20 protein-coding genes (2 of these 20 running past the window's edge) are annotated in these 57,671 nt (G+C 73.6%); 9 read left to right on the top strand and 11 right to left on the bottom strand.

Annotation, left to right across the window (positions count from 1 at the left end; all coding sequences use genetic code 11):
- Together ACZ7MF_RS38350 and ACZ7MF_RS38345 are read left to right on the top strand one after the other, a co-directional pair.
- A protein-coding gene (locus tag ACZ7MF_RS38350) for an HAD-IC family P-type ATPase (protein WP_471482770.1) crosses the window boundary here: on the top strand, nucleotides 1–295 show its final stretch. It extends 2,096 nt beyond the left edge of the window; only the last 295 of its 2,391 coding nucleotides appear in the window; its start codon lies beyond the left edge, outside the window; the stop codon is at nucleotides 293–295.
- Between the two features lie 746 nt (nucleotides 296–1,041).
- Nucleotides 1,042–2,958, top strand: a complete 1,917-nt coding sequence (locus ACZ7MF_RS38345) for an AfsR/SARP family transcriptional regulator (RefSeq protein ID WP_471482769.1) — start codon at nucleotides 1,042–1,044, stop codon at nucleotides 2,956–2,958.
- 60 nt (nucleotides 2,959–3,018) lie between these two features.
- On the opposite strand, the gene ACZ7MF_RS38340 is transcribed toward ACZ7MF_RS38345, so the two are convergent.
- The 7 genes from ACZ7MF_RS38340 to ACZ7MF_RS38310 form a co-directional block, all read right to left on the bottom strand.
- A complete protein-coding gene (locus tag ACZ7MF_RS38340; protein WP_003975599.1) occupies nucleotides 3,019–3,234 on the bottom strand; it encodes an MbtH family protein in 216 nt (71 codons plus the stop codon).
- A 122-nt stretch (nucleotides 3,235–3,356) separates the two neighbouring features.
- Nucleotides 3,357–4,532 (bottom strand): alpha/beta hydrolase family protein, encoded by a 1,176-nt coding sequence (locus ACZ7MF_RS38335; protein ID WP_471482768.1) that lies wholly within the window; start codon nucleotides 4,530–4,532, stop codon nucleotides 3,357–3,359.
- Between the two features lie 207 nt (nucleotides 4,533–4,739).
- Nucleotides 4,740–5,186 carry a hypothetical protein gene (locus tag ACZ7MF_RS38330; RefSeq protein ID WP_471482767.1) on the bottom strand — a complete coding sequence of 149 codons (447 nt, stop codon included), beginning with the start codon at nucleotides 5,184–5,186 and terminating at the stop codon, nucleotides 4,740–4,742.
- A gap of 91 nt (nucleotides 5,187–5,277) precedes the next feature.
- Nucleotides 5,278–6,132, bottom strand: a complete 855-nt coding sequence (locus ACZ7MF_RS38325) for a prephenate dehydrogenase (protein WP_471482765.1) — start codon at nucleotides 6,130–6,132, stop codon at nucleotides 5,278–5,280.
- A 62-nt stretch (nucleotides 6,133–6,194) separates the two neighbouring features.
- Nucleotides 6,195–6,650 carry a phospholipase gene (locus ACZ7MF_RS38320; protein WP_471482763.1) on the bottom strand — a complete coding sequence of 152 codons (456 nt, stop codon included), beginning with the start codon at nucleotides 6,648–6,650 and terminating at the stop codon, nucleotides 6,195–6,197.
- A gap of 145 nt (nucleotides 6,651–6,795) precedes the next feature.
- Nucleotides 6,796–7,590, bottom strand: a complete 795-nt coding sequence (locus ACZ7MF_RS38315) for an ABC transporter (protein WP_471482761.1) — start codon at nucleotides 7,588–7,590, stop codon at nucleotides 6,796–6,798.
- A 6-nt stretch (nucleotides 7,591–7,596) separates the two neighbouring features.
- Nucleotides 7,597–8,550 (bottom strand): ABC transporter ATP-binding protein, encoded by a 954-nt coding sequence (locus ACZ7MF_RS38310; protein ID WP_003975592.1) that lies wholly within the window; start codon nucleotides 8,548–8,550, stop codon nucleotides 7,597–7,599.
- Between the two features lie 136 nt (nucleotides 8,551–8,686).
- Here ACZ7MF_RS38310 and ACZ7MF_RS38305 point away from each other — a divergent pair, with 136 nt between their 5' ends.
- Together ACZ7MF_RS38305 and absA2 are read left to right on the top strand one after the other, a co-directional pair.
- Nucleotides 8,687–10,405, top strand: coding sequence for a sensor histidine kinase (locus tag ACZ7MF_RS38305; RefSeq protein ID WP_471482759.1), 1,719 nt, complete (start codon nucleotides 8,687–8,689; stop codon nucleotides 10,403–10,405).
- Between the two features lie 18 nt (nucleotides 10,406–10,423).
- Nucleotides 10,424–11,092: a two component system response regulator gene (gene absA2, locus ACZ7MF_RS38300; protein WP_109034853.1), complete on the top strand. Its 669-nt coding sequence runs from the start codon at nucleotides 10,424–10,426 to the stop codon at nucleotides 11,090–11,092.
- Here absA2 and ACZ7MF_RS38295 read toward each other — a convergent pair.
- Genes ACZ7MF_RS38295 through hppD form a run of 3 tightly spaced genes read right to left on the bottom strand, consistent with a single transcriptional unit; the run spans nucleotide 11,082 to nucleotide 14,889 of the window.
- A complete protein-coding gene (locus ACZ7MF_RS38295) occupies nucleotides 11,082–12,416 on the bottom strand; it encodes an aminotransferase-like domain-containing protein (RefSeq protein WP_471482757.1) in 1,335 nt (444 codons plus the stop codon). The two genes, absA2 and ACZ7MF_RS38295, sit on opposite strands and share 11 nt — an antisense overlap.
- Entirely contained in the window at nucleotides 12,413–13,816 is a 1,404-nt protein-coding gene (locus tag ACZ7MF_RS38290; protein WP_471482755.1) for an alpha-hydroxy acid oxidase, read from the bottom strand. Before ACZ7MF_RS38290 ends, ACZ7MF_RS38295 begins: the two co-directional genes overlap by 4 nt.
- Nucleotides 13,813–14,889 carry a 4-hydroxyphenylpyruvate dioxygenase gene (gene hppD, locus ACZ7MF_RS38285; protein ID WP_471482753.1) on the bottom strand — a complete coding sequence of 359 codons (1,077 nt, stop codon included), beginning with the start codon at nucleotides 14,887–14,889 and terminating at the stop codon, nucleotides 13,813–13,815. Before hppD ends, ACZ7MF_RS38290 begins: the two co-directional genes overlap by 4 nt.
- A gap of 306 nt (nucleotides 14,890–15,195) precedes the next feature.
- Here hppD and ACZ7MF_RS38280 point away from each other — a divergent pair, with 306 nt between their 5' ends.
- From ACZ7MF_RS38280 to hasP, 5 genes are read left to right on the top strand one after another with little or no spacing between them, the layout of a single operon-like run.
- Nucleotides 15,196–37,350, top strand: a complete 22,155-nt coding sequence (locus ACZ7MF_RS38280; RefSeq protein ID WP_471482751.1) for a non-ribosomal peptide synthase/polyketide synthase — start codon at nucleotides 15,196–15,198, stop codon at nucleotides 37,348–37,350.
- A complete protein-coding gene (locus tag ACZ7MF_RS38275) occupies nucleotides 37,347–48,386 on the top strand; it encodes a non-ribosomal peptide synthetase (protein ID WP_471482749.1) in 11,040 nt (3,679 codons plus the stop codon). The genes ACZ7MF_RS38280 and ACZ7MF_RS38275 overlap by 4 nt, the downstream gene beginning before the upstream one ends.
- A complete protein-coding gene (locus ACZ7MF_RS38270) occupies nucleotides 48,386–55,654 on the top strand; it encodes an amino acid adenylation domain-containing protein (RefSeq protein ID WP_471482747.1) in 7,269 nt (2,422 codons plus the stop codon). Before ACZ7MF_RS38275 ends, ACZ7MF_RS38270 begins: the two co-directional genes overlap by 1 nt.
- Before the next feature lie 4 nt (nucleotides 55,655–55,658).
- Complete coding sequence (locus tag ACZ7MF_RS38265) at nucleotides 55,659–56,477, top strand: alpha/beta fold hydrolase (RefSeq protein ID WP_471482746.1); 819 nt, start codon at nucleotides 55,659–55,661, stop codon at nucleotides 56,475–56,477.
- Nucleotides 56,462–57,361, top strand: a complete 900-nt coding sequence (gene hasP, locus ACZ7MF_RS38260) for a 3-hydroxyasparagine phosphotransferase (protein ID WP_471483021.1) — start codon at nucleotides 56,462–56,464, stop codon at nucleotides 57,359–57,361. Before ACZ7MF_RS38265 ends, hasP begins: the two co-directional genes overlap by 16 nt.
- Before the next feature lie 77 nt (nucleotides 57,362–57,438).
- On the opposite strand, the gene ACZ7MF_RS38255 is transcribed toward hasP, so the two are convergent.
- Nucleotides 57,439–57,671 carry the 3' end of an ABC transporter ATP-binding protein gene (locus ACZ7MF_RS38255; protein WP_471482745.1) on the bottom strand. Its footprint extends 1,615 nt past the window's final position, so only the last 233 of its 1,848 coding nucleotides appear in the window; its start codon lies beyond the right edge, outside the window; the stop codon is at nucleotides 57,439–57,441.

Raw genomic sequence — 57,671 nt, 5'->3', positions numbered from 1 at the left:
GTACGACGACAACCTGGACGCCGAGACCTCGGCGGCGACCCTCGCGCTGTTCCTCACGGCCCTGTGGGCGCTGGCCGTCATCGCCCGCCCGTACACCTGGTGGCGCGTGCTGCTGGTGCTGACCATGGCGGTGAGCTTCGCCGTGGTGCTGGTGGTGCCCTACTTCCAGGAGTTCTTCCAGCTGAAGCTGGTCGGCGTCACCGCGCCGTGGGCGGCGGTCGCCTGTGCGGCGGTCGCCGGGCTGGTGCTGGAGTTCGTGTGGGCACGTATGCGGCGTCGTCTCGACGCCGACTGAGCCCACCGGGCGGTCGACCCCCGTACCGCCCGGTGAAGAGGAGGGGACGCCCGGTCCGTGCCGGGCGTCCCCTCCGTCTTTCTGTGCCCCGCACCGACCGGAACGACACGATCCGGCCAAACCTGCGCACCGGCGCGAGTGGAGGAGTCGCCTCCGGGCCGCTCGCCGGGCGACCCGCCACGGCACCGGGACGAGCCCCGGCATCCGCCGCCACCAGCGGATTTCACATTCCTTACGCAATCGGCGGCGAAAGTAACCGACAGGTAACCTCGGGGCCGAATCCAGGCCATCGGGGAATAGCAAACGGCGCACTGACGAAAGCCAGGGCAGAGACCTGCCGAAAGTTGAGTGTTGGATTCAAAGAAGATCCGTATTATTCCGACTGCAGGCAGGGGGGAGCCGGCTACGAAGGAAAAAATCCGCAGGTCAGATTGGGCCGGGTCGCAGGCAGCGCCGCACCGGCAACCACGACCGCGACTTTCGCGACGCTCCCCCCTCGCACCGCCGCCCGGCCACCGGTCCGGACGCATGGAACCGAAGGGAAGTGAGGACCCACGCACAGACCAGCAGCTCCTGACGCAGCGACCCGGACCTGGAGGTGAGTGACATGACGACGAGGCCCCGACCAGCGGTGAACCCGGCTGACCCGGCCGTAACGGAGTCTTCATGCCCGTGGCACCCGACGGCTTCGGAGAGTTTCGGCACGCAGACATCAGCACAACTTGACGCGGGGGTATCAAGAGGTCATGGATCTTCGGCTGATAGAACCGATATACCAGAGAATCGGCAATGCGGAAGTCTCCCAAAAGGAAACCCCGATCGCCGGTCTCGAATTCGGAGTGCTCGGGCCACTCGAAGTGCATATGAATGGCCGAGGTCTTACGGTGGGCGGTCCCCGGCAACGGGCCGTGCTCTCCGCACTGCTTCTCTCCGCTAATCAGGTCGTTTCTTTCGACTCCCTGATAGAGGAGGTCTGGAACGGCCGTCCGCCCAGTACCGCCCGCACCCAGGTGGCCATTTGCATAGCCACACTGCGCAAAATCTTCCGTACCGCGGGCTGGGAACGGGAAACCATCATCACGGCCACACCCGGCTACATGCTCAGCCTCGCCGGCCACTCACTCGACTCGCTCCGTTTCGAACAACTGGTCTCCAGAGCCACCGAACTGACGGCGGACAACCGTCCGGCCCCGGCGGCCGAGGCGCTGCGCCAGGCCCTGGCCCTGTGGCGCGGACCCGCCCTGGGCGGCGTCCACGCACCCTTCGCCGAGACCGAGGCGGCCCGGCTGGACGAGCAGCGCATGCTGGCCGTCGAACAGCACATGGCGTTGCGCCTCCAACTCGGCGAGCACCAGTCGGTCCTGGGCGAACTCCAGGCACTGGTGGGTGCCTGCCCGCTGCGCGACCGGCTGCGCTACTACCTGATGCTCGCTCAGTACCGTTCGGGACGGCGGGCGGAGGCACTCACGACATTCCGCGACGGAATGCGGCATTCCATCGAAGAGATCGGTCTTGAACTGGGTACCGACCTCCAGTCGCTGCACGACTCGATCCTGCGCGACGAATTCCCACAGCTCGGCGTCCTCGGCATAGCCGCGGCGCAAAAAGAGCGGCAGCAGACCGTTCCGAGTCAGCTTCCGGAAAGCGACGCCTACTTCATCGGGCGTAGCCGGGAGCAGTGGTTGATGGATGACGTGCTGCTCGACGGATCCGCGCAGAATCCGCCCGCCATCGCCTACCTCACCGGAAGTCCCGGAATCGGAAAGACGAGCCTGGCGATCAGCTGGGCGCACCGCGCGGCGCACAGATTTCCCGACGGGCAGCTCTTCGCCGACCTGCGGGAGGGCGGCCCGCTGGAGGTGCTCCACCACTTCCTGCGCCAGCTGGGGGAAGAGGGTCCGCTGCCCGCCGAGCCCGCGGAGGCGGCGGAGCGGTACCGCGGACTGCTGGAGGGCAGGCGGGTCCTGATCGTGCTCGACCACGCCTCGTCCTACGCCCAGGTACGTCATCTGCTGCCCACGAGCGGCGGGTGCTGCGTACTCATCACCGGCCGGGCCAACCTGGACGAGCTGATGCAGAAGTACCGCACCTTCCGGCTGCGGGTCGCGCCCCTGTCGGACGACGAGGCGCGGGAGACGCTGGCCGGCGTGCTGCGGGACTCACGGGCGCAGGACGTCCCCGAGGCGACCAGCAGGCTCGCCGCACTGTGCGGGCACTCGCCGCTGGCGCTGCGGGCCGCCGCGGCCAGGCTGCTCACCAAGACGCACTGGCGCGTGCTCGACCTGGTCTCCCGGCTGGAACGCTCGGGCGACCGGCTGGCGGCCCTCAGCATCGGGGAGGACTCGCTGCGCGCCCGGCTGGACCGCAGCATGCGGGAGCTGGACCCCAGGGTGGCCTTCGCCTACCGGGAGCTGAGCCGCCTCGGCGACGCGGACTTCGACGCGGCGCAGGCGGCCCGGGTGCTCGGCACGGACCTGCTGGAGGCCGAGGACCTGATCGAGACCCTGGTCGACGCGCAGCTCCTGGAGGCGGTCGGCCGCAGCCGCTGGGGCGGGATGCGCTTCCAGTGGCAGGAGCTGGTGCGGCTGCACGCGTCCCACTGCCTGACGGCCGTGGGGTCCCTGGAGACCGCGGCGCCGGTCGCCGTGGCCCTCACCGACTGAGCCGGAGACGGCGACGGCCCGTACGCCCCCCTCCGGGGACGTACGGGCCGTCGTGTCCGGTCAGTTGCCGGTGCTCATCGCCTCCACGAGGCTCCTGGGCCGCATGTCGGTCCAGTTCTTCTCCACGTACTCCAGGCACGCCTCCCGGTCGGACTCGCCGAGGGCGACCGTCCACCCGGCGGGCACGTCCACGAAGGACGGCCACAGCGAGTGCTGACCCTCATCATTGACCAGCACGAGATAGCGGCCGTCTGCGTCTTCGAACGGATTGGTCACGTCGCATTCCTTCCGGGAGCGTCGGGCTGGAGACTCTGCGCGGGTCGCGGACCCTGCCGACCCCGGTCAAGGTACTGAGACCGTTTTTCCTTCCGATATCGATCCGTTTTCCCGCGGGCCGTTCAGCGTCCGTGGGTGAGGACCTCCGGGTCCTGCCCGGCGGCGGTGTCGAGGCGGGGGCCGTACCGGCGCAGCCGTTCGTCGAGGAAGGCCACCACCAGCTCCCTGGTGACGCGCCCGGCGTCGGCCGCGCCGAGCGTGACCTCCTCGCCCGCCGTGCCGGTGCGTTCGAGGAGCCGGGCGTAGTCGGTGAAGGACAGGTGCCCGGCGCCCCGGACCGACAGCCAGCGGCGCGGTCCCGTCAGGTCCCGCCAGGCCCGCTGCCAGGTGGGGTCGGCGCCGGGCCGGCCGTGCTCGCCCGCGCCGAGCAGCAGGAACGGCCGGTCCACCGGGCTCCTCCCGCCGGTGTGGACGGTGCCGTCCAGGTTGGCCGCGGCGGCGAAACCGGCGTCGGTGCGCAGCGCCTCGAAGGCCGCGGCGCCGCCCATCGAGTGGCCCACCACCGCCACCCGCGACGGGTCGAGCCGCGGCAGCCCCACGGCGCCCGGCGACCGCAGCAGCCGCTCGCGCACGAAGCGGAGGTCCGCGGCGCGGGTGGCGGCGACCCGTGCGCCCTCCGGGTGCCGTCGGCAGGCCAGGCAGCCGGTCACCCGACCGTCGGGGTGGCTGATGGCCGGGGCCTCGTAGGCGTGGTCGACCGCGGCGACGGCGTACCCGCGGCTCGCCAGCTCCTCGGCGAGCCCGGTCAGCGAGGAGCGGGGCAGCGCGAAGCCCGGTGAGAGCAGGACGAGGGGCAGCCCGCGGGCGGGTGCGGGCAGCGGCGGCGGGGCGGTGCGCGCGTGGACGCGGATGCGGCCGAGCAGGTCGGCGGGCACGCCCTCGACGTGGTGGAAGCGCAGGATCAGCGCCGACTCCCGGGCCGTGACGTACGAGGCGCGCGGCGCCCGCGAGGGCAGCGCCGGGTACCAGAGCGAGAGGGCCAGCTCGCGGTACCGGTCGGGGTTCCAGGGATCGCGCCGGGAGGTGTCACGCAGGTGCGCGGTGCGCACCCCGACCGGCAGGGCGCCGGTCGGCGCGGGCAGGGCGGACGCGGTCCACGCGGCGTCGGCGGCCGGTGCGGCCCGCGCGGCGGCCGTGCCGGGGGCGCCCGCGCCGAAGGACACGAGGGCCAGCAGCAGGGCCGCCACGAGGGCGGCACACCGGCGCGCCGGACGACCGGCTCCCATCACGTTCGGCATCAGCGCTCACTTCGTCGGAAGCAGGAACACCGATCACGCTAGGAGCGCAAAACACGAGGTGGAAGCGGCAACGGCGGTTTCATCACCTTGGTCGTCACAAGTGGATGCGATCTCCGTGGGCCGACCGGTGAAGCGCCTGGACTTCCGTCGTCCGCCGTGCGCGCCGGCCCTGTCCTTTCGACAGGGCCGGGCGTGCGGGCGGGACCGTCACATGAAGACCATCGTGAGATGGGTGTCCGCCACGCCCGTGACGTCCTTGGGGCCGTACTCCGAATCGGTCGGGTCGTAGTCGAACTCGACGTAGGGCTTGTCGGTGAAGTGCGGGCAGGCCAGCGGGGTGGTGCTGGAGTCGGGGCCGGACGCCGTCTCCCAGTCGATCCACCAGCCCACGCAGCCGGAGTCCCCTCCGTTGAAGGGGCCGCCGGGCTTGAGGTCCTCGACGTGACCGGTCACCCGTACCTCGCCGTCCTCGACGCAGACGGTGATCTCGCCCCGGCCGTTGTCCCCGGTCTCGCTGTCCGTGACACAGCCGGAGGCCGCGGGCCCGGCGGGCGCGGCGGCCCCGGCGGGCGCGGCGGAGGCGGCCGTCGTCGGGAGCAGGGCGACCGCGCCGATCGCGGCGGTGAGCGCCGTGGCGCGCAGGATTCCACGCATGGTCGTGTCCTTTCCATCGGTGGTGCCGGATGACGGTGGTGGCGCGGGTCCTCGGGGTGCCGGGGTCCACGGCGGTCCGTCGCCCCCCGGCTCAGGGCGAGGGGGTGTGCGGCTCCCGGATACGGGCGCGTCCGGCCACGCCGAAGCGCAGGGTCTCCCGCAGCCGGACCGGGCCGTCGGTGTCCCCGGACCGGGCGGCGTCGCGCAGTTCGCGGGCCATCGCCTGCGCCTCGGCCGCCCAGTCGTCCAACTGGTCGGCGACGGGACCGGCGTTGGCGGTCAGGATGCGGGCCCAGCGTTCCGGGTTGGCGTCCGCGGTCCTGGTGACGTCCCGCAGGTCCTGGCCGGCGAGGCGTACGGCCGACTCGTCGCCACCGAGCAGCCGCGCGGCGACCAGGCTCGCGACCAGGTGCGGGGCGTGCGAGACGAGGGCCACGGCGCGGTCGTGGGTCTCGGGGTCCAGCAGCACCGAGACCGCCCCGCACAGCGCGACCAGTTCCAGCGCGCAGTTCAGGGCGAGGTTCCCGGTGGCCTCGGTGGGCGTGAGGGCCCAGGGCCTGCCGTCGAAGAGGTCGGCCCGCGCCCGGACCGGGCCGCTGCCCCCGACCACGGGGGCGCCGCTGACCAGGGAGGCCAGGTCGCAGCCGTGCGCCCTGACCTCCCGGTGCAGACGCACCTTGACGCCGGAGACGTCGGTGTAGCAGCGGGCCGTGCCGAGTTTCTGGTGCTCGGCGAGCACCGGCGCGACCTGGTCGGGCGGCACCGCGAGCACCGCGATGTCGGCCTGCCGCGGCGGCGGCGCCGCGAAGCCGGCCCCGCAGCGTTCGCCCGCCAGCGCCGCCTCGGGGTCGGCGTCGGTCAGGTACGTGGTCACGCCGTGCCGCCGCAGAGCGAGCCCCACGGAGCGGCCGATCACTCCGGCGCCCACGATGACGACGCTGCGCATGCGTCTTCCCCTCCTCGGCCCGGGCCCGCGCTGCTCGGCTCGGCAGGCTCGGTCGGCTCTGCTCAGCCGAAGATCTTGACGGCCTGGTAGTAGGTCCAGGCGGTGCTGTTGCAGGCCGTGTTCTTCTCGCCGGTGTAGCCGGTGCAGACGCGCTTCATGTCCTCGTAGAAGGCGCTGTCGATGCGGCTCTTGTTGGCGTCGAAGCTGCCCGCCGCCTTGTAGTTGCGGTAACCGAAGTCGTGGCGCGCGCAGGCCGTGTTGAACGGGAAGCCGAAGGGGTTGTCGGGCGCCTGGGTGCACAGGTCCGTGGACCAGTCGAACTCGTAGGCGGCCCAGGCGGACTGGTTCCGGTTGGCCGCGAGCCAGGCGTTCTGACTGGACGCGCTGGTCTGGGTGAAGGAGGCGAGTACCTGGGGCTTGTCCGCGGGGGCCGCCTGGGCGGGGGCGGCGGCGACGCCGAGGGCGAGCGCCGCACCGAGGGCGGCGAGCGTGGTCCGGGTCCTGGTCGTGGTGCGCACGGGCGGCCTCCAAGGTGGGGGGCGGATACGGCTCCACCACCTTGGCGGGACGCGCTATGGGCCCCTTATCGCACCGGTATCGACGAAGGGGCCGTGCTCCGGCTGCCGGAGCACGGCCCCTTCGGGAGCCAGGACGGGTGGGGCGTCAGGCGTCGCGGCGGCGCAGGACCGCGGTGCCGGCGGCGTAGGCGGCCAGCGCCCACACCAGGAGGACCAGCAGCGCGGTGCCGGCGCCGTAGGGGTCGCTGTCCTGGGTCAGCAGGACGGTACCGGCGACGCTCGGCATGTAGTCCGAGGCGGTCTCCAGCCACTTGGCGCCGACGACGCCCATCAGCTGGGGCAGCGCGAGCAGGACCATGATGAGGGTCGTGATGGTGCCCGCGGCGCTGCGCAGGACGGTGCCGAGCCCGATGGCCATGACGGCGAGGAGGGCGAGGTAGACCCCGGCGCCGAGCGCGGTGCCGAACAGCTGGCCGCTGCTGTAGTCGCCGTAGTCGCCCATCAGGGGCGCGGCCACCAGGGTGCCCAGCAGGCTGAAGACGAAGCCCGCGGCGACCACGACGGCGGCGACGACCAGGGTCTTGGAGCGCAGCATCCGGCCGCGCGCGGGCACGCTCTGCAGCGTGGTGCGGATCGAGCCGCTGGAGTACTCGCTGGTGAGGGCGAGGGTGGCGAGCACCACGATGGTCAGCTGGGAGATGAGGAAGGCCTGCGAGGCGTGGTGCGGGGCGGGCATCGTGACGTCGACGCCCTTCTTCGCGCTGGCGTCGGCGGAGGCGCCGACCATGGCGGCGAAGGCCACGGTGAGCAGCAGGCCGACGGCCAGGTTCCACCAGGTGGCCCGCACGCTCCAGAACTTGGTCCACTCGAACGCGACGGCACCCTTGAAGCCGCCGCCCTTCACGGGACCCACGAGCTTGGGGACGGTTGTAGTAGTCATATCCAGTTACGCCTTCTGGTGGTCCGGGACTTCGGTGACCTGGGAGAGCGCGGGAGAGCCGTACTCCACGCTCGCGGCGGTGAGTTCCATGTACGCCTGTTCCAGGCTGGCCTTGCGCATGCTGAGTTCGTGGATGGGAACGCGGTGGTGGAAGGCGAGGTCGCCGATCTCCTCCAGGGTTCCGCCGACGACGAGCAGTTCGTCGGGCGCGGAGTCCGCGTTCGGCTCGACGCGCAGCCCGAACTCCAGCAGCTCCCGCCTGAGCACGTCGGGCTGCGGGGTCCGCACCCGTACGGCGGTCAGCGAGCTGCCCGCGATGACCTCCTCGATCGGCGCGTCGGCGATGATCTTTCCGCGGCCGATGACCAGGAGGTGGTCGGCGGTCTCCTGCATCTCGCTCATCAGGTGGCTGGACACGAAGATCGTCCTGCCCTCCGCCGCGAGGGAACGCATCAGCTCGCGGACCCAGCGCACACCGTCCGGGTCCAGTCCGTTGACCGGCTCGTCGAAGAGCAGCACCTTGGGGTCGCCCAGCAGGGCGGCGGCGATCCCGAGCCGCTGGCCCATGCCGAGGGAGAAGGAGCCGATGCGCTTGTTCGCCACCTCGGACAGGCCCACCGTCTGAAGGACCTCGCCGACCCGGGACGCCGGGATCCCGTTGCTGCGGGCCAGGCCGAGCAGGTGGTGCCGGGCCGAACGGCCGGGGTGGCCCGCGCGGGCGTCGAGCAGCGCACCGACCTCCCGCAACGGGTGCCGCAGCTCCTCGTACCGCTTGCCGCCCACCAGGGCCCGGCCCGAGGTGGGCGCGTCCAGACCGACGATCATGCGCATCGTCGTCGACTTTCCCGCGCCGTTCGGGCCGAGGAATCCCGTGACCTTTCCCGGATTGATCTCGAACGAGAGGTCCGAGACGGCCGTCTTGTCGCCGTACCGCTTGGTCAGTCGGTCCAAAGTGATCATCGCCTGGTGGCTCCTTCCAAAGTCACGTCCTCAACGCTAGGGAGGGGAAAGGGCACGAAACATCTGGCGATCGGCAACGACCGCAGTCGACTTTCGGCAGATCCGGCGGCCGGGGCCGCTCTTGTAGCGTGCTGGAATGCACCGATGGCAGGCCGTGCGCCGACGAATCGAATCGCTTGTACGGGTCCTTGGCTCCGAGCGCCCGTTCACCCGGCGCGCCGATCTCGTGCTGCTGCTCGTGCTGCTCGTGCCCTCCGCGTTCGCCACCGGGACGCTCGGCACGGCGCCGGTGGCCTGGCTGACCGCCTGTCTGCTCATCGCGGCCGCGGTCGTGGTGCAGCGCACCGCACCGCTGCTGTCCCTGCTGCTCGCGGCGCTGCTGACGCTGTTCTATCCGTGGTTCGGGGCGAACCTGTGGCCGGCGATGGCGACGGTGGTGCTGAGCTGCCTCGCGGGCCGCAGACTGACCCGGCTGTGGCCCGCGCACCTGGTGTTCCTCTGTGTCGCCGTGGCCGGGCTCCTGCTGGTGGGCACCGTCGGCCAGGGCAAGGACTGGCTGAGCCTGCTGATGACCGAGTTCGTCGCCTGTGTGCTGCCCTGGTGGGCGGGCAACTGGTGGAGCCAGCGCACCGCGCTGACCCACGCCGGCTGGGAGCACGCCGAGCAACTGGAGTGGCGCCAGCGCTACATCGCCGACCAGGCCAGGATGAAGGAGCGGGCCAGGATCGCGCAGGACATCCACGACTCCCTGGGCCACGAGCTGAGCGTGATGGCCCTGCTCGCCGGCGGCCTGGAACTGGCCCCCGGGCTGTCGGAGCAGCACCGGGAGTCGGTGGGCCAGTTGCGGGAGCGGTGCACGATGGCCACCGAGCGGCTGCACGAGGTGATCGGGCTGCTGCGGGAGGACCCCAATCCGTCGCTGACCCCCGCCGACGAGTCCGTCGCCCAGCTCGTGCGCCGCTTCCAGCGGTCCGGTACGCCGGTCAGGTTCCAGGAGGACGGCGCCCGGGACCGGCCCGGCACGCCCCTGCTGTCCGACCTCGCGGCCTACCGGGTGGTGCAGGAGGCGCTCACCAACGCGGCCAAGCACGCGCCGGGCGCCCCCATCGACGTACGGGTGACGCACACCGCGGACGAGACGGTGGTGTCGGTCGTCAACGAGCGGCCGGAGCGCGGCGGAAGTGCTCCGGCGACCGGGAGCGGGTCGGGGCTGATCGGCCTCGACGAGCGGGTCCGGCTCGCGGGCGGCACCCTGCGCACGGGCCCGCGGGCGGGCGGCTTCGAGGTGTACGCGCGGCTGCCGCGCGGCGCCTCCTCGCCGTCGCGGTCCACCGAACCGCCGGAGCCGGGTTCGCCGGGCCCGGCCGACGGGGACGGCACGGGCGGCGGCACGGTGCCCGGGGCCGCGACGGCCGGGAACGACGGGCGGGCCGCGGCCGGCGCGGCGGACCTGCCCGCCGCCTCCGGGCCGCGGCGCAGCGCCTCCCGGGCCGCGCTGCTGCGCACCCGGGCCCGGATCAGGCGGGACGCCCGGCGGGCCGCGCTGATCCCGGCGGTGCTCGGCGCCGCCATCGTGGCGTTCCTCGGCGGGCTCTACGTCTTCACCTCGGCGACCACGTCCCTCGCCCCCGAGGACTACGCCCGGATCCGGGTGGGCGAGACCCGCGCCGATCTGGCGCCCGCGCTGCCGGAGCGCCGGATCAAGAAGCCGCCGCCGGTCACCTCCGAGCCGTCCGTCCCGGCCGGCACGACCTGCGAGTACTACCGGGCGAGCAGCGGTCTGCTCGACTTCGGCGGCGCCATGTACCGGCTGTGCTTCAAGGATGATGTCCTCATGGCCAAGGACACGCTCTGACCACCAGGGAAGGATCGGATGATTCGCGTACTGCTCGCCGACGACGAGACCATCATCAGGGCCGGGGTTCGCTCCATCCTGACGACCGAGCCGGGCATCGAGGTGGTCGCCGAGGCGGCCGACGGGCGGGAGGCGGTCGAACTGGCCCGCAAGCACCGGCCCGACGTGGCCCTGCTCGACATCCGGATGCCGGAGATGGACGGCCTGACGGCCGCGGGTGAGATGCGGACCACCAACCCGGACACCGCGGTGGTCGTCCTCACCACCTTCGGCGAGGACCGGTACATCGAACGGGCCCTGGACCAGGGCGTGGCCGGGTTCCTGCTCAAGGCGTCCGACCCGCGGGACCTGATCTCCGGCGTACGGGCGGTGGCGTCCGGCGGCTCCTGCCTCTCCCCGCTGGTGGCGCGGCGGCTGATGACCGAACTCCGCCGGGCCCCCTCACCGCGCTCGGAGGTGTCGGGGGAGCGTACGACGCTGCTGACCAAGCGGGAGCAGGAGGTCCTCGGCATGCTGGGGGCGGGGCTGTCGAACGCGGAGATCGCGCAGCGGCTGCATCTGGTCGAGGGCACGATCAAGACGTATGTCAGCGCCATCTTCACCCAGTTGGAGGTCCGCAACCGGGTGCAGGCGGCGATCATCGCCTACGAGGCGGGGCTGGTGAAGGACAGCGACCTCAACCGTTAGACGTCGCGCGGTCCTTGACGAAGCGGGCCAGCCGCGTCGCCCCCTCGGCGGCGCGGTCGGTGGTGAGGTAGCTGCACGACAGCCGGATCTGCCGGTCGCCCGCGTCGTCCAGGTGGAAGTGGCGCATCGGCGTCCAGATGACGCCGTACTTCTCCGCGGAGACGTCCAGCGCGGCCTCGTCCGCCTCGAAGGGCACGTCGAGGGTCAGGAAGAACCCGCCGTCGGGGTCGTTCCACCGCACGCCGTCCGACTCCGGTGAACCTGGAGGCAGTTCGGCGGCGAGGGTGTCGCGCAGGCACCGCATCGTGGACTGGTAGTGGCGGGCCGAGGCCTCGTTCGCCGCCCGCAGTCCCCCGCCGTTCTGCAGCAGCAGTCCGGCGACCGCGGCCTGGCTCAGGGTGGGGGTGTTGACGGTGACCATGCTCTTGACCTTGGCCAGTTCGTGGGCGAGCAGACCGGGCGGCCGCCCGTCCGCGCCGGCCACGAGCTGGTCGGCGACGACGAAGCCGACGCGGGCGCCCGGGAAGGCGGTCTTCGCGAAGGAGCCGAGGTAGACGACGCGCCGTTCGGTGTCGAGGGACTTGAGGGTGGGGCGGCGCACCCGGCTGAACACCCCGTAGGGGTTGTCCTCCAGGAGGAGCAGGTCCAGCCGCGCGGCGGCGTCGAGCAGGGCGGTGCGGGCCTCGCGGCGCATGCTGACGCCGGTCGGGTTGGAGCAGTCGGGCACGACGTACAGGCACCTGGCGCGCCGGCCGCTCGCCTCGATCTCCCGGACGGTGCGTTCGAGCCCTTCCGGGCTCGGTCCGTCGGGGGTGCCGGGCACCGGTACCACGGGGATGTCCAGCAGGCCGGCCGCGCCGGTGATGCCGACGTAGGCGGGGCTGTCGACGAGGAGCACGTCGTCCGGTCCGGTGAACAGGGCGCGCAGGGTGAGCAGGACGGCCTCCTGGCAGCCGACCGTCACCACCACGGAGGCGGGGTCGACGGTCAGGTCCTCGTCCACCTCGAGCATGCGGGCGACGATGTCCCTGATCTGCCCGGCGGTCTCGCCGTACTGGTAGAGCGCGGTGCGGACGCGCTCCTCGGAGTGGCCGCGCTCGCGCAGGTGGTCGAGGTAGGTCTCGATGTACCCGGGGACGCGTGCGACGTCGAAGTCCCCCTCGTAGGGGCGCCCCGGGGCGAAGGAGATCGCCTGCGGGTAGCGGAGGGTCACCTCGTTGAGGAAGTTCATCGTGTCGAGCAGCGGGGCGGAGAGGCTGGGGTGCAGGGCGGTCCGCGCCAGGACGCCGTCCCGGTCCGTGCGCGCTGGGGTGGTGGTGGTCATCCGTGGCTCCTGTCTCGGTACGGCGCCGGGCGGGGCGCGATGTGCGGACCGTCGTGCGGCGGGGCGTCGTGCGGCGGGCCGTGGTGCGGCGGGGCCAGGGTGTCCGGGCCGATCGTGCCGGTCGCGGCGTGGCCGGTGAGCACCATCGTGTCGGCGAAGTCCTCGGTCAGCAGGGTGAGCATCCGGCGCACGCCCGCGGCGCCGCCGACCGCCAGCGCGTACAGCGCGGGCCGCCCGACCAGGACGGCACGGGCGCCGAGAGCCAGGGCGGCGAGGACGTCGGCGCCGGTGCGTACGCCGCCGTCGAGGAGGACCGGGCAGCGTCCGCGCACGGCGGACACCACCTCGGGCAGCGCCTCCAGGGTCGCCGGTGCGCCGTCGAGTTGGCGGCCGCCGTGGTTGGAGACGACGATGCCCGCGACGCCCGCCGCGACCGCGGCCTCGGCGTCCGCCGCGGTCAGCACGCCCTTGGCCAGCACCGGGAGGCCGCTCGCCGCGCCCAGGTCGGCCACGAAGGACCAGTCCAGGCGGCGGTCGAAGGCCAGCCTGCTGTGCGCACCGGGGCTCGCGCTGCCGGCCGCCGCCGTGCCGGTCAGGTTGGCCGGGGCGATGTGGGCGGGGACCGAGAAGCCGTTGCGCAGGTCGCGCAGCCGGCGGCCGGTGAACGGGGTGTCGACGGTGAGTACCAGCGCCTGGTAGCCGCTGTCGCGGGCCCTGCGGGCCAGGCCCAGGGTGGTCTCGTGGTCCCGGAAGCAGTACAGCTGGAGCCACAGCGGTGCGCCCGCCGCCTGGGCCACCTCTTCGAGGCTCCGGCTCGCGAAGGTGCTGACGACGAGCGGGAGTCCGAGCGCGCCGGCCGCCGCGGCGGTCGCCGGTTCGCCGCCGGGGTGGGCGAGTTCGTGGTAGGCCACCGGCGCGATGCCCACGGGCGCCGGCCACCGGGAGCCGAGTACCTCCACGGAGGTGTCCGGCTCCTCGATGCCGGGCAGCGCCCTGGGCCGCAGCCGTACGGCCCCGAAAACGGCCTCGTTGGCAGCGAGAGTCCGCTCCCGCCCAGCCCCGCCCGCGATGAAGTCCCACGTGGCCGCCGGTAGTTGCCCGCGCGCAAGCCGCGCGAAGTCGTCGAGCGCGAGCGGCTCCCGCACCTGGCCACCGCTGCCGCCCGCCGGGCTCCCGGCCGTCACGCGTGCCGGGGCCCCGGACCCCTCGGGCCCCACCGCCCCGGGCTCCGCGGGCGCCGCGTTCCCCGGCAGGGCGGGCGCCCGCTCCCCCGGTACCACCGCTTCCGGCTCCGCGGGCGCCACCGGCGCGGCGGGCCCGGGCTCGGCGGACCCCCGGGTCCCGGTCCCCGCGGACGCCGGGCTCCCGGCTTCCGCGGGGTGCCGGACGGTGGGGGTCATCGGTCGGCCACTTCCCGCTCTCGCTCGACGGCCTCGTACAGGGCCTTGATGTTGGAACTGCCGAAGCCGCGGGCGCCGTTGCGCTGGATGTACTCGTAGAAGAGGGTGCCGCGCGGGTAGGGCGAGCGGGTGAAGATCTGGAGCAGGTAGCCCCACTCGTCGCGGTCCGCGAGGACGTTGGTCTCGCGCAGGTCCTCGATGGCGTCGGCCATCGCGCCGACCCGATCGGTGAGCAGGTCGTAGTAGGCGCCCGGGGTGCGCAGGAAGGCCACGCCGCGGTTGCCGAGCGAGCGGACCGAGCCGACGATGTCGTCCACCAGGAAGGCCAGGTGCTGGACGCCCGGCCCGTCGTGGGCGCTCAGGAACTGGTCGATCTGGCCCGGCACCCGGGTGTCGTCCGGCTCGATGAGCGTGAAGGTGATGCCGCCGCCGGCGTTGCGCACGACGATGGAGTCCATCGCCTGCTCGCCCACCTCGATGTACTCGGAGGAGTAGTAGGGCATGTCGAAGGCCGCTTCGTAGAACTCGGCGGTGCTGCGCAGCGTGCCGGACTCCAGGCAGACGGCCACGTGGTCGAGGAGGGGCCGCGGCCCCGTGCGGCCCGTGGCGGCCGGGAGCAGCGCCCAGTCCCGGTCGGGCGGCAGCAGCCCCGCGCCGCCCCCGCCCCCCGCCGGGACCAGGGTGTGCCGGATGTCCCCGAAACCGGCGACGGTGGCGAACCACGCGTCCTGGCCCGCCCGGTGGGAGGGCGTCGGGGACTGCAGCACCTCGGCACCGGCGAGGACCGCGCGGTCGAAGCAGGAGCGCACGTCGTCGCAGCCGAAGGCGAGGTCGGCGATGGAGTCGCCGTGCCGCTCCACGTACCGGGCGACCGGGGTGTCCGGCGACAGCGCCTGGGTGACCACGAGCGTGACCTCACCGCTGCGCAGCACGGTGGACCGGCGGTCGTGGGTACCGGTGGCGGGGCCCGCCACCGCCAGGGGGACGAAACCGAGGCTGTCGACGAGGAAGCCGGACGCCTCCCGGTCGTCCGCGACGTACAGCTCGGCGTACGCGATGTCACTGGGCGGCATGGCGGCTCTCCAATGAATGAAGGGGAAAGGAGGGAGCGCTGAGGGAGCGCCCGCCGGGAAGAGGGAAGGGGTCCTCTCTTTCTCCGGCAGCAATGAGAAATGCGCGTGGCCACACTCTACAAATGACCCGTATAACCTCGCTATCGACTGGTTATCAAGGCTCCTACCTGCGGTTATCTGCTCGCATAAGTATATTGACCAGCTCGTCGCAGGCTTGCTAGCGTCCCAGTTCGCTCTCAATTGAATGCCGTCCGGTAAATGCCGCACGAGCACACATCTTGTTTGTTTTGCATTGTGAGGAGACAGGTGTCTGAGAACTCTTCGCTTCGGCACGGTCTGACGAGCGCGCAGCACGAGGTGTGGCTCGCCCAGCAGCTGGACCCGCGTGGCGCCCACTACCGGACCGGCTCCTGCCTGGAGATCGACGGACCGCTGGACCACGCGGTGCTGAGCGCGGCCCTGCGGCACACCGTGGCCGGGACGGAGACGCTCTGCTCGCGCTTCCTCACCGACGAGGAGGGCCGGCCGTACCGCGCGTACTGCCCGCCCGCGCCGGAGGGTTCGGACGCCGTCGAGGACCCGGACGGGGTGCCGTACACCCCCGTACTGCTGCGCCACATCGACCTCTCCGGGCACGAGGACCCCGAGGGCGAGGCCCAGCGGTGGATGGAGCGGGACCGCGCGACGCCGCTGCCCCTGGACCGGCCCGGTCTGAGCAGCCACGCGCTGTTCACGCTCGGCGGCGGACGGCACCTGTACTACCTGGGCGTCCACCACATCGTGATCGACGGCACCAGCATGGCCCTGTTCTACGAGCGGCTGGCCGAGGTGTACCGCGCGCTGCGGGACGGGCGTGCGGTGCCCGCGGCCGCCTTCGGGGACACGGACCGGATGGTCGCGGGCGAGGAGGCCTACCGCGCGTCGGCGCGGTACGAGCGGGACCGGGCCTACTGGACCGGCCTGTTCGCCGACCGCCCCGAGCCCGTCTCGCTCACCGGGCGCGGCGGCGGCCGGGTCCTCGCGCCGACCGTGACGAGCCTGGGCCTGCCCCCGGAGCGCACGGAGGTGCTCGGCCGGGCCGCCGAGGCGACCGGTGCGCACTGGGCCCGCGTGGTCATCGCCGGTGTGGCCGCCTTCCTGCACCGGACGACGGGCGCCCGGGACCTCGTGGTGTCGGTGCCGGTCACCGGGCGCTACGGCGCGAACGCCCGGATCACCCCCGGCATGGTCTCCAACCGGCTGCCGCTGCGGCTGGCGGTGCGCCCCGGCGAGAGTTTCGCGCGGGTGGTCGAGACCGTGTCCGAGGCGATGAGCGGCCTGCTGGCGCACAGCCGCTTCCGCGGCGAGGACCTCGACCGCGAGCTGGGCGGCGCGGGGGTGTCGGGGCCCACCGTCAACGTCATGCCGTACATCAGGCCGGTGGACTTCGGCGGCCCGGTCGGCCTGATGCGCAGCATCAGTTCGGGTCCGACGGACGACCTGAACATCGTGCTGACCGGCACCCCCGAGTCCGGCCTGCGCGTCGACTTCGAGGGCAACCCGCAGGTGTACGGCGCCCAGGACCTGACGGCGCTGCAGGAACGCTTCGTCCGGTTCCTGGCGGAGCTGGCGGCCGACCCCGCCGCCACGGTCGACGGAGTCGCCCTGCTGACGCCGGACGAGCGGGAGCGGGTCCTCGACGGCTGGAACGACACCGCCCACGAGGTCCCGGAGACCACGCTGCCCGAGCTGTTCGCCGCGCGGGCCGCCCGCACGCCCGGGCACGAGGCCCTGGTGTACGAGGGCACCTCGCTGACGTACGCCGAACTGGACGCCCGCGCCGAGCGGCTGGCCGGTGCGCTGGCGGCGCGGGGCGCGGGCCCGGAACGGTTCGTCGCGGTCGCCGTGGAGCGGTCCGCGGAGCTGGTGGTGGCGCTGCTCGCGGTGCTCAGGTCGGGTGCCGCGTACGTCCCCGTGGACCCCGGCTATCCGGCCGAGCGCATCGCGCACATCCTGCGGGACGCGGGCGCGATGCTCGTCCTGACCACCCGGGACACGGCGGAGCGGCTGCCCGCGGACGGCACGCCGCGGCTGCTGCTCGACGAGCCGGCCGCGGCGGGGCCGGCCGCCCCGCCCGTCACCGTCCCGCGGGCGGTGCCCGACCCCGGCCACCCCGCCTACGTCATCTACACCTCGGGGTCCACCGGCCGTCCCAAGGGCGTGGTGATCCCCCACCGGGCGATCGTCAATCGGCTGGCCTGGATGCAGGACACGTACGGCCTGGAGCCGTCCGACCGGGTGCTGCAGAAGACGCCGTCCGGCTTCGACGTGTCCGTGTGGGAGTTCTTCTGGCCGCTCGTCCAGGGCGCCACCCTGGTCGTGGCCCGGCCCGGGGGCCACACGGACCCGGCCTACCTGGCCGACACCGTCCGGCGCGAGGGCGTGACCACCCTGCACTTCGTGCCGTCGATGCTCGACGTGTTCCTGCGGGAGCCCGCCGCGGCCGCGCTGGGCGGTGCGACGCCGGTGCGGCGGGTGTTCTGCAGCGGCGAGGCGCTCCCGGCGGAGCTGCGGGCCCGCTTCCGGGCCGTGTCGGAGGTGCCGCTGCACAACCTGTACGGGCCCACCGAGGCCGCCGTCGACGTGACGTACTGGCCGTGCGCCGAGGACACCGGCGACGGACCGGTGCCGATCGGACGGCCGGTGTGGAACACCCGGATGTACGTGCTGGACGCCGCGCTGCGCCCGGTCCCGGCCGGGGCGCCCGGCGAGCTGTACATCGCCGGTGTGCAGCTCGCCCGCGGCTACCTGGGCCGCCCCGCGCTGAGCGCCGAGCGCTTCACCGCCGACCCGCACGGCGCGCCCGGCAGCCGGATGTACCGCACCGGCGACCTGGCGCGCTGGAACCACGACGGCAGCCTCGACTACCTCGGGCGCGCCGACCACCAGGTCAAGCTGCGCGGCTTCCGCATCGAACTCGGCGAGATCGAGGCCGCGCTCGTACGGCAGCCGGAGATCGCCCAGGCCGCCGTCGTCCTGCGCGAGGACCGCCCCGGCGACCAGCGCCTGGTCGCCTACACCGTGCCGGCGCGGAACCCGGACACACTCACGGACACCCCTGCGGACACCGGGACCCACCCCGGGCCGGACGGCACGGCGGCGAACGCCGGAGCGGACGCCGGGACGGGGACCGGGGCGCACCCCGGCCCGGACGGTGGTGTGCTCGCCGCGCGGCTGCGGGAGGTGCTGCCCGGGTACATGGTGCCCTCGGCCTTCGTCGGTCTGCCCCGGCTGCCCGTCACGCCGAACGGCAAGCTCGACCGGCGGGCCCTGCCCGCGCCCGCGGAGACCGCGCGTTCCGGCGGGCGGGCGCCGCGCACGCCGGGCGAGGAGCTGCTGTGCACGCTCTTCGCCGAGGTGCTCGGCGTGGCCGAGGTCGGTGTCGACGACAGCTTCTTCGACCTGGGCGGCCACTCGCTGCTCGCCACCCGGCTGATCAGCCGCATCCGTGCCACCGCCGGGGCGGAGGTGCCGATCCGGCGCGTCTTCGAGGCGCCGACCGTGGCGGAGCTGGCGCCCGCGCTGACGGACGGCGGGCGGGCCCGTGCCGCGGTCACCGCCCGGCCGCGCCCCGACCGCCTGCCGCTCTCCTTCGCGCAGCGGCGCCTGTGGTTCATCCACCAGTACGAGGGGCCCTCGCCGCTCTACAACATCCCGGCCGCGCTGCGGCTGGCGGGCCCGGTGGACGGCGCCGCGCTGTCCGCGGCCCTCGGCGACGTGGTGGCCCGGCACGAGAGCCTGCGCACCGTCTTCGCCGAGGACGCGCACGGCCCCCACCAGGTGATCCTGTCCGCCGAGCGGGCCGTGCCCCTGCTGGAGACGCTGGACAGCGCCCCGGAGCGGCTGGCCGCCGACCTCGCGCGCACCGCCCGGCACACCTTCGACCTGACCCGGGACGTACCGCTGCGGGCCACCCTGCTGCGGGTGGCGCCCGAGGAGCACGTGCTGCTCCTCGTCCTGCACCACATCGCGGGCGACGGCTGGTCGCTGGCGCCCCTCGCCCGTGACCTGGGCACCGCCTACGCCGCCCGGACCGCCGGCACGGCCCCCGACTGGGCGCCGCTGCCGGTGCAGTACGCCGACTACACGCTGTGGCAGCGTGACCTGCTCGGCGCCGACGGGGACGGCGCGGGCGCCGAGGACGGCGAGGACGGCGGTGAGGGTGCCCGGCAGCTCGCCCACTGGCGCGAGGCCCTGGCCGGGCTGCCGGAACGGCTGGAGCTGCCGAGCGACCGGCCGCGACCGGTGCGCCGCGACAACTCCGGCGCGCGCCTGGACGTCACCGTGCCCGCCGGGCTGCACCGCTCCCTGGCCGCGCTCGCCGCCGAGACGGGGACCAGCGTCTTCATGGTGCTCCAGGCCGCGCTGGCGGGGCTGCTGACGCGGCTCGGCGCGGGCGAGGACGTGCCGATCGGCTCGACCATCGCGGGCCGCACCGACGCCGCCGTGGAGAACCTGGTCGGCTTCTTCGTCAACACGCTGGTGCTGCGCACCGACACCGGCGGCGACCCGGCCTTCCGCGAGCTGCTCTCCCGCGTCCGCGAGCGCGACCTGGCCGCCTACGCCCACCAGGACGTGCCCTTCGAGCGGCTCGTCGAGGCGGTCAACCCGGACCGGGCCACCTCCCACCACCCGCTGTTCCAGGTGATGCTGACCTTCGACACCACCCAGCAGGACGCCCTCGGCGAGCTGGGCCGGCTGCCCGGGATCACGACGTCGCGGCTGCCCGTGCACACCGGACTGTCCCGGTTCGACCTCGTGTTCGCCTTCGACGAGCGGCGGGACGCCGCGGGCGGGCAGGCCGGTCTCGACCTCGCGGTGGAGTTCAGCACCGAGCTGTTCGACGCCGGCACCGCCCGCGCCCTCACCGAGCGGCTGCTGCGGCTGCTCACGCAGGTCGCCACCGACCCCGGCATGCGCCTGGGCGACCTCGACGTCCTCCTCCCCGGCGAGCAGCACGACCTGCTGGTGGCCGCCAACCGGCCCGGTACCGGACCCACTTCACCTGCGCCCGCTTCACCTGCGCCCACTTCCCCCGCGCCAGCCTCACCCGCGCCGGTGCCGGCCACGCTCCCCGGGCTGTTCGAGCGGCAGGCCGCCCGGCACCCGGACCGCACCGCGCTGACCTTCGAGGGCACCTCGCTGTCCTACGCCGAGCTGAACGCCCGCGCCAACCGCCTGGCCCGGCTGCTGACCGCCCGCGGGATCGGCCCCGACGCGCTGGTCGCCCTGGCCCTGCCGCGCTCCGTCGAACTGGTCGTGGCCCTGCTCGCGGTGGTCAAGTCGGGCGCCGCCTACGTGCCGCTCGACCCCGGATACCCCGCCGACCGGCTCGCCCACGCACTGTCCGACTCCGCGCCCGCGGCCCTGCTCACCGACCGCGCCACCGCCGGCCGGCTGCCCGCCCACGAGGTGCCCCGCATCGTCCTCGACGCCCCCACCGGGGCGGACGGCGGCACCACGGGCGGCGACCCGGCGGACGCGTTCCCCGCCACCGACCTGGCGCAGGGCGAGCGGGTCAGGCCGCTGGACCCGAGGGACACGGCGTACGTCATCTACACCTCCGGCTCGACGGGCCGCCCCAAGGGCGTGGCGGTGCCGCACGGCAACGTCGTACGGCTCTTCTCCGCCACCGCGCCCTGGTTCGGCTTCGACGAGCGCGACGTGTGGACGCTCTTCCACTCCTACGCCTTCGACTTCTCGGTGTGGGAGCTGTGGGGTCCGCTGCTGCACGGCGGCCGGCTCGTCGTCGTCCCGCACGACGTCACCCGGGACCCCGCCGCCTTCCTCTCCCTGCTCGCGCGCGAACGCGTCACCGTCCTCAACCAGACGCCGTCCGCCTTCCACCAGCTGGCCGCCGCCGATCGGGAGAACGGCGCGGAACTCGCCCTGCGCACCGTGGTGTTCGGCGGTGAGGCCCTGGACCTGTCCCGGCTGGCCGACTGGTACGAGCGGCACGCCGAGGACGCACCCGCCCTGGTCAACATGTACGGCATCACCGAGACCACGGTCCACGTCTCGCACTTCGCCCTGGACCGGGCCACCGCGGCCGCCGCCTCGGCGAGCACGATCGGCGTCAACATCCCCGACCTGCGGGTCTACGTCCTCGACGACCGGCTGCGCCCCACCGCTCCCGGCGTCACCGGCGAGATGTACGTGGCCGGTGCGGGCCTCGCCCGCGGCTACCTGGGCCGCCCGGCGCTGACCTCGGACCGTTTCCCCGCCGACCCGTACGCCGCCCTCTTCGGCGAGCGCGGCAGCCGTATGTACCGCACCGGCGACCTGGCCAGGCGCCGCACCGACGGCGGCCTGGACTACCTGGGCCGCGCCGACCAGCAGGTCAAGATCCGCGGTTTCCGCATCGAGCCCGGCGAGATCGAGGCCGTGCTCGCCGCCCACCCCGCCGTCGACGACGTGGCCGTGGTGGCGCGCGAGGACGTCCCGGGCGACCCGCGGCTCGTCGCGTACGTGGTGACCGGCTCCGGCGCGACGGCCCGCACGCTGCACGACCACGCGGCCGGGCACCTGCCCGACCACATGCTGCCGTCGGCGTTCGTCGCCCTGGACGTGCTGCCGCTGACGCCCAACGGCAAGCTCGACACCAAGGCGCTGCCCGCCCCCGCCCACGCGGGGCAGGTGACCGGACGCGCGCCGCGCGGCCCGCGCGAGGAGATCCTTTGCTCCCTGTTCGCCGAGGTGCTCGGGGTGCCCCGGCTGACCGTCGACGACAGCTTCTTCGACCTCGGCGGCCACTCCCTGCTCGCCACCCGGCTGGCCGGCCGCATCCGCAGCACCCTCGGCGTGGAGCTGTCCGTGCGGCGGCTGTTCGAGACCCCCACGGTCGCCGGGCTCTCCGCCGCCCTCGACGGCGCCGAACGGTCCGGCACCGGCCCGACGGCCGGTGAGCGCCCGGAGCGGCTGCCGCTGTCGTACGCCCAGCAGCGGCTGTGGTTCCTGCACCAGCTGGAGGGCCCCTCCCCCACGTACAACATCACCGGCGCGCTGCGGCTGACCGGTGACCTGGACCCCGGGGCGCTGCGCACGGCCTTCCAGGACGTCGTCACGCGCCACGAGAGCCTGCGGACCGTCTTCGCGGAGGACGGGCACGGCGCCCGGCAGACCGTGCTCGACGCCGCCGGTGTGCGCTTCGAACTGCCGGTCACCGACGTCACCGACATCACCGGGGACCGGCTGGACGAACGCCTCGAGGAGGCCGCCCGGCACTGCTTCGACCTGACGACCGACATCCCGGTGCGGGCGGAGCTGTTCCGGCTCGGCGCGCGGGAGCACGTCCTGCTGCTGATGGTCCACCACATCGCCGGTGACGGCTGGTCCCTCGGCCCGCTGATCCGCGACCTGGCCGCCGCCTACACGGCCCGCGCGGCCCGTCACGTCCCCGACTGGGCGCCGCTGCCCGTGCAGTACGCGGACTTCGCCCTGTGGCAGCGCGCCGCGCTCGGGGACGCCGCCGACGCCACCAGCCCGGCGGGACGGCAGCTCGCGCACTGGAAGGAGGCCCTGGCCGGGCTGCCCGACCGGCTCGAACTGCCCGCGGACCGCCCGCTGCCCGCCGTCGCCTCGCACCGCGGCGGCCGCGTGCCGCTCACCGTCCCCGCGCCCCTGCACCTCGGCGTGGCGGAGCTGGCCAGGGAGTCCCGCACCAGTGTCTTCATGGTGCTCCAGGCGGCGCTGGCAACCCTGCTGACCCGGATGGGCGCGGGCGAGGACGTCCCGCTCGGCACCCCGGTGGCGGGCCGCGGCGACGACGCCGTCGACCAGGTCGTCGGCTTCTTCGTCAACACCCTGGTCCTGCGCACCGACACCGGCGGCAACCCCACCTTCCGCGAACTCCTCGACCGGGTCCGCGACACCGACCTGACCGCCTACGACCATCAGGACCTGCCGTTCGAGCACCTGGTGGACGTCCTCTCCCCGACCAGGTCGCTCTCCCACAACCCGCTGTTCCAGGTGCTGCTGAGCCTGGACACCACCCAGCAGGACGCCCTGGCCGCGCTCTCCGCCACGGGCCTCGGCGTGCGGCTGCTGAACGTCGCCACCGGTGTCGCCAAGCTGGACCTGGCCCTGGAGATCGCCGAGCACCGCGACGCCGACGGCACCCCCGCCGGGCTGGTGGGCGCGGCCGAGTACAGCGCGGACCTCTTCGACGAGGGCACCGTCACGCTGCTGGTGGAACGGTTCCTGCGGCTGCTGGACGCGCTGGTCGCCGACCCGGCCCGGCGCATCGGCGACGTCGACGTGCTCGGCCCCCGGGAACGGGAGCGGGTCCTGGCCGAGTGGAACGACACCCCCCGCCGGCCGGTGGCGGGCACCTTCGCCGACCACGTCGCCCGGCACGCCGCCGAGCGCCCCGGCCACCCGGCGGTCGAGACGGCCGGCGCCGGGACACCCGACGGCGCGCTGACCTACGGGGAACTGAACGAGCGCGCCAACCGGCTGGCCCGTGCCCTCCTGGAACGGGGCGCGGGTCCCGAGCGGTTCGTGGCGGTCGCCCTGCCCCGCTCCGCCGACCTGGTCGTCTCGGCGCTCGCCGCCTTCAAGGCGGGCGCGGCCTACCTGCCGGTGGACCCCGCGCACCCCGCCGAACGGATCACCCACCTCGTCGGGGACGCGGCGCCCACCCTGATCGTCACCACGTCCGCCCTGGCCGCGGGCCTCCCGGAGACCGGTACGCCGGTCCTCCTGCTCGACACCCCTGAGACCGCCGCGACCCTCGCCGCACTCCCCGGCCAGGACGTCACCGACCCCGACCGGCCGGTACCGCTGCGCCCCGAGCACCCCGCGTACATGATCTACACCTCGGGAACGACCGGCCGCCCCAAGGGCGTCGTCGTCACCCACACCGGGCTGCCCGGCCTCCTGGACATCTTCACCCGCGACTGCGCGGCGGGCCCGGGCAGCAGGATCCTCCAGCACCTCTCCCCGAGCTTCGACGCCTCGTTCTGGGAGCTGGCGATGGGCCTGCTCACCGGGGCCACCCTGGTCGTGGCGCCGGGGGAGACCACGCCGGGACCGGAGCTGGCGGAGCTGGCGACCCGGCACGCGGCGACCCATCTGAGCCTGACCACGTCCGTCCTCGGGCTCCTGCCGCCGGGCTCGCTGCCCGACGGGCTGACCCTCGTCGTGGGCGCCGAGGCCATCCCGCCCGAGCTGGTGGAGCGCTGGTCGCCGGGCCGTACGATGCTGAACTCCTACGGTCCCACCGAGACCACGGTCTGCTCCACCATGAGCGGCCCGCTGTCCGGCCCCCTCGTCCCGCCCATCGGCTCCCCCGTCGCCAACAGCGCCGTCTACGTCCTGGACGCGGCGCTGCGTCCGGTCCCGCCCGGAGTGCCCGGCGAGCTGTACGCGGCCGGAGCGCATCTGGCCCGCGGCTACCACGACCGCCCCGCGCTGACCGCCGAACGGTTCGTGGCCAACCCCTTCGGCGAGCCCGGCAGCCGGCTCTACCGCACCGGCGACCTGGTCCGCTGGCGGCCCGACGGCCAGCTGGAGTACCTGGGACGCGCCGACACCCAGGTCAAGATCCGCGGCCTGCGGATCGAGCCCACCGAGATCGAGGCGGTCATCACCGAACGCCCGCACCTGGCGCGGGCGGCCGTGATCGTCCGCGAGGACCGGCCCGGCGACCGGCGGCTCGTCGCCTACGTCGTACCCGAGCCGGGCACCACCGTCGACACCGCCGAACTGCGCGCCGCACTGCGCGAGACCCTGCCCGACCACATGATCCCGACCGCGTTCGTGGTGCTGGACGCGCTGCCGCTGACCCTCAACGGCAAGCTGGACCGCAAGGCCCTGCCCGCCCCCGACTACTCCGCCCGCGCCTCGGGCCGGGCCGCCCGCGACCCGCGCGAGCGGCTGCTGACCGGGCTGTTCGGCGAGATCCTCGGCGTGGAGCCGGCCGGCGTCGACGACGGCTTCTTCGACCTGGGCGGGGACAGCATCCTCTCCATCCAGCTCGTCGCCCGCGCCCGCGCGGCGGGCCTGGTGCTGTCGGTGCGGGACGTCTTCGAACACCAGACGCCCGCGCTGCTCGCCCGGTCGGCCGCCGCCGCACCCGCCGGAGACCCCGCGGCGCGGGACTCCGACGTGCCCGCCGACGGCCCCGCGCCGCGCACCCCGATGATGGGCTGGTTCGCCGGTCTCGGCTCCGGCCTGGCCGCGTTCAACCAGTCACTGGTCCTGCGCGTGCCCGCCGCCCTCGACCCCGACGCGCTCGACACCGCCCTGCGGGCCGTGCTCGAGCGGCACGACGCGCTGCGCATGCGGGTGGCCGACGACTGGACCATCGAGATCCCGCCGCCGGGCTCGGTGACACCGGCCGACTGCCTGGTCCGCTTCGACGCCGTACGCCTCGACGAGTCCGCCGTGCGCTCGGCGGTCACCGAGCAGGCACGGGCGGCCCGCGACCGCCTGGCCCCGGCGGACGGCCGCATGCTCCAGGCCGTCTGGCTCGACCGGGGCGCCGACCGGGACGGGCTGCTCGTCCTGGTCGCCAACCACCTGGTCGTGGACGGCGTCACCTGGCGCATCCTGGTCCCCGACCTGGCGGCCGCCTACGCGGGCGAGACCCTCGCCCCGGTGGGCACCCCGTGGCGGCACTGGGCGCTGTCCCTCTCCGACCTGGCCGGGCAACCGCGGACCGAGGAGGAGCTGGACCACTGGCGCCAGGTCCTCGGCGACACCCCGCACACGCTCCGCCTGGACCCCGCACGGGACACCCACGCGACCGCGGGCGAGATCACCGCCGAACTCGACGCGGACACCACCGAGGCCCTGCTCACCTGGGTCCCCGGCGTCTGCCACGCCACGGTCAACGACGTGTTCCTGAGCACCTTCGCCCTGGCCGTCGCCGCCTGGCGCCGCGGACGCGGCGAGGCCCCCGAAACACCCGACGCCCCCGTCGTGCTCGACCTGGAGAGCCACGGCCGGCACGAGGAGGCCGTCCCGGGCGCCGAACTCAGTCGCACGGCCGGCTGGTTCACGTCGATGTACCCCGTCCGCCTCGCACCACCCGCCGTCTCTGCCACCGGCACCACCTCCGGGGACGGGTCGGCGCTCCGCGCGCTGAAGACCGTCAAGGAGCAGCTGCGCACCGTCCCCGGCGACGGCCTCGGCTACGGCCTGCTGCGCCACCTCAACCCCCGCACCCGGGACGCCCTCGCCGCGCTGCCCCTCCCCGAATTCGGCTTCAACTACCTCGGCCGGATCGGCCAGGAGGGCACCGACGAGGCCCCCTGGACCATCGAGGGCGGCGACGTCGCCGGTATCGACGGTGCCATGCCCCTGGCCCACCCCGTGGACGTGAACGCCGTCGCCCGGGAGACCGCCGACGGCACGCGGCTGCGCGCGAGCTGGACGTACTCCCGCACCGCGCTGGAGCCCGAGGACACCCAGCGGCTGGCCGACACCTGGTTCCGGCTGCTGCGCCGCCTCGTCGAGGAGGCCCGGCAGCCCGGCGCGGGCGGCCTCACCCCCTCCGACATCGCCCACCCTGCCCTCGCCCAGGACGAGATCGAGGACCTGGAACACACCGTCCCCGGCCTCCAGGACATCCTGCCCCTCGCCCCCCTCCAGGAGGGCTTCCTCTTCCTCAACCTGTACGACGAGAGCGCCCGCGACGTCTACGTCGGCCAGCTCGCCTTCGATCTGGAGGGCTCCTTCGACGCCACCCGGATGCGTGCGGCGTCCGGGGCCCTGCTGCGCCGCCACGCCAACCTGCGGGCCGGTTTCCGGCAGACGGCGTCCGGCGCGTGGGTGCAGGTGGTACCCGCCGAGCTCGAACCGGACTGGCGCGAGTACGACCTGACCGACCGCGCCGACGAGGCGGAGCGGGACGCGGAGGCCGGACGGCTGGCGACCGGGGACCGCGAACGCCGCTTCGACCTCACCAGCCCGCCGCTGATGCGTTTCACGGCGATCCGGCTGTCCGCCGACCGCGTCCGGCTGGTGATGACCAACCACCACATCCTGCTGGACGGCTGGTCCATGCCGCTGCTCTGGCAGGAACTGACCGAGCTGTACGTCTCCGGCGGCGACCCCGTGAGCCTCCCCCCGGTCCGTCCCTACCGCGACTACCTGGCCTGGCTCGACGCCCGCGACCGGGACGCCGCCCGCGACGCCTGGCAGCGGTCCCTGTCCGGACTCGACGAGGCCACCCTCCTCGCCCCGGACGCCGGCCCTGCCGAGGCGGCCCCGCTGAGCATCCCGTTCGGCCTGGACCGGGACGCCACGGCGGCCCTGTCCGCGTGGGCGCGGGGTCAGGGCGTGACCATGAACACGGTCGTCCAGGGCGCCTGGGCCCTCGCGCTGGCCCAGGCCACCGGACGCGACGACGTCGTCTTCGGCGCCACCGTCTCCGGCCGCCCGCCCGAGCTGCCCGGCGTCGAATCCATGATCGGCCTGTTCATCAACACCCTGCCCGTCCGCGCCCGCCTCGACCAGGCCGAACCCCTCGGCGACCTCTTCCGCCGCCTCCAAAGCGAACAGGCCCGCCTCCTGGACCACCAGTGGCCCGGACTCGCCGACATCCAGCACTGGGCCGGACACGGCGAACTCTTCGACACCGCCATGGTCTTCCAGAACTACCCGGTGAGCGCCGACACGACGAGCCGTCAGCTCGACGGACTGCGGGTGGCCGGTTTCGACGCGGTCGAGAGCACGGACTTCGCCGTCAACCTCGTCGCCCACACCCGCGACGACGCCCTGCGGCTGCGCCTCGACCACCGCGCGGACGCCTGCTCCGGCGACCTGGTCCGCTCGCTGGCGGACCGGATGCTGCGGGTCCTGCAAGCACTGGCCACCGACTCGGACCGTCCCGTGGCCCACCTGGACACCCTCGACCCGGCCACGCGGGAACGGGTCCTGGTGGAGTGGAACGGGGCCCCGACCGCGCTTCCCGGGACGCCGCTGCACGAACTGATCGCCGAGCAGGCCCGGTTGACGCCGAACGCCGTAGCGGTGGTGTGCGACGGCACCTCCCTGACCTACGCCGAGCTGGACGGACGCGCCAACCAACTCGCCCGGCACCTGCTGGAAGAGGGGCTGGGCGCGGAGGACTTCGTCGCGATCGCGCTGGCCAAGTCGCTGGACGCGGTGATCAGCATGCTGGCCGTGCTGAAGACCGGCGCGGCCTACCTGCCCATCGACCCCGACTACCCCGCCGAGCGCACCCACTACATGCTCGACGACGCCCGGCCCGCCCTGACCCTCACCGAGCCGGTACCCGTGGAGCGGTACGCCGGGCACTCCGTCGCGGCAGTCACGGATGCGGAGCGTCGTGGACCGTGGTCAGCGCGGCACGCGGCCTACATGATCTACACCTCCGGCTCCACCGGACGGCCCAAGGGCGTCGTCATCGAACACCACGCCCTGGCCACCTACCTCCACCGCGCCCGCAACACCTACAGCGCCATGACCGGCGCCACCGTCCTGCACTCCCCGCTCGCCTTCGACCTCACCATCACCGCCCTGTGGACACCCCTCACCGCCGGCGGGACCGTCCGTCTGACCAGTCTGGAGGAGGCTGAGGTCCAGCCCAGCCTGATCAAGGCCACCCCCAGCCACCTCCCCCTGCTCACCACACTCCCCGACACAGCATCCCCGACCCACACCCTCATCCTCGGCGGCGAAGCCCTCCACACCGACCACCTCGCCACCTGGCGGACCCAGCACCCCCACGTCCAGATCATCAACGCCTACGGCCCCACCGAATCCACCGTCAACATCACCGACCACCACGTAAGCGAAGACACCCCTGACGGCCCCGTCCCCATCGGACGGCCCTTCGCCAACACCCAGGTCTACGTCCTGGATTCGGCCCTGCGCCCCGTCGCCCCCGGCATCACGGGAGAGCTGTACCTCGCGGGAGAGCAGTTGGCGCGCGGCTACCTCGGCCGCCCCGCCCTCACCGCCGAACGCTTCACCGCCAACCCCCACAGCACCACACCCGGCACCCGCATGTACCGCACCGGCGACCTCGCCCACTGGAACCACCACGGCCACCTCACCTACGACGGACGAGCCGACCACCAAGTCAAACTCCGCGGCCACCGCATCGAACTGGGCGAGATCGAAGCCACCCTCACCGCACAGCCCGGCATCACCCAAGCCACCGTCCAACTCCGCGAAGACACCCCCGGCGACCAACGCCTCATCGCCTACCTGGTCACATCCACCGAATACGACGAGAACACCGTGCGGGACGCACTGACGAACGCCCTGCCCGACTACATGGTCCCCAGCGCACTCATCACCCTCGACGCCCTCCCCCTCACCCCCAACGGCAAACTCGACCGCACGGCTCTCCCCGCACCCGCCTACACGACCACCACCACCGGACGAACCCCCCGCACCCCCCGCGAAGAAATCCTCTGCACCCTCTTCGCCGAAGTCCTCGGCGTCGACCACGTCACCATCGACGACAACTTCTTCGACCTCGGCGGACACTCCCTCCTCGCCACCCGACTCGTCTCCCGCACCCGCACCGCACTCGGCGTCGAACTGTCCATCCGGCAGCTCTTCGAGGCGCCGACCGTCGCGGGTCTCGCCGAGGCCCTCGACGCGTCGGGCACCGTCCGTACCGCGCTCACCGCGAGGCCGCGTCCGGAGCGCGTCCCGCTGTCCTACGCCCAGCAACGCCTCTGGTTCCTCCACCAGCTCGAAGGACCGTCGGCGACCTACAACACCGTGCTCACGCTGCGGCTCGGCGGCACGGTCGACGTGGAGGCCCTGCGCGCGGCGATCGGTGACGTCGTCGCCCGGCACGAGAGCCTGCGGACGGTCTTCACCGAGGACGAGCGAGGCGCGTACCAGATCGTGCTGCCTGTGGAGGCCGCCTCGACGCCCTTCACCGTCGTCGACGTGGCCGAGGAGGAGATCGGCGACCGGCTCGACGAAGCCGTCGGCCACTGCTTCGACCTCGCGCAGGAACTTCCCGCGCGCACGTCGCTGTTCCGGGTGTCGGAGCAGGAGCACGTGCTGCTGCTCCTCATCCATCACATCGCCAGTGACGCCTGGTCCCGCGCCCCGTTGGCCCAGGACCTCACGGCCGCCTACGCGGCCCGCGTCCGCAGCGAGGCGCCCACCTGGGCCCCGCTCACCGTCCAGTACGCCGACTACGCGCTCTGGCAACAGGAGATCCTCGGCGACGACACCGACCCGGAAACCCTCGCGGGCCGCCAGCTCACCTACTGGCAGCAGCAGCTCGCCGGCCTGCCCGAACAGCTCGACCTCCCCACCGACCGGCCCCGACCAGCCGTCGCGGGGTACTCGGGGGACCGTGTTCCGTTCACCGTGCCGACGGAGCTGCACACGCGGCTGACGGAGCTGGCGCGCGCCACCAACACCAGTGCCTTCATGGTGATCCAGGCGGCGGTCGCCGTCCTGCTCACGCGTCTCGGCGCCGGTGAGGACATCCCGATCGGCACCCCCGTCGCCGGACGCACCGACGACGCCGCCGACGACCTGATCGGGCTCTTCATCAACACACTGGTCCTCCGCACGGACACGTCCGGTGATCCGACCTTCCGCCGGCTCCTCGACCGTGTGCGGGACACCGACCTGGCCGCCTACGCGCACCAGGACCTCCCCTTCGAGCGGCTGGTCGAGGCACTGAACCCGGCCCGCACGCTGTCCCATCACCCCCTCTTCCAGGTTCTGCTGACCTTCAACAACACGGACCACGAGGGCGCGCTGAAGGACATCTCCGAGCTTCCGGGGCTCACCGTCGCGCTCCGGGAGGTCCAGCGGACCTCGTCGAAGTTCGACCTCTCCTTCGGGTTCGCGGAGTCCTTCGACACGTCTCGCCGTCCACAAGGCATCGAAGCGGCGCTGGACTTCAGTACGGAACTGCTCGACCGACACTCCGCCCAGGCGATCGCGGACCGGTTCCTGCGGGTGCTGGAGGCCGTCACCACGGCCCCGGACCGGCCGATCGGTGCCGTCGACCTGATGGACGCGGTCGAGCGGGAGCGGGTGCTGGTGGAGTGGAACGGGGCCCCGACCGAGCTTCCCGGGACGCCGCTGCACGAACTGATCGCCGAGCAGGCCCGGTTGACGCCGGACGCCGTAGCGGTGGTGTGCGACGGCACCTCCCTGACCTACGCCGAGCTGGACCGGCGCGCCAACCAACTCGCCCGGCACCTGCTGGAAGAGGGGCTGGGCGCGGAGGACTTCGTCGCGATCGCGCTGGCCAAGTCGCTGGACGCGGTGATCAGCATGCTGGCCGTGGTGAAGACCGGCGCGGCCTACCTGCCCATCGACCCGGACTACCCCGCCGAGCGCATCGCCTACATCCGCGAGGACGCCCAGCCTGCCCTGACCCTCACCGAGCCGGTGGACCCCGCTGCGTATACGAGTCGTCCCGACGGTCCGCTCACGGATGCGGAGCGTCGTAGCCCCTGGTCAGCACGCCATGCCGCGTACATGATCTACACCTCCGGCTCCACCGGACGGCCCAAGGGCGTCGTCATCGAACACCACGCCCTGGCCACCTACCTCCACCGCGCCCGCAACACCTACTCCGCCATGACCGGCGCCACCGTCCTGCACTCGCCGCTGGCCTTCGACCTCACCATCACCGCCCTGTGGACGCCTTTGACAAGCGGCGGCACGGTCCACCTCACCAGCCTCGAAGAGTCGGACACCCAGCCCAGCCTGATCAAGGCCACCCCCAGCCACCTCCCCCTGCTCACCACACTCCCCGAGACGGCATCCCCCTCCCACACCCTCATCCTCGGCGGCGAAGCACTCCACACCGACCACCTCGCCACCTGGCGGACCCAGCACCCCCACGTCCAGATCATCAACGCCTACGGCCCCACCGAATCCACCGTCAACATCACCGACCACCACCTCGACGGCACGGAAGAAGGCCTCGTCCCCATCGGACGTCCCTTCGCCAACACCCAGGTCTACGTCCTGGATTCGGCCCTGCGCCCCGTCGCCCCCGGCGTCACAGGAGAGCTGTACCTGGCCGGTGAACAGTTGGCGCGCGGCTACCTCGGCCGCTCCGCCCTCACCGCCGAACGCTTCACCGCCAACCCCCACAGCACCACACCCGGCGCCCGCATGTACCGCACCGGCGACCTCGCCCACTGGAACCACCACGGCCACCTCACCTACGACGGACGAGCCGACCACCAGATCAAACTCCGCGGCCACCGCATCGAACCCGGCGAAATCGAAGCCACCCTCACCGCACAGCCCGGCATCACCCAAGCCACCGTCCAACTCCGCGAAGACACCCCCGGCGACCAACGCCTCATCGCCTACCTGGTCACATCCACCGAATACGACGAGAACACCGTGCGGGAATCGCTGGCTAGCGCCCTGCCCGACTACATGCGCCCCTCCGCCTACGTCACCCTCGACGCCCTCCCCCTCACCCCCAACGGCAAGCTCGACCGCGCCGCCCTCCCCGCACCCGCCTACACGGCGTCCAACACCGGACGGACCGCCCGCACCCCCCGCGAAGAAATCCTCTGCACCCTCTTCGCCGAAGTCCTCGGCGTCGACCGCGTCACCATCGACGACAACTTCTTCGACCTCGGCGGTCACTCCCTCCTCGCCTCCCGGCTCGTCTCCCGCGCCCGCACCGCGCTCGGCGTCGAACTGTCGGTGCGGCAGTTCTTCGAGACGCCGACGATCGCCGGGCTCTCGGGTGCGTTCGACCGGGCCGGCCGTGCGCGGGCCGCGCTCGCCGCGAGGCCGCGTCCCGAGCGCATCCCGCTCTCCTACGCCCAGCAACGCCTCTGGTTCCTCCACCAGCTCGAAGGACCGTCGGCGACCTACAACATCCCCACCACCCTCCGCCTCACCGGCACCCTCGACCCCGACGCCCTGCACACCGCACTCAACGACCTCCTCGCCCGCCACGAAAGCCTGCGCACCACCTACACCGAGGACGACCGGGGCCCCCGTCAGGTGATCCACGCGTGGGAGCCCGGAATGCTGCCCCTCGCCGTGGTCGACACCGGGGAGGGCGAGCTGGACTCGGTGCTCTCCGAAGGGGTTCATCACGCGTTCGACCTCACGGCGGGCATCCCGGTGCGGGCCACGCTGTTCCGGATCTCGGCGCAGGAGCACGTACTGCTGCTCCTCATCCACCACATCGCCACCGACGCCTGGTCCCGCACCCCGCTGGGGCACGACCTCGCCGCCGCCTACTCGGCGCGCTGTGCGGGCGACGCTCCGGCGTGGGAGCCGCTGCCCGTGCAGTACGCCGACTACGCGCTCTGGCAGCGGGAGCTCCTCGGTGACGAGTCCGACGCCGACGCTCCCGCGGGCAGGCAACTCGCCTACTGGAAGCAGCAGCTCGGCGGCCTGCCCGAACAGCTCGACCTCCCCACCGACCGGTCCCGGCCGGCCGTGGCGAGCCAGGACGGCGACCGCGTCGCCTTCTCGCTCGACGCGGACCTGTACGTGCGGCTGACCGAGCTGGCCAGGGCCACGCACTCCAGTACGTTCATGGTGGTGCAGGCGGCGCTCGCGGTACTGCTGACCCGGCTGGGCGCGGGCGAGGACATCCCGATCGGCACTCCGGTCGCCGGACGCACCGACGACGCGACGGAGAACCTCGTCGGCTTCTTCGTGAACACGCTCGTCCTGCGCAACGACACCAGCGGCAACCCCACCTTCCGGGAGCTGCTGGAGCAGACGCGCCGCACCGACCTGGCCGCCTACGCGCACCAGGACCTCCCCTTCGAGCGGCTGGTCGAGGCGCTGAACCCGGCCCGTACGCTGGCGCACCACCCGCTCTTCCAGGTGATGCTCATCCTGAGCACGGCGGAGACGGACCCGGACGCCTCGCTGGCGCTGCCGGGGCTGCGGGTCGGCGCGGAGCGCAGCCGGCTCGGGGCGGCCAAGGTCGACCTGGCGTTCGCGCTCGCCGAGGTCCGGGACGGTGAGGGCCGGAGCACCGGACTGACGGGTGCGCTGGACTTCCGGACCGACCTGTTCGACCGGTCCACGGCCCGGTCCCTGGTGGAGCGGTTCATGCGGACGCTGGAAGCGGTCGTCGCCGACCCCGGGGTGCGGCTGTCCCGGGTGCCGGTGCTGAGCGGGTCCGAACGGCACTCGCTGCTCGGCCGGGGGACCGGCCCCCTGCTGGAGGGCCTGGACGCGACGCTGCCCGAACTGTTCGCGGAGCAGGCGCTCCGGACGCCCGAGGCTCCCGCCCTGGTGCGGGGCGGGACGACGGTGTCGTACGCCGAACTCGACGTGCGCACGAACCGGCTGGCCCGGCTGCTGCGGCAGCAGGGAGTGCGGCCGGGTACGCCGGTGGTCATGCTGATGGAGCGGTCGCCCGCCCATGTCGTGGCGACGCTGGCCATCGCCAAGGCGGGCGGCGCCTACGTGCCCCTGCACGACACGTATCCGCTCGACCGGATGCGGCACGTGGTGGCGGACACCGCCGCGACGCTGATCCTCACCGACCGGGCCGAGGCGGCGCGGGCCGGGCAGCTGGGCGCACGGGTGATGGTGGTCGACGCGTACGGCACCACGTCCTCCGGATCCGGATCCGGATCCGGCTACGTCGACGACGTACCGGACGTGGGCCTGCGGCCGCAGGATCTCGCGTACGTGATGTACACCTCCGGGTCCACCGGCCTGCCGAAGGGCGTCGCGGTCACCCACCGCGGGGTCGTGGACCTGGTCCGCGACCACTGCTGGCGGCCGGGCGTCCACGAGCGGGTGCTGTTGCACGCCCCGCACGCGTTCGACGTGTCCTGCTACGAGATGTGGGTGCCCCTGGTCTCGGGCGGAACGGTCGTCGTGGCACCACCCGGACACCTGGACCCGGCCGCGATCACCGACCTGATCACCGCTCACGACATCACCGCGATCCACCTCACCGCGGGCTTCTTCCGGGTCGTCGCGGAGGAGGCACCGGAGTGCTTCGCCGGTGTGCGGGAGGTGCTGACCGGCGGTGACGTGGTCTCGCCCGCCGCGGTGGCCCGGGTCCTCACGCACAACCCGCGGGTCGTACTGCGCCACCTGTACGGGCCGACCGAGACGACGCTGTGCGTGACGCAGCACGAGGTCACCGCACCGTACGAGGCCCGCGGCAGCCTGCCGGTCGGGCGGCCGACGGGGAACACCCGGGCCTACGTCCTCGACCGGTACCTCCAGCCGGTGCCGGCCGGCGTGCCGGGCGAGCTGTTCATCTCCGGCTCCGGTCTGGCGCGCGGCTACCTGGACCGTCCCGACCTGACCAGTGAGCGGTTCGTCGCCGATCCGTACGGCGGGTCCGGCGAGCGGATGTACCGCACGGGCGACCTGGTCCGCTACAACGCGGCGGGCGAACTGGAGTACCTGGCCCGCGCCGACGACCAGGTCAAGATCCGCGGCTTCCGGGTGGAACCGGCCGAGATCGAGTCGGTCCTGTCCACGCGCCCTGAGCTGGCCCAGGCCGCCGTGGTCGTCCGCGAGGACCGGCCCGGCGACCGGCGCCTGGTCGGCTACGTGGTGGCCGCGGAGGGCCGGGACGGCGAGCTGGACCCGGACGCACTGCGCGCCTTCTCCCGCCAGGCGCTGCCGGACTACATGGTGCCGTCGGCATTCGTGGTCCTCGCCGCCCTGCCGCTGACCGTCAACGGCAAACTGGACCGCAAGGCGCTGCCCGCGCCCGACTACGCGGCGGCGTCCACCGGGCGGGCCGCCCGCACCCCTGCCGAGGAGCTGCTGTGCACGCTCTTCGCCGAGGTGCTCGGCCTGTCCGCGGTGGGCGTCGACGACGGGTTCTTCGATCTGGGCGGCGACAGCATCCTGTCCATCCAGCTGGTCAGCCGGGCCCGCGCCGCCGGACTCGCCCTCGCCGTCCGCGACGTCTTCGAGCACCAGTCGACGGCCGGGCTGGCCGCCGCGCTGGCGGACCGGGACGACGCCGCTTCCGTTCCGGAGGCCGAAGAGGTGCCGCCGTACGGTCCCGCCCCGCTGACCCCCGTGATGGCGCGCACCGCCGAACTCGGTCTGGGCGGCGACGACTTCAACCAGTCGGTCGTGGTGTCCCTGCCGCCCGCGGTGGACCGGGACCGGCTCGTCCCGGCCCTGCAACGTGTGCTCGACCACCATGACGCCCTGCGCCTGCACGTCCTGCCCGACGGGAGCACGGAGGTACGCGCCCCGGGCAGTGTGCCTGCCGCGGACGTCCTGCGCGTCGTCACGCGGGCCCCCGGCGCCACCGGCGAGGAGCGCGACGCCCTGCTCGCGGAGGTGGCGTGCGCGGCGCGGGACCGACTCGCACCGGCCGAAGGCCGCATGCTCCAGGCGGTCCTGGTCGCCGGAACGGACGGCACGGACGGTACATCCGGCACGGACGGCGTGCTGATCCTGGTCGCCCACCACCTGGTGGTCGACTCGGTGACGTGGAGCATCGTCGTACCGGACCTCGCCGCAGCCTACCGGGGCGAGGAGCCCGCCCCGGTCGGCACCTCCTGGCGGCAGTGGGCCACCTCCCTGGAACGGCTGGCCACCGACCCCCGCGTCGAGGCGGAGACCGCCCACTGGGAGCACACGCTCGCGGGGGCGGGCACCCTGCGCCTTGACCGCGGGCGCGATCTCCAGGGCGACGCCGGACGCATCGGCCTCGACCTGGCCCCGCACACGACCGAGGCGCTGCTCACGCGCATGCCGGGGGGCGTCAACGCGAGCGTGCACGACGTCCTGCTGACGGCCTTCGCGTTCGCCGTCGCCGGGTGGCGGCGCGGGCGGGACGAGGACCCGGACGCGCCCGTCGTGCTCGACCTGGAGAGTCACGGCCGGCACGAGGAGGCGGTGCCGGGTGCCGAACTCAGTCGCACGGCGGGCTGGTTCACGGCCCTCCACCCGGTGCGGCTGGCCCCGGACATCACCGACTGGGCCCGGCTGCACCAGGACGGCGACGCGCTCCGGGACGGCCTCAAGCAGGTGAAGGAACAGCTGCGGGCCGTACCGGGCGACGGCCTCGGCTACGGCCTGCTGCGCCACCTCAACCCCACCGCGGGGCCCCGCCTCGCGCGCCTTCCGGAGCCCGACTTCGGCTTCAACTACCTGGGCCGCCGGCTCACCCCTGCCACCACCGGCACCCCGGAGCCCTGGACCGTGACGGGCGGTGGTCTCGCCGCCTCGCGGCCCACAGCACCGATGGCCCACGCGATGGAGCTGAGCGCCGTCGTCCACGAGGGGGCGGACGGCCCCCGACTGCGCGCGGAGTGGACCTACGCCCGCCGCCTGGTCCCCGATCACGACGCCCGCCGCCTGGCCGAGCAATGGTTCCGGGCGCTGGAAGCCCTGGTGGAGCAGGCCGACCGGGCCGGCACCGGCGGCCTGACCCCGTCCGACGTGACCCTCGGCTCGCTCAGCCAGTCCGAGATCGAGGAATTCGAGTCCGACCTTGAGTCCGAGTGGGAGATTGAGCAGTGAGCCAGCAACCGACCCGTGCGCGCGGCAAGATCGAGGACATCCTTCCGCTCTCCCCGCTGCAAGAGGGCTTCGTGTTCCTCGGGCTGCTGCACACCGAGGGGCCCGACCTCTACATCGGCCAGGTGGCCTTCGACCTGGAGGGCCCCTTCGACGGCGCCCGGATGCGCGCGGCGGCCGGGGCCCTGCTGCGCCGCCACGCCAACCTGCGGGCCGGGTTCCGGCAGCGCAAGAACGGGGCCTGGGCCCAACTGGTCCTGCGCGACGTCGACCTGCCGTGGCAGGACGCCGACCTGAGCACGCTGCCCGAGGGCGAGCGCCGGGCGGAGGCCGACCGGCTCGCCACCGCCGACCGCGCCCGCCGTTTCGACCTGGGCCGTCCTCCGCTGCTGCGCTTCACGGCGATCCGGCTGTCCGCCGACCGCGTCCGGCTGGTGATGACCAACCACCACATCGTGCTGGACGGCTGGTCCATGCCGGTCCTGCTGCGCGAACTCATGGCGCTCTACGCCGCCGAAGGCGACCCCTCCGCGCTCCCCCGGGTCCGTCCCTACCGCGACTACCTGGCCTGGCTCGACGCCCGCGACCGGGACGCCGCCCGCGAGGCCTGGCAGCGGTCCCTGTCCGGACTCGACGAGGCCACCCTCCTCGCCCCGGACGCCGGTCCGGCGTCGACGGCTCCCGCGCAGGTGTCCTTCACCGTGGACTCCGAGGTCAGCGGCGCGCTGTCGGCCTGGGCGCGGGGTCAGGGCGTGACCATGAACACGGTCGTCCAGGGCGCCTGGGCCCTCGCGCTGGCCCAGGCCACCGGACGCGACGACGTCGTCTTCGGCGCCACCGTCTCCGGCCGCCCGCCCGAGCTGCCCGGCGTCGAATCCATGATCGGCCTGTTCATCAACACCCTGCCCGTCCGCGCCCGCCTCGACCAGGCCGAACACCTCGGCGACCTCTTCCGCCGCCTCCAAAGCGAACAGGCCCGCCTCCTGGACCACCAGTGGCCCGGACTCGCCGACATCCAGCACTGGGCCGGACACGGCGAACTCTTCGACACCGCCATGGTCTTCCAGAACTACCCGGTCGAGGAGGGCGACCTCTCCGCCCCCACCGACCCGGACCGGCTCCAGGTCGCCTCGGCCGACATCAAGGGCGGCACGCACTTCGCCGTCAACGTCGTCGCGACGATGCGCGGCGCCGAACTGTCCTTCCGCGTCGACTACCGCCCCGACCTCTACGACGAGGCGTACGCCCGCGACTTCGGCCGACGGATGCTGCGGGTACTGGAGACCCTGATCTCCGACTCGGACCGTCCCGTGGCCCACCTGGACACCCTCGACCCGGCCGCGCGGGAGCGGGTGCTGGTGGAGTGGAACGGGGCCCCGACCGAGCTTCCCGGGACGCCGCTGCACGAACTGATCGCCGAGCAGGCCCGGTTGACGCCGAACGCCGTAGCGGTGGTGTGCGACAGCACCTCCCTGACCTACACCGAGCTGGACCGGCGCGCCAACCAACTCGCCCGGCACCTGCTCGAACAGGATCTGGGCGCCGAGGACTTCGTCGCGATCGCGCTGGCCAAGTCGCTGGACGCGGTGATCAGCATGCTGGCCGTACTCAAGACCGGCGCCGCCTACCTGCCCATCGACCCCGACTACCCCGCCGAGCGCATCCACTACATGCTCGACGACGCCCGGCCGGCGCTCACCCTCAGGGAACCCATACCGGCTGCTGCGTACGGTCACCGGCCCACCGACGACATCACGGACGCGGAACGACGGACGCCCTGGTCAGCACGCCATGCCGCGTACATGATCTACACCTCCGGCTCCACCGGACGGCCCAAGGGCGTCGTCATCGAACACCACGCCCTGGCCACCTACCTCCACCGCGCCCGCAACACCTACAGCGCCATGACCGGCGTCACCGTCCTGCACTCCCCGCTCGCCTTCGACCTCACCATCACCGCCCTGTGGACGCCTTTGACAAGCGGCGGCACAGTCCACCTCACCAGCCTCGAAGAGTCGGACACCCAGCCCAGCCTGATCAAGGCCACCCCCAGCCACCTCCCCCTGCTCACCACACTCCCCGAGACGGCATCCCCCTCCCACACCCTCATCCTCGGCGGCGAAGCCCTCCACACCGACCACCTCGCCACCTGGCGGACCCAGCACCCCCACGTGCAGATCATCAACGCCTACGGCCCCACCGAATCCACCGTCAACATCACCGACCACCACGTAAGCGAAGACACCCCTGACGGCCCCGTCCCCATCGGACGCCCCTTCGCCAACACCCAGGTCTACGTCCTCGACTCAGCCCTGCGACCCGTACCCCCCGGCGTCTCCGGCGAGCTGTACCTGGCCGGTGAACAGTTGGCGCGCGGCTACCTCGGCCGCTCCGCCCTCACCGCCGAACGCTTCACCGCCAACCCCCACAGCACCACACCCGGCACCCGCATGTACCGCACCGGCGACCTCGCCCACTGGAACCACCACGGCCACCTCACCTACGACGGACGAGCCGACCATCAGATCAAACTCCGCGGCCACCGCATCGAACCCGGCGAAATCGAAGCCACCCTCACCGCCCAGCCCGGCATCACCCAAGCCACCGTCCAACTCCGCGAAGACACCCCCGGCGACCAACGCCTCATCGCCTACCTGGTCACATCCACCGAATACGACGAGAACACCGTCCGAGACGCACTGACGAACGCCCTGCCCGACTACATGGTCCCCAGCGCACTCGTCACCCTCGACGCCCTCCCCCTCACCCCCAACGGCAAACTCGACCGCACCGCCCTCCCCGCACCCGCCTACACGACCACCACCACCGGACGAACCCCCCGCACCCCCCGCGAAGAAATCCTCTGCACCCTGTACTCGGAGATCCTCTCGGTGAACACCGTGGGCATCGACGACAGCTTCTTCGAGCTCGGCGGTCACTCCCTGCTCGCCACCCGCCTGGTCAGCCGCATCCGCACCACTCTCGGGCGGGAGCTACCGATCCGGCAGCTCTTCGAGACGCCGACCGTCGCGGGCCTCTCCCGTGCCCTGGACACGTCCGGCACCCTGCGCACCGCGCTCACCGCGAGGCCGCGTCCGGCGCGCATCCCGCTCTCCTACGCCCAGCAACGCCTCTGGTTCCTCCACCAGCTCGAAGGACCGTCGGCGACCTACAACATCCCCACCACCCTCCGCCTCACCGGCACCCTCGACCCCGACGCCCTGCACACCGCACTCAACGACCTCCTCGCCCGCCACGAAAGCCTGCGCACCACCTACACCGAGGACGACCAGGGCGCCCAGCAGATCGTGTTGCCCGTGGAGGCCGTCGCGACGCCCTTCGCAGTCGTCGACGTGGCCGCGGAGGACGTGGCGGAGCGGGTGGCCGAGGCGGCGGCGCACGCCTTCGACCTGGGCGCGGAGATCCCCGTGCGGGCGCGGCTGTTCCGGGTCTCGGAGCGGGAGCACGTGCTGCTGCTGCTCGTGCACCACATCGCCAGCGACGCCTGGTCCCGCACCCCGCTGGCCCAGGACCTCACCACCGCCTACACCGCCCGCTGCGCCGGCGACGCACCCGCCTGGCAGCCCCTCCCCGTCCAGTACGCCGACTACGCCCTGTGGCAACGCGACGTCCTCGGCGACGACACCGACCCGGACACCCTCGCGGGCCGACAGCTCACCTACTGGCAGCAGCAGCTCGCCGGCCTGCCCGAACAGCTCGACCTCCCCACCGACCGGCCCCGGCCCGCCACCGCCGACCACACCGGCGACCGCGTCACCTTCACCCTCCCCGCCGACCTCCACGCCCGCCTGACCGAACTCGCCCGGGAGACCAACACCACGGCGTTCATGGTGATCCAGGCGGCGTTGGCGGCGTTGCTGACGCGGCACGGCGCGGGCGAGGACATCCCGATCGGCACCCCCATCGCCGGACGCACCGACGACGCCACCGACCACCTCATCGGCTTCTTCGTCAACACCCTCGTCCTACGCACCGACACCAGCGGCAACCCCACCTTCCGCGAACTCCTCACCCGCGTCCGCGACACCGACCTCACCGCCTACACCCACCAAGACCTCCCCTTCGAACGCCTCGTAGAAGCCCTCAACCCCACCCGCTCCCTCACCCACCACCCCCTCTTCCAGACGATGCTCACCCTGCACAACACGCAGGGCACGAAGACGGACCGGTTCGCCGGGCTGGATGCAGAGGTGGTGGCGTCGGAGTCGGTCTCGGCGCGCTTCGACCTGTCGTTCGCGTTGGCCGAGCACTTCGGCGCGGACCATTCCTGCGAGGGCATGAGCGGCGGCGTCACGTACAGCACGGCGCTGTTCGACCGTGCCACGGTGCGGGATCTCGCCGACCGGCTGGTGCGGCTGCTCGCGGCGGCGGTGGCGCACCCGGGGCGGCCCGTGGGGCAGTTGGAGATCATGGACGCGGCCGAACGGCGGCTGGTCCTCCAGGAGTGGAACGACACCGCTGCCGCGCCGCCCGCCGCGTCGGTGACCGGGCTCTTCGAGCGGCAGGCGCGGCGGTCGCCCGGGGCGACGGCCGTGGAGTCCGGCGACGTGCGGCTGTCCTACGCGGAGCTGAACGCGCGCGCCAACCGGCTGGCCCGGCACCTCGTCGCGCGCGGCGCGGCGCCGGGCCGGTTCGTCGCCGTGGCGCTGCCCCGCTCGGCGGAGCTGGTCGTGACGCTGCTCGCGGTCCTCAAGTCGGGGGCCGCCTACCTGCCGATCGACCCGCACTACCCGGCCGAGCGGGTGGAGTACATGCTCGCCGACGCCGGGCCCGCGCTCACGGTGGCCGAACCGGTGGCGGAGGCAGAGCTGTCGGGGTACGGGGGCGGGGACCTCGGAGCGGACGAGCTGCGGAGTCCGGTCCACGGGGCGCATCCGGCGTACACGATCTACACCTCGGGTTCCACGGGGCGGCCCAAGGGTGTCGTGGTGCCGCGCGGGGCGCTGGACAACTTCCTGGCCGACATGGGCCGGCGGTTCACGCCGGAGGCCGGGGACCGGCTGCTCGCCGTGACCACGGTGGGCTTCGACATCGCGGGCCTGGAGATCTTCCTTCCGCTGCTGCACGGCGCGGTGCTGGTGCTCGCCGACGAGGAGACCGCGCGCGATCCGCACGCGCTGCTGCACCGGGTGTCGGCCTCCGGGATCACCATGGTCCAGGCGACGCCGAGCCTGTGGCAGGGGGTCGCGGCGGTGGCCGGGGACGAGCTGGCCGGGGTGCAGGTGCTGGTGGGCGGCGAGGCGTTGCCGTCCGAGCTGGCGCGGGCGCTGACGGACCGCGCCCGCTCCGTGACGAACCTGTACGGGCCGACGGAGGCGACGATCTGGGCGACGGCTGCCGACGTCGCCGAGTCCGGGCCGGTCATCGGCCGGCCGCTCGCCAACACCTCGGCCTACGTGCTGGACTCGGCCCTGCGGCCGGTCCCGGTGGGCGTGCCGGGCGAGTTGTACCTGGCCGGGGAGCAGCTGGCGCAGGGCTACCACCTGCGTCCCTCGCTGACGTCGGAGCGGTTCACCGCGGACCCGTACGGCCCGGCCGGTACCCGGATGTACCGCACGGGCGACCTGGTGTGCCGACGCCGGGACGGTGCGCTGCGCTATCTGAGCCGGGTGGACCAGCAGGTCAAGCTGCGGGGCTTCCGTATCGAACTCGGGGAGATCGAGGCGGAGCTGTCCCGGCATCCGGCGGTCGCCGAGGCCGCGGTGACGGTGCGTGAGGACCGGCCGGGCGACCGGCGGCTGGTCGGGTACGTCGTACCGAGGGGACCGGAAGAACCGGCGGGCCGGGCGGGACCGTTGCCGAGCGCCCCGGAGCTGCGGGAGCGGCTACGCGGACGGCTGCCGGAGTTCATGGTGCCGACGGCGTTCGTGGTGCTCGACGCGCTGCCGCTGACGCCGAACAGGAAGCTGGACCGCAAGGCGCTGCCCGCTCCGGAGTACGACGGCGAGCCGGTGGGCCGGGGGCCGCGGGATCCGCGCGAGGAGATCCTGTGCGCGCTGTTCGCCGAGGTGCTGGGCGTCGCCCGGGTCGGCATCGACGACGGCTTCTTCGACCTGGGCGGGCACTCGCTGCTCGCGAGCCGGCTGGTCAGCCGCATCAGGACGGCGCTGGGCGTCGAGCTGTCCGTGCGCCAGTTCTTCGAGACGCCGACGATCGCCGGACTCTCCGGCGCCCTGGACCGGGCGGCGGGCGCGCGGGCGCCGCTGGTGGCCAGGACGCGGCCGGAGCGGGTCCCGCTGTCGCCTGCGCAGCAGCGTCTGTGGTTCCTGCACCAGTTCGAGGGGCCGTCGGCGACGTACAACATGCCGACGGCGCTGCGGCTGTCCGGTCCGGTGGACCGGGCGGCGCTGGAGCGGGCGATCGGTGACGTGCTGGTCCGGCACGAGAGCCTGCGGACCGTGTTCGCGGCGGACGACGGGGGTTCGTGGCAGGTCGTGCTGCCCGCCGACCGGGCCGCCCGCCGTCTGGACGTGGTCGACGTGGCCGCCGGGGAGGTGGCGGAGCGGGTGGGCGAGGCGGCCCGGTACGCCTTCGACCTGACGGCCGACATCCCGTTCCTGGCCCGGCTGTTCCGGGTCTCGGAGACCGATCACGTCCTGCTGCTGCTCATCCACCACATCGCGGGCGACGGCTGGTCGATGGCGCCGCTGGCCCGTGATCTCACGGCGGCGTACGCGGCGCGTTGCGCGGGCGCGGCACCGGACTGGGAGCCGTTGCCGGTGCAGTACGCCGACTACGCGCTGTGGCAGCGGGAGGTCCTCGGCGACGAGTCCGACGCCGACAGCGTGGCGGCGCGGCAGCTGGCGTACTGGAAGGACGCCCTGGCGGGGCTGCCCGAGCAGTTGGAGCTGCCCACCGACCGGCCCCGCCCGGCGACCGCCGGGTACACCGGCGACCGCATCGCGTTCACGGTGCCGACGGCGCTGCACGCGCGGCTGACGGAGCTGGCGCGGTCCACGCACTCCAGCCTGTTCATGGTGGTCCAGGCGGCGTTCGCCACGCTGCTGACCCGGCTGGGGGCGGGCGAGGACATTCCCGTCGGCACGGCGGTCGCGGGGCGCAACGACGCCGCCACCGAGGATCTCGTCGGGTTCTTCGTGAACACGCTGGTGCTGCGCACCGACACCGGCGGCAACCCGACCTTCCGTGAGCTGCTGGGCCGGGTGCGGGAGCGCGACCTGGCCGCGTACGCGCACCAGGACGTGCCGTTCGAGCGGCTGGTGGAGGCGCTGAATCCGGCGCGGAGTCTGGCCCACCACCCGCTGTACCAGGTGATGATCACCTTCAACAACACGGCCGGTGCGGGCGACCGCACCGCACCGGACACCCCGGACGCCCCGGACGCGTCCGGTGAGGCGGGCGCGCTCGTGCACGCGACCCGGATGACCGCCGGTACCGGGGTGGCCAAGTTCGACCTGGCGCTGACCTTCGGGGAGCGGCACGACCCGTCGGGCGGTCCTGCGGGCATGCGCGGTTCGCTGGAGTACCGCACGGAGCTGTTCGACCGGGAGACCGCGGAGTCGGTGATCTCGCGGCTGCTCGGGGTGCTGGGCTCGGTCACCGCCGACCCGGACCGGCCGATCGGCGGGATCGGCCTGCTGGACCCGGCCGAGCGGCGGCAGGTGCTGCGGGAGTGGAACGACACGGCGCGCCCGCAGCGCGAGGGGACCCTGCCGGAGCTGTTCGAGGAGCAGGTCGCCAGGACTCCGCGCCGCCCGGCGTTCTCGGCCGGCGGGACGACGCTGACGTACGCCGAGCTGAACTCCCGCGCCAACCGGCTCGCCCACCTCCTCGCGGAGTCCGGGGCGGGTCCGGAGCAGGTGGTGGCGATCTCGTTGCCGCCGTCGGTGGAGATGGGCGTGGCGGTGCTCGCGGTGCTGAAGACGGGGGCCGCGTACCTGCCGGTCGACCCGGGCAGTCCGCGCGAGCGGATCGCCACCATGGCCGAGGACGCGGCGCCGGTGTGCGCGCTGACGACGTCGGCGGTCCCGGCCGGGGTGTTCCCGGCGGAGCTGCCCCGGCTGCTGCTCGACGACCCGGACGTCACCGCCCGGCTGGCCGCGCAGCCCGCGCACGACCTGACGGACGAGGACCGCACGCAGCCGCTGTCGCCGTGGAACGCGGCGTACATCATCTACACGTCGGGCTCCACGGGCCGCCCCAAGGGCGTACTCGTCGAGCACCAGCCGGTGCTGAACTACCTGGCGGTGTCGGCGGAGCTGTACCCGGGCGTGGCGGGCAACGCGCTGCTGCACTCGCCGCTCTCCTTCGACCTGACCGTCACGGGACTGTTCGCGCCGCTGCTGAACGGCGGCCGCGTGCACCTCGCGGACCTGGAGGAGCTGCACGAGCGCGCGCTGGACGGCGAGGTGCCCGACCTGCCGCAGACGACGTTCCTGAAGGCGACACCGAGCCATCTGCCGCTGATCACCGGGCTGCCCGGGGTGTGCGTGCCGGACGGCGAACTGGTCCTGGGCGGCGAGTCGCTGACCGGCCGCGCGGTGCGGACGCTGCTCGCGGCGCATCCGGGGGCGCGGGTCCTCAACGAGTACGGGCCGACCGAGACGATCGTGGGCTGCACGACCTGGCGGGTCGAGGCGCCGGACGACCTCGCGGACGGCGTGCTGACCATCGGCCGCCCGTTCCCCAACACGCGCATGCTGGTCCTCGACCCGTATCTGCAGCCCGTGCCGGCCGGGGTGCCGGGCGAGCTGTACGTGTCCGGGGTGCAGCTGGCGCGCGGCTATCTGAACCGGCCCGGGCAGAGCGCGTCCCGGTTCGTCGCCAACCCCTTCGAGGGGCCGGGCGAGCGGATGTACCGCACCGGCGACATCGTGCGCTGGAACCGGCGGGGCGACCTGGAGTTCATCAGCCGGGTCGACGACCAGGTGAAGATCCGCGGCTTCCGGGTGGAACTGGGCGAGGTCGAGTCCGCCCTGTCGCGGCACCCGGGGGTGCCGGAGGCGGTGGCCGTGGTGCGCGAGGACCGGCCGGGCGACCGGCGTCTGGTGGCGTACCTGGTGACCGGGGCCGGGCCGGTGCCGGTGCCGTCGGACGAGGAGTTGCGGGAGCGGCTGCGCGAGACGCTGCCCGACTACATGGTGCCGTCGGCGTTCGTGCGCCTGCCGGAACTGCCGCTGACCGGCAACGGCAAACTGGACCGGGGGCGGCTGCCCGCACCGGACTACGCGGCCGCCGGCACGGGCCGGGCCCCGGCCACGGCGCGCGAGGAGCTGCTGTGCGCGCTGTTCGCCGAGGCGCTGGGCCTGGAGTCGGTCGGTGTCGACGACGGGTTCTTCGACCTGGGCGGCGACAGCATCCTGTCCATCCAGCTGGTCAGCCGGGCCCGCGCGAAGGGCCTCACGCTCTCCGTACGGGACGTCTTCGAGCACCAGAGCGTCGCCCGCGTCGCCGAGGCACTCGATCTCGCCGAGGCACAGGCCGCCGACGACGCGGCGGGGCGGTCGGCGGGCGCCGTACCGGGAGGGGCCGAAGGGCCGGAAGAGGAGGCAGCGGCGAGCGGGCCGGTTCCCGCGACGCCGATCATGGGGTGGTTCGCCGCGCTGGGCGGGCCGGTCGCGCCGTTCAACCAGTCGGTGGTGGTGTCCGTGCCCGCGGACCTCGACGCGGAGCGGCTGGTGGCCGCCCTCGGAGCGCTCCTGGACCGGCACGACTCGCTGCGGCTGCGGGTCGCCGCGGACTGGTCCATGTCCGTGCCCGAGCCCGAGCCCGGCGGCACGGACGCCGCCGGTCTCCTCACGCGCCGACCGGCCGGGGACGTTGACGACGCCGACCTGCACGCGGTGGTGGCCGAGGCGGCCGCCGCCGAACGCGACCGGCTGTCCCCGGCCGACGGGCGGATGCTGCGGGCCTGCCACGTCGACCGGGGGCCGGGACGGCCGGGGCTGCTGGTGCTGGTCGCCCACCACCTGGCCGTGGACGCGGTCAGCTGGCGGCTGCTCGTGCCGGACCTGACCGCCGCCTACGAGGGCCGCCCGCTCAGCCCGGCGGGCACCGGCTGGCGCCGGTGGGCATCGGCGCTGCGGGACCTGGCCGGCTCCGCCGTCACCGAGGCCGAGACGGACCACTGGCTGGACGCGGCCCGCCCGGCCGCCGAGCCGTCGGATCCGGTACTGGATCCGGCCCGCGACACCCACGCCCGCTCGGGGCAGGTCGTCCTCGACCTCGACCCGGACACCACCGACGCCCTGCTCACCTGGGTGCCCGGGGTGTTCCGGGCGGAGATCAACGACCTGCTGCTCACCGCGTTCGGGCTGGCCGTCGCCGACTGGCGGCGCGAGCGGGGCGCCCGGGGTACGGCGGCCGTCACGGTGGACCTGGAGAGCCACGGCCGCCACGAGCACCTGGTGCCGGGCGCCGACCTCACCCGCACCACCGGCTGGTTCACGTCGATGCACCCGGTGCCGCTGCGCCCGGAGGTCGACGACCCGGACTGGGCCGAGGTGTGGGACGGCGGGGCCGCGGCCGGGCGGGCCCTGAAGCGGGTCAAGGAGCAGCTGCGCGCCGTCCCGCGCGACGGCGTGGGCCACGGCCTGCTCCGCCACCTCAACCCGCGCACCCGGGACCGGTTCGCCGCCCTGCCGGCACCGGCGTACGGCTTCAACTACCTGGGCCGCTACACCGGCGGCCGGGGCGGCGCCGCACGGGGCGGCGACGCACCTGGTGGCGGCACCGGACCCGAGCCGTGGAGCGTGCTCGGGCGGGGGGTGGCGGGGCAGCACCCCGACACCCCGCTGGCGCACCCGGTCGAACTGGTCGCGGGCGCCCACGACACCCACGAGGGGCCCCGGCTGCACAGCGTGTGGACGTACGCGGACGCCGTGCTGTCCGAGGCCGAGGTGCGGCGCCTGGGCGAGGGCTGGTTCCGGGCCCTGAAGGCGCTGGTCGAGCACGCCGGCCGGCCCGGGGCGAGCGGTCTGACCCCCTCGGACGTCTCCCTCACCTCGCTCAGCGAGGACGACATCTCCCGACTCGAGAGCGAATGGGGTTCCCTCTGATGGCCAAGTCCGGCTTGGAAGACATCCTGCCGCTGTCCCCGCTCCAGGAGGGGATGCTGTTCCACAACCTCTTCGACGACGAGGAACTGGACGCCTACAACGTCCAGGTCTTCATCGACCTGGAGGGCCGCACGGACCCGGAGCGGCTGCGCCGGGCCGGGCAGGCGCTGTTGGAGCGGCACGCCAACCTGCGGGCCGCCTTCCGGCACGAGGGGCTCAAGCGCCCGGTGCAGCTCATCCCCCGCCGGGTCGTCCTGCCCTGGGCCGAGGAGGATGTGGCGGGCGTCCCCGAGGAGGAGCGGGAGGCGGCGGCGGAGCGGGTCGCCGAGCGGGACCGCTGGACGCGCTTCGACCTGTCCCGCCCGCCGCTGATCCGCTTCACCCTGGTCCGGCTCGGCCCGGCCCGCCACCGGCTGCTGCTGACGCTGCACCACATCCTGGCGGACGGCTGGTCCATGCCGATCCTGCTGCGCGAGCTGATGACCCTGTACACGGTCCACGGCGACGGCACGGCCCTGCCCCGGGTGCGCCCCTACCGCGACTACCTGGGCTGGCTCGGCGGCCGGGACCGGGACGCCGCCGCGCAGGCGTGGACGCAGGCGTTCGCCGGGTTCGACACCCCGAGCATCGTCGCCCCCGACCGGGGTGCGCTCACCGCGGCGCCCGAGCGGATCGACTTCTCCGAGGACGAGGCGGCGAGCGCCGCGCTGACCCGGTTCGCCCGGTCGAACGGGCTGACGGTGAACACGGTGATCCAGGGCTGCTGGGGGCTGGTCCTGTCCCACCTCACCGGCCGGGACGACGTGGTGTTCGGCGTGACCGTCAGCGGCCGCCCGCCGGAACTGCCCGGCGTCGACACCATGGTCGGCCTGTTCATGAACACCCTGCCGCTGCGGGTGCGGCTGCGGCCCGCCGAGACGGTGACCGGGTTCCTGCGCCGGTTGCAGGGCGAGCAGGCGCGCCTCATCGACCACCAGTGGGTGGGCCTCGCGGAGATCCAGCGCTGGGCGGGCTCCGGCGAACTGTTCGACACCGCCATGGTGTTCGAGAACTATCCGCTCAACTCCAGCCGCGGCCGCCCCCCGGGCGCCGCGCCGGACGCGGACCTCCCGACCGTCCTCGGGGTCCGTTCGAAGGACCAGATGCACTACCCGCTGGGTCTGCTGGCCCTGCCCCGCGAGACCCTGCGGTTCTCCCTGGGCTATCTGCCGCAGGTCTTCGACCCGGCGCGGGTCGAGGCGGTGATCGCCGCGTTCCGCCGGGCGCTGCGCACCGTCCTGGACGGCCCGGACACCCGGGTCGGCGCGGTCGAGCTGCTCGACCCGGAGGTGCGCGGCACCGTCCTGGAGAAGTGGAGCGGCTCGGACGACGTGCGGCCCGCCGAGCGGTTCACCGACCTGTTCGAGGAGCAGGTGGCGCGCACCCCCGGCAAGACGGCGCTGATCGCCCCCGACGGGCGGCTGACCTACGCCGAACTCGACGCCGCCGCCAACCGGCTGGCCCGGCGCCTGGTCGAGCTGGGCGTCGGCCCGGAACGGCACGTGGCGGTCGCGGTGGGGCGCCGCACGGAACTGGTGGTCGGCATGCTGGCGGTGCTCAAGGCGGGCGGCGCCTATGTGCCGGTCGACCCGGAGTACCCGCCGGACCGCATCCGCCACATGATCCAGGACGCGGATCCCGCGCTGGTCCTCACCACCTCCGACGTGGACGAGCGGATCGGCGAGGAGTGCTGCGGGCCGCTGACGTTCGTCATGGACGACCCCGGCACCGGAACCTCGCTGGCCAGGCACTCCGGGACGGTCCTCACCGACGCCGACCGCGCGGCGCCGCTGCTGCCGGACCATCCGGCGTACGTCATCTACACCTCGGGCACGACGGGCCGCCCCAAGGGCGTCGTCGTCGAGCACCGGGCCCTGTCGGCGTTCGTGCGGCACTGCCGGTCCTCCCAGGCGCCGGACATCTCGGGGCTGTCCGTGATGCAGGCGTCCGCGTCCTTCGACCAGAGCGTCGGCTCGCTGCACGCCCCGCTGATCAGCGGCGGCTGCGTCCGGCTGACGGATCTGCGCGCCCTCGCCGAGACGGCCGGGTCCGAACCCGGCTTCCACCGTGCCACCTTCATGAAGGGCACCCCGTCCCACCTGGCGCTGCTGGCCACCATGCCGCCGGAGGTCGCGCCCTCGGGCACCCTGACCCTGGGCGGCGAGGAGCTGCGCGGGGAGATCCTGGCGCCCTGGCGCGAGACCGTGCCGGACGTGACGGTGGTGAACGTCTACGGGCCCACCGAGGCCACCGGTCACTGCCTGGAGCACTGGATCGATCCGGACCGCGCGGTGGAGCCGGGCCCGGTGCCGATCGGCACCCCGCACGAGGGGGTGCGGGTGTACGTCCTCGACTCCGCGCTGCGCCCGGTCGCGCCGGGTCTGGACGGCGAGGTGTACCTGGCGGGCGTGCAGCTGGCGCGCGGCTACCTGGGCCGCGGCGGGCTGACCGCCGAGCGGTTCACGGCCGACCCGTTCGGCGTGCCGGGCAGCCGCATGTACCGCACGGGCGACGTCGCGCACTGGAACGGGTCGGGGGAGCTGGTCTTCGCCGGGCGCGCGGACCGGCAGGTCAAGCTGCGCGGGTACCGCATCGAGCTGGGCGAGATCGAGGCCGCCGTCGCGGGCGGGCCGGGTGTGCGCCAGGCCGCGGTCGTCCTGCGCGAGGACCAGCCGGGCGACCAGCGTCTGGTGGCCTACGTCGTCCCGGACCCGGGCCACTGGGACGAGGCCGCCGCCCGCGCCCGGCTGGCGCTGTCCCTGCCGGACTTCATGATGCCCTCGGCCTTCGTCGCCCTGGACGCCCTGCCGCTCAGCCCGAACGGCAAGCTGGACCGGGCGGCGCTGCCCGCCCCGACGTACAGCGGCCGGACCGCGGGCCGGGCGCCGCGCACCCCCGCCGAGGAGATCCTCTGCGACCTGTACGCGGAGGTCCTGTCGCTGCCGGGCGTCACCGTCGACGACGACTTCTTCGACCTCGGCGGTCACTCCCTGCTCGCCACCCGGCTGGTCAGCCGGGTCCGCACCACGCTGGGGGCCGAGCTGTCCATCCGGCAGTTCTTCGAGGCACCGACCCCGGCCGCGCTCGCCGTGGTGCTCGCCGGGGCGGGCCGGGCGCGGGCCGCGCTCACCGCACGGCCCCGTCCCGAGCGCCTCCCGCTCTCCTACGCCCAGCAGCGCCTGTGGTTCCTCCACCTGCTCGAAGGGCCGAGCCCCACCTACAACATCCCGACCGTGCTCCGGCTGTCCGGACCGCTGCGCCCGGACGCGCTGCGCGCGGCGCTGCTGGACGTGGTCGGGCGGCACGAGAGCCTGCGGACGACGTTCACCGAGGACGAGCTGGGGGCCCGTCAGGTGGTGCACCCCGCCGACGGGGTCCGGCCGGTCTTCGAGACGGCCGAGTCCACCGAGGCCGACTACGAGGCCGACCTCGCCCGGGCGGCCCGGCACCCCTTCGACCTGGGCACGGAGATCCCCGTACGGGCCCGGCTGCTGCGGATCTCGGAGCAGGAGCACGTCCTGCTGCTGCTCGTGCACCACATCGCCAGCGACGCCTGGTCCCGCACCCCGCTGGCCCAGGACCTCACCACCGCCTACACCGCCCGCTGCGCCGACGCCACACCCGCCTGGCAGCCTCTGCCCGTCCAGTACGCCGACTACGCCCTGTGGCAACGCGACGTCCTCGGCGACGACACCGACCCGGACACCCTCGCCGGCAAGCAACTCACCTACTGGAAACAGCAGCTCACCGGCCTGCCCGAACGCCTCGACCTCCCCACCGACCGGCCCCGGCCCGCCACCGCCGACCACACCGGCGACCGCGTGGAGTTCACCCTTGCCGCAGACCTCCACACCCGGCTCACCGAACTCGCCCGGGCCACGGACACGACCCTCTACATGGTGCTCCAGGCCGCCCTCGCGACCCTGCTCACCCGGCACGGCGCCGGTGAGGACATCCCGATCGGCACCCCCGTCGCCGGACGCACCGACGACGCCACCGACCACCTCATCGGCTTCTTCGTCAACACCCTCGTCCTACGCACCGACACCAGCGGCAACCCCACCTTCCGCGAACTCCTCACCCGCGTCCGCGACACCGACCTCACCGCCTACACCCACCAAGACCTCCCCTTCGAACGCCTCGTAGAAGCCCTCAACCCCACCCGCTCCCTCACCCACCACCCCCTCTTCCAGGTGGTGCTGTCGCTGCGCAGCACCGCCCCGCGGCGGGCGGACGGGGAAGGCGCGCCCGCGCTGCCGGGCGGCTTGACGGTGAGCGGCGCGGGCGGTGCGGCGGCGACGGCGGCCAAGGTGGACCTCGGGTTCTCGGTGACGGAGCGCCGGACCGCCGACCACACCCCCGACGGGGTGGCGGGGGTCCTCGACTTCCGCACCGACCTCTTCGACCGCGGCACCGCGCAGGGTCTGGTGGACCGGCTGGTACGGGTGCTCGCCGACGCGGCCGCCCACCCCGACCGGCCGCTGAGCCGTATCGACGTGCTCGGACCGCGGGAGCGGCACCGGGTCGTCGAGGAGTGGAACACGACCGCGAAGGGGCTCGCCCCGGCCACCCTGCCCGAGCTGTTCGAGCGGCACGTGCGGGAGCGCCCCGGCGCCGAGGCGGTGGTCGTCGGCGACACGTCGCTGAGCTACGCGGAGCTGAACGCGCGCGCCAACCGGCTGGCCCGGCTGCTGGTGGCGCGGGGGGCGGGTCCCGAGCGGCTGGTGGCGCTGGCGCTGCCCCGCTCGGCCGAACTGCCCGTCGCCGTCCTCGCGGTGGCCAAGGCGGGCGCCGCCTACCTGCCGCTGGACCCGGCCCACCCGGCGGAGCGGATCGCGGGCACCCTCGCCGACGCGGCGCCGGTCGCGCTGCTGACCACGGCAGCGGTGGCCGCCGGGCTCCCGGACACGGCCGTACCCAGGCTGCTGCTCGACGAGGAGCCCGCGGCCGGCGGTGGCACGGGTGGCGAGGACGCCGGCGACCTCACCGACGCCGACCGGCTCGCGCCGCTGCTGCCGGGGCATCCCGCGTACGTCATCTACACCTCCGGCACCACCGGCCGCCCCAAGGGCGTCACCGTGACGCACTCGGGCCTGCCCGCCCTGCTGGACATCTTCACCTCGCAGCTGGACGTCGTGCCCGGCAGCCGCGTCCTGCACCACCTCTCCCCCGCCTTCGACGGCGGGTTCTGGGAGCTGGCGATGGGGCTGCTGACCGGTGCGGCCCTCGTCGTCGTGGAGCCCGGCACCGTGCCGGGGCCCGCCCTCGCCTCGCTGGCGGTCCGCCACCGGGTCACCCACGCGGCGATCACCCCCGCGGTGCTCCAGCTGATCCCCGAGGGCGCGCTGCCCGCCGCCACGACGCTGGTCGTCGCCGCCGAGACCTGCCCGCCCGAGCTGGTCGAACGGTGGTCCGCGGGACGTCTGATGCGCAATTCCTACGGTCCGACGGAGACCACGGTCTGCGCCACCATGAGCGCCCCGCTGGCGGGCGCAACCGTCCCGCCGATCGGCGCGCCGATCGCCGACACCGCCGTGTACGTCCTGGACGGCGCGCTCCAGCCGGTGCCGCCGGGCGTGCCCGGTGAGCTGTACGTGCGCGGGCCCGGGCTCGCCCGCGGCTACCTGGGCCGCCCGTCGCTGACCGCGGGCCGCTTCGTGGCCTGCCCGTTCGGGCCCGCGGGCGGCGTGATGTACCGCACCGGCGACCTGGTCCGCCACCGCGCGGACGGCGACCTGGAGTACCTGGGCCGCACCGACACCCAGGTCAAGCTGCGCGGCATGCGCGTCGAACCGGCCGAGATCGAGGCGGTGACGGCGGGCCTGCCCGGCGTGGCGCAGGCCGCCGTGCTGGTCCGCGAGGACACGCCCGGCGACCGCCGCCTGGTCGGCTACGTCGTGCCGGACGCCGGAGCCGGTGTCGACCCCGGCGCGCTGCGGCAGGCGCTGCGCGGTGCGCTGCCCGAGTACATGGTGCCCGCCGCCCTCGTGGTCCTCGACGCGCTGCCGCTCACCACCAACGGCAAGCTGGACCACCGCGCGCTGCCCGCGCCCGAGTACCGCACCGTCGAGGGCCGTTCGCCGCGCACCCCGCGCGAGGAGGCCCTGTGCCGGCTCTTCGCCGAGGTCCTCGGTCTGGAGCTGGTCGGTCTCGACGACGGCTTCTTCGACCTGGGCGGCCACTCGCTGCTGGCGATCCGGCTCGTGGAGCGGGTCCGGGCCGAGCTGGGCGAGGAGCTGGGTGTGCGCGACCTGTTCGCCGCTCCGACGGTCGCCGACCTGGCGGTGCGGCTGGCGGCGCGCGGCGGCCGGGAGCCGATGGAGCGGCTGCTCCCGCTGCGCGCCGCCGGTGCCGCCCGGCCGGTGTTCTGCGTCCACCCCGGTTCCGGCATGAGCTGGTGCTACTCCGGGCTGGTGCGCCACCTGCCGGCCGGCCTCCCGGTGTACGGCGTGCAGGCCGTCGGACTCGACGGCGACGGGCCGCTGCCCGCGACGCTGGAGGAGATGGCCGCCGAGTACGCGGACCTGGTCCAGGGGACGCAGCCCGAGGGCCCCTACCGGCTGCTCGGCTGGTCGCTCGGCGGCAACGTGGCCTTCGCCATGGCCCGCGAACTGCGCGCCCGCGGGCAGGAGGTGGAGCTGCTGGCCTTCCTGGACGCCTATCCGCGGCAGGCGGGCGCGGGCCCGGAGGCCCCGCTGGCCGAGGTGTTCGCGCACAACCTGCGCGACGCCGGGTTCGACGTCGCCGAGGAGGAGCTCACCGGCGGCCGCTTCCCCACGGCCCGCTACCGCGCGTTCCTGACCGCCGCCGGGGACCCGATGGGCCGCCTGGACGAGGCCGAACTGGCCGCGGTCCTGGAGGTGTTCATGAACAACGCAGCCCTGATGCGCGGACACACCCCCGGGACCTACGACGGCGACGTGCTGGTGCTGGCGGCCGAGCGGGCGGACGGCGACAAGCTGGCCCGGCGCGGCGCCGAGTCGTGGCGCCCGCACGTGCGGGGCCGGATCGAACGGGTCGGTGTCGACGCCGACCACCTCGGGCTCGTGCAGTCCGACGCCGCCCTCGCCGTCATCGGCCGCGCGCTGGCCGACCGCCTGGACCCGGCGACGGGCCCCGCGGCTTCCGCAGCAGTCCCCGAGACCGAGACCGAAGGAGTCACCGCCATGAACCCCTCGCCCGAACCCGCCCCGTCGCCCGAGCCGCTCGATTCGCCCGAGGTCGTCTGACGCCATGCCTGTCCTCACCGTCAACGGCATCAGGATCAACTACTACGACGACGCGCCCCCGGCGGGTGCGCAGGCCGCGCCCGCCGTGCTGCTCGTCATGGGCTCGGGCGGCAGCGGCCGGGCCTGGCACCTGCACCAGGTGCCCGCGCTGGTCGCCGCCGGATTCCGGGTGATCAGCTTCGACAACCGGGGCATCGCGCCGAGCGAGGAGTGCCCCCAGGGCTTCGGCATCGACGACCTGGTCGCCGACACGGCGGCCCTCGTCGAGGAACTGCAGCTGGGGCCCTGCCGGGTGGCGGGCATCTCGATGGGCGCGCACATCGCCCAGGAGCTTGCGCTGTCCCGGCCCGACCTCGTGGACCGGCTGGTCCTGATGGCGACCCGGGCCCGCCCGGACGCGCTGCGCGAGGCGCTGTGCCGCGCGGAGATGGAGCTGTACGACCAGGGGATCCGGCTGCCCGCCGCCTACGAGGCGGTCGTGCAGGCCATGCAGAACCTCTCGCCGCGCACCCTCGACAACGACGTGCAGGCCCGCGACTGGCTGGACGTGCTGGAACTGACCCGGCGCTCCGGTGCGGGCTACCGGGCCCAGCTCGGGGTGCGGGTGGACGGCGACCGGCGGGAGGCCTACCGCGGCATCCGGGCCGCCACCCGGGTCGTCGCCTTCCAGGACGACCTGATCGCCCCGCCCCACCTGGGCCGGGAGGTGGCCGACGCGATCCCCGGCGCCGAGTACGAGCTGGTGCCCGACTGCGGGCACTACGGCTACCTGGAGTCGCCGGACGCGGTGAACAAGAGCCTCGTCGAATTCCTGCGCCGGTGAAGGAGAAGCCGTTGAAGACCGAGTCCGACGGGCAGCTGATCGCGCTGGCCCGTGAGGTGTGCCCCGGCTTCTCCCCCGGGGAGGTGGTCTACCGCAGTCGCACCTCGCTGGTGGTGGGCGGCGAGCTGGACGGCGTCGAGGCGCTGGCCAAGGTGCGCACGCCCGACTGGCGGCGCCAGTGCCTGCGCGAGATCGACACCTACGACCTGTTCGACGCGGTGCCCCCGCCGGTGCCGGTGCCGCGGCGGTTCGCCTCCGACCGGGAGCGGGCCGTGCTGGTCATGGAGCGGCTCGCGGGGGAGGTGCTGGCGCCGGACCGGTTCCCGGTCACTCCGGTCTCCCGGGAGGACCTGGCCGGGGTGCTGGAGGCCGTGGAGCGGCTGCGGCACTGGCGGCCCGCGGCGGCCGGCGCGTGGGCGGTGGACTACCGGGGGATGCTGGAGGGGGTGCACGCCCAGGGCGTCTTCGACGACGCGCACTGGACGGACCTGCTCCGGCTCCTCGACCTGTCCGGCGCGCCCCGCGAGTTCGGCCACGGCGACCTGGTGCTGGCCAACGTGGTCCGCAGCCGGGGCCGGCAGGTCCTGATCGACTGGGCGAGCAGCGCCCTGTACCTGCCCGGCCTCGACCTGGCCCAGCTCTGGATGCTCCTCGGCGACGTCCCCGGGGCCCGGGCCCGCGTCGAGGTGGAGGTGGCCGAACGCGCCGACGAGCGGGACGGGATGATGCCGTTCCTGGTGAACCTGACGCTGCTGCTGTACCGCGAGCGCCGCGCCCACCGGCGGTTCACCGACGAGGCCTCGCGGGCCCGGGCGGTGGGGCTGGACGCCGCCTGGGAGCTGACCCGGCACCGGGTCCGGCAGTGCCTGGCGACGGCCGGCTGACCGGCCCGCAGCACATGAAGGGGCCTCCCGGTGCACTGCACCGGGAGGCCCCTTCATGTGGGGGGAGGGTAGGCGGTCTACTGGATGAGCAGTTGGTGGCTGGCCAGCTCCCGGTAGAGGGGGCTGGTGCCGGTCAGTTCCTCGTGCCGGCCCGCGGCGACGACCCGGCCGTGCTCCAGGACGACGATCTGGTCGCTGTCCACGACGGTGGACAGCCGGTGGGCGACCACGAGCAGCGTCCGGTCGGCGGAGACGGTGCCGATGGCCTCCCGCATCAGGGCCTCGTTGCGGGCGTCGAGGTTGCTGGTCG

This window comes from Streptomyces sp. NPDC111628 (assembly GCF_055635195.1).
The sequence above is the reverse complement of the archived record's forward strand: the minus strand, read 5'-3'. Positions and strand labels throughout refer to the sequence as shown.

What these genes read in the sequence shown, in the direction of transcription:
- ACZ7MF_RS38345 (WP_471482769.1), top strand. Translation starts at nt 1,042, where the DNA reads ATGGATCTTCGGCTGATAGAACCGATATACCAGAGAATCGGCAATGCG.
- ACZ7MF_RS38335 (WP_471482768.1), bottom strand. Translation starts at nt 4,532, where the DNA reads ATGCCGAACGTGATGGGAGCCGGTCGTCCGGCGCGCCGGTGTGCCGCC.
- ACZ7MF_RS38330 (WP_471482767.1), bottom strand. Translation starts at nt 5,186, where the DNA reads ATGCGTGGAATCCTGCGCGCCACGGCGCTCACCGCCGCGATCGGCGCG.
- ACZ7MF_RS38325 (WP_471482765.1), bottom strand. Translation starts at nt 6,132, where the DNA reads ATGCGCAGCGTCGTCATCGTGGGCGCCGGAGTGATCGGCCGCTCCGTG.
- ACZ7MF_RS38315 (WP_471482761.1), bottom strand. Translation starts at nt 7,590, where the DNA reads ATGACTACTACAACCGTCCCCAAGCTCGTGGGTCCCGTGAAGGGCGGC.
- ACZ7MF_RS38310 (WP_003975592.1), bottom strand. Translation starts at nt 8,550, where the DNA reads ATGATCACTTTGGACCGACTGACCAAGCGGTACGGCGACAAGACGGCC.
- ACZ7MF_RS38305 (WP_471482759.1), top strand. Translation starts at nt 8,687, where the DNA reads ATGCACCGATGGCAGGCCGTGCGCCGACGAATCGAATCGCTTGTACGG.
- absA2 (WP_109034853.1), top strand. Translation starts at nt 10,424, where the DNA reads ATGATTCGCGTACTGCTCGCCGACGACGAGACCATCATCAGGGCCGGG.
- ACZ7MF_RS38295 (WP_471482757.1), bottom strand. Translation starts at nt 12,416, where the DNA reads ATGACCACCACCACCCCAGCGCGCACGGACCGGGACGGCGTCCTGGCG.
- ACZ7MF_RS38290 (WP_471482755.1), bottom strand. Translation starts at nt 13,816, where the DNA reads ATGACCCCCACCGTCCGGCACCCCGCGGAAGCCGGGAGCCCGGCGTCC.
- hppD (WP_471482753.1), bottom strand. Translation starts at nt 14,889, where the DNA reads ATGCCGCCCAGTGACATCGCGTACGCCGAGCTGTACGTCGCGGACGAC.
- ACZ7MF_RS38270 (WP_471482747.1), top strand. Translation starts at nt 48,386, where the DNA reads ATGGCCAAGTCCGGCTTGGAAGACATCCTGCCGCTGTCCCCGCTCCAG.
- ACZ7MF_RS38265 (WP_471482746.1), top strand. Translation starts at nt 55,659, where the DNA reads ATGCCTGTCCTCACCGTCAACGGCATCAGGATCAACTACTACGACGAC.